The following is a 57,671-nucleotide window of genomic DNA, read 5'->3' as shown; positions in this document are numbered from 1 at the left end:
TCACGCGTATCGCCTTGCCGCCCGCTTCTTCCAGGCGACCCTGGTTGCTATCGTGCTGGTCAGCTTCGCCACCCTCGGCCTCGACGCCGATTACCGCCAGAAATGGCTGGGCGAGCCGGCGATCTATCTCACGTCTCAGGTGCCGCTGCTCAGCGCGATCATCGCCTTCGCCTTTCACCGTTCGCTGCGCCGCCGGCGCGAGGCGCGACCGTTCTTCCTCGCGCTGGCCTTGTTCCTGGTGAGCTTTATTGGGCTGGGGATCAGCATGTGGCCCTATGTCGTGCCGGAGGCGCTGACGATCTGGGAGGCCGCGGCGCCCGAACGCAGCCAGATATTCATGCTGGTCGGCGCGCTGGTGCTGGTGCCGATCATCCTGGTCTACACGGCCTGGTCCTATTGGGTGTTCCGCGGGAAGGTTGGCATGGAGGGTTATCATTGATGGATATGGACGTGCCCTTGTGGCAGCGGGTCGGGTGGATGGCGTTCATCTGGGCGCTCAGCGTATCTGCCGTCGGGATCGTGGCAACGCTGATCCGATTCTGGCTGAAGACGTGACGTTCCGCGGCCGCTGACCGCGGAACACCTCGTCCGCTTGTCGCGGTCCGCTGGGCTACTACAGCGGCCGGCCCGCCTGGCAGCGCTCCAGTTCGACCGGATCGTGCGCGCAGGCGATCGATACGTCACCGCGGCGTTCCAGCGATAGCGCGCGCAGCCGATCCTGGTTGCCTAGGCGATGCTCCGCGCTGACCTCCATCAGCCGCTGGTAGGCGCGTAGCCCCGGGGTGCATCGCCGCCGCGCGGTGCGCATCTCGCCGCGATAGAAATAGGCGTCGCCCGCGTGCAGCAGCCAGCGCCCGTCATCGCGCTGCACCGCGACGCCGGCATGGCCCCAGGTGTGGCCGGGTAGCGGGATCATCAGGATCTCGGGCGGCAGCCCGGGCAGGTCGCGCACCGCATCGAACCCGAACCACGGCTCCCCGGCCGAGCTGTATCGGCGCCAATTGCGCACATCGTTGAGCTGCGGCGTGCGCCAGCGGTTGCGCGCGACAAAGGCATCGTGCGCCGTCGTCGCATCGTCGAACTCGCGCTGCATCACGTGCACGGTCGCGGCGGGAAAGTCGTCCAGCCCGCCGGCATGGTCGAAATCGAGGTGCGTGACGATGATGTGCCGCACGTCGCTGGGGCGAAAACCCATCGCCTCGACCTGCCGGATCGCGGTATCTTCCTCGCGCAGCTTGATGTTCAGCATTGCCCGCCACGGCCGCGGGATGCGGATCCCCCCGTGTTCATGCGGATGGTGCACATCGTTCAGGCCATAGCCGGTATCCACCAGCACCAGGCCGTGAGCATCGGTTTCGATCAACAGGCAATGGCAGACGAGCGTGCCGTGAACGCCCAGGCTGCGCCCGTCGTACAGCGCGCCGCCCACCGGACAATCGGTGCCGCAATTCAGGTGATGGATCCGCATAAGGGTTTGCCCATGTGCAAGGGGAGGGCGCCGCGCCGCAACGCCCCCCGGTCACGCGCGGCGATCACCGCCGCGCGCGGTTCATGATTCACATGCTACCGGACTTTGCGGTCGCTTTCATCATGCGCTGCGCGTCGGTCAGGTGCTGGCGCACGACGGGCACGGCCTTGTTGGCGGAGGAACGCAGCGCCGGCTGGTCGCCGCCGGTGCCATAGCTGCGGTGCAGGTCAAGCGCGGCCTGGTGCGCGGGCACCTGCTGCGCCAGGTACAGGCGGTCGAAATCGCCCGGCGCCGCATTCTGCAATTCGGCCAGCGACGCGGTCACACCGGCATCGAGTGCCGGGGGTGGCGGGGTCATCCCGGCCTTGCGCGCGGCGGCCATGGTCGCTGCCGTGGTGGTCTGATGGTGATCGATCAGCATCTGGGCATAGCGTTTCACTTCTGGCCGCTGCGCCTTCTCTAGCGCGATCTTGCTTGAATTGATTTCGTAGAGGTCGCTCTTGCCCGCCGCCATCACATAGGGCGCGGCCTCGGTCTTCGCTTCGGGTGGGGGCGGCGGGGGCGGGGTTTGCGCCATTGCTGGCAGCGCGGTTCCGGCCAGCGCCATCGCCATGGTAAGACCAACTGTCTTCATCATCTTTCTCTCCTGTTGTGCGTCACGGGCGATGGGGATCGTGCGTGCCTGTCGCGGCAAGGTCCGGCAGAAGGTCCGGCCGACGCTTCCTTGCGCAGGTGCTGCGAGCGGTCCGAGGCGTGAAGCGCGGGTGTCGTCATTGGTCTAGCGATCCGCGCCTCACCGACTTGCGCTTCCGGACACCTATTTTGTCCCTCGCGCTGGGGCGGCGGCCCGCAATTGTTCCGTCGATCCTCCATTCCCCGGCAAGGAAGCCCCTGCCTGTTGCCTCCAACAAACGAGCGGGCGGATGGTCGCGTCAGTGCCAGGCGCTTTGCCAAACTTTCTGAGCAACTTGGATCAACTTGGCGGCTACTTCGACCGCCCCCGCTTATTCTTCATGGCGGCGCTCACGAGGTCCTTCGGGCCCGTGCAGACTCTATGCCACCTGGTCCCAGGCGGCTTTGCCCACCGCATCATAATGCCGCATCGCATCGATCATCGCCGCGCGCAGCCCGGTGTCGATCAGGGCGGAGGGCAGCATCGGATCACGATTGATCGCGCGGATCACCGATTGGCCAAGCAGCAATGTCTCGCGCGCCGCCCCGTCGGCCGTCATCGTCGGCAGCCGCGCGGCGCTGGCGTCCATCTCGCCGATCCAATGGCGATACCCCGCCTCGATCGCGTCGCGCGGCCACAGCGCTTTCCAGGCCGAGTCATCACTCGAACATGCGTCGCCGATGATCGTCGCCTCGCGGTCGAGCCCGATCGCATGAAGCTGCCGGGCAAGCTGCGGCATCGGATCGGCCAGATTGTGTGGCCGCACCCAAGCGCCCGACGGCGTCCGCGCCAGGCCATGGAGCGTCAGCGCCCGTTCGCGTTCGCGCAGCCGGCGACGGTCGCTGCGACCCAGATGGTCGACCAGCACGATCAGCCATCGCCCGTCCCAGTCCCGCACGCGCGTTTCCGCGCTCGCCCAGCCACGTGCCCGCTCGTCGAGCGCCTTGCCGCCGGGACCGATCGCGTACAGCCCGCGTTTGACCTGCTGCACCGTGCCCTCGCGGCACAGACGGCCCAGCGCCACGCGCATCGCGCCGCCATCCAGGCCCATTACCTCGCCGCGCCGCACCAGCTCGGCGACCCGCATCGGGCGCCGCACCGCTGACAGGAACCCCAGTGCCAGCGATCGCCCGGACAAGGGGGCTCGCCAGTCTTGTAACGAAAATTGACTCACGCCGTCATTATGCGTTACAAGTTGCCCGGTCATTCGGGGAGCCTACGCATGAAGCCCGCACCGATCACCGATTTTCTCAGCAAGGATGAACTGGCGGCGCTGATGCGACCGTCCAACCTGCGCGGCGCCTGGACGATCGCCGTCAATTGGGCGATCATCGCGTTCGCCTTTGCGCTGGCGATCGCCTGGCCCAATCCGCTGACGATCGTGCTTGCCGTCCTGCTGCTCGCCGGGCGCCAGCTCGGGCTCGGCATCATCGTCCATGATTGCGCCCACAATGCGCTGTTCGCCTCGCGCCGTGCGAACGAGATCGCGGGGCAGTGGCTGGCGGGCTATCCGATGAATACGTCGCTGGCGAAATACCGCAGCTACCATCTGAAGCATCATCGCTTCGCCGGCACGCCGCAGGATCCCGACATCGGCTTCGTCCGCGCCTATCCCGTCACCCGTGCCTCGCTGCGCCGCAAGTTCGTGCGCGACCTGACCGGGCGCACCGGCGTTCGGGATCTGGCGCGCGAGCTGAAGACGTTCCGGCTGGCGGAGCAATGGCCGTGGGTCGCGTTCCACCTCGCCCTGTTCACCGCGCTTGCGCTCGCCGGCGGCTGGTGGGCCTATGGCCTGTGGTGGGCGGCGCAATTGTTCGTCTATCCCGCGATCGTTCGCCTCCGCCAGATTGGCGAGCATGGCGTGGCGGAGGAGCGCAGCGATCTCGACCCGCGCCGCAACACCTCCACGACCGTCGCGCGCTGGTGGGAGAAGCTGTTCGTTGCCCCCAACGACGTTCACTTCCATCTCGAACACCATCTCGCGGCGGGTGTGCCGCCCTATCGGCTGCGCGCGATGCACCGGCTGCTGGTGGCGCGCGGCTATTACGACGGTTTCCAGTGCATCTCGCGCGGCTATGCCGACGTGATCCGCCGCGCGGTGCAGCCGCTCCCTGCGCACTGACCGCGCTTCACCCGGCCGGCACTGCCCCGGCCGGCTGATCGTCGATCGGCACCGCCCGGCCGGACAGCGCCGCGTCGAGCTGCTCGCGATCCAGCCGCCCCTCCCAGCGCGCGACCACGATCGTCGCCACGGCATTGCCGATGAAGTTCGTCAGGCTGCGGCATTCCGACATGAACCGGTCGACACCCAGGATCAGCGCCATGCCCGCGATCGGCACGTCGGGCACGATCGACAGTGTCGCGGCCAGCGTGATGAAGCCGGCACCCGTCACCCCCGCCGCGCCCTTCGACGACAGCATCGCCACGCCCAGCAACAGCAATTGCTGCCCCAGCGTCAGCTCGACGTTGCACGCCTGCGCGATGAACAGCGCGGCGAGCGTCATGTAGATGTTGGTGCCGTCCAGGTTGAACGAATAGCCGGTCGGCACGACCAGGCCGACGACTGTCTTGGGGCAGCCCGCCCGCTCCATCTTCTCGATCAGCGAGGGCAGTGCGCTTTCCGACGATGACGTGCCCAGCACCAACAGCAATTCGGCCTTCAGATAGGCGATCAAGCGAAAGATCGAAAAACCGCACAGCCGCGCCACCGCGCCCAGCACCACAATGACGAACAATAGCGACGTCAGGTAGAAGGTGCCGACCAGCGCGGCGAGATTGGCCAGCGTTCCCACGCCATAGCGCCCGATCGTGAACGCCATCGCGCCGAATGCGCCCACCGGCGCCGCCTTCATCAGGATCGCGACGATCTTGAACACCGCAAGCGACACGTCGTTCAGCGCGACGAGCAGCCGGTTGCCGCGCTCGCCGATCATCGCCAGCCCGATGCCGAACAGGATCGCCACGAACAAGGTCTGCAGGATGTTGCCGTCGGTCAGCGCCGAGAGGAACGTGTCGGGGATGATGCTCATCAGGAACCCGGTCAGCGTCGTCTCGTGCGCCTGTTCCGAATAGGTCGCGACCCGCGAGGGGTCGAGCGTCGCGGGATCGATGTTGAGCCCCGCGCCCGGGCGCACGACATTGGCGACGATCAACCCGACGATCAGCGCCAGCGTGGAAAAGAACAGGAAATAGGCGAACGCCTTGCCCGCGACGCGCCCGACCGCGCTCAGGTCGCGCATCCCCGCGATTCCGGTGACGATGGTCAGGAAGATCACCGGCACGATGATCATCTTCACCAGCTTGATGAAGCCATCGCCGATCGGCTTCATCGCCTCGCCCGTGCCGGGTGCGAAATGGCCCAGCAGCACGCCGGCGGTAATCGCGATCAGCACCTGGACGTAAAGGTGCGAATACCAGCGCGGTTTGCGGGGCAGCGAAACCGCTTCCAATGTAATCAAGCCGATCATCCTCTCAGCATCGCCGGGCTACGGCCCAACGGTGGCCGCGCCGGCAATGATAGAGGACGTTGGCGGCTTTGCGCACGATCAGAAATCGCGTCGGCTGCAATTCACCATGCAGAATAACGGGTGTGTCCCCGGGATGACAAGGGAGGCGGCCGCGCTTCAGCCCCGCACCGGCGCCTGGCTCAGGCGGTGGGCCACATCATCAGGCTGATCTCGACCACGCGTTCCAGTTCCGCACGGCTCGCGCCCGATCCGGCCTGTACCGCCATGCCCTGCAGGATCGCGTAGAGGTACGACGTCAGCGCCTCGGGATCGACATGGTCGGGCAGGTCGCCGTCGCGCTTGGCCTGGCAAAACCGCTCGACCAGCGCCGCCTGCGACGAGGCGCGCCGCTGGATCACGTCGGCCTTGATCGATTCCGCCTCCGCGCCGCACGCCGTTGCGCTGATCACCCCCAGGCACCCCTTGGGATCGCACTTGCTGGTCTGCGCGTCGATCGCACCGCGCATGAAATGCTCGGCCACCGCGCGCGCGGTCGGCTGCTCCAGCGCCTCGCGGGTATAGGCCAGCTTCTCCGCCTCGTAGAGGTCCAGCGCCTTGTGAAACAGCGCTTCCTTGTTGCCGAATGCGGCGTACAGGCTGGGCTTTGTGATTCCCATCGCCTCGGTGAGGTCGGCCATCGACGCGCCCTCATAGCCCTTAGCCCAGAACACGCCGAGCGCCTTGCTCAGCGCCTCGTCGACGCAGAACTCGCGCGGGCGTCCCTTCGCGGCGGCCGGTGCGGTGATCGATTCCATAACGCTTAGTATATAAGGATTTGGCGCGATCTCTCAAGCGCCCGGGCGGCGCGCACCCTTCCCGCCTCATCACCCTGGCACAAGTGGCAGGTCCGCCGCACCCTTTCCGATCGTACAAGAACATGCCGGTTCTGCGACCGGCGAAGAACGAGAACGGCGTGACACGCGCCGCACGTCTTTATGGGAGGAAAATGTGATGTTGCGTTCTACCGCGTCCATCCTTGCGCTGGCGATATCGACCGTCTCGGTCAGCGCGGCGGCGCAGGAAGCCGCTTCGGCCAGCGCCAATCCGGCAAATGATCCCGCCGCACCGGTGCCCGCCACCAGCACGGCCGACGCCACGCGCAGCCCACAGGCGGACGACGGCGAGATCATCGTCACCGCGCAGAAGCGCGAACAGCGGCTGCAGGACGTGCCGGTCGTGGTGTCGGTGCTTAACCAGCAGCAGCTCGAAAATGCCGGCGTGCGCGACGTCAAGGATCTCCAGACGATCACCCCTGGCCTCAACGTCACCTCCTCCACCTCGCCCGCGCAAACCTCGATCCGTATCCGCGGCGTCGGCACGGTGGGCGACAATCCCGGCCTTGAAAGCTCGGTCGGCACGATCGTCGACGGCGTCTATCGCGCACGCAGCGGCGTCGCCTTCGGCGACCTGGGCGAACTTGAGCGGGTGGAGGTGCTGAAGGGCCCGCAATCGACCCTGTTCGGCAAGAACATGTCGGCCGGCGTCATCAACGTGATTTCCGCCTCGCCCAGCTTCAATCCATCGGCCGAATTCGTCGGCAGCTACGGCAATTACAACGCCTGGACCGTGTCCGGCGCGGCGACCGGCGGGCTGATCGGCGATACCGTCGCGGGCCGCATCTTCGCGTTGAAGCGCGAACGCGACGGCTTCTGGAAGGTGCGCACCGGCGCCGGCCCGCGCACCAGCACGCGCGCCGACAATGAAAACAACTGGACGGTACGTGCCCAGCTGCTCATCCGCCCGACCGACCGGGTCGACATCCGGCTGATCGGCGACTGGTCCGAACGCGACGAGGATTGCTGCGTCAACGCGCCCAGCATCGCCGGGCCGACCGCCGCCTTCGTCGATGCGCTCGCGCCGGACGCCGGTACGCTGCGCAACGGCAAGCCGTTCGACCGCATCACCTACGCCAACCGCCCAACCGATTTCCGCATCCGCGACCGCGGCGTCTCGGGCCAGCTCGACTGGGAATTGAGCGACGCGCTCAGCCTCACCTCGATCACCGCCTATCGCTATTACAAGTCGAACAGCGGCGTCGACATCGACTATTCCTCCGCCGACATCTGGTATCGGGGCTCGGACGGCAATTCGAACCAGTTCAAGGTGTTCTCGCAGGAGGCGCGGCTCGCCTATAACAGCGAGAGGATCAACTCGATCCTCGGCGTCTTCTACGCCGACGAGCGGTTGGAAGCGCGCCAGAACACCTTCTTCGGCAGCGATTACGAACGCTATTTCGGCCTGCTGCTGTCCGGGGGCACCAATCCCAATGCGGTCTCGGCGCTCACCGGTATCGCCGCGGGCAGCAATTTCGTGCCCAACACCGGCCAGCGCGATTTCCACCGCCACCGCGCCTCGTCCTTCGCGGTCTTCACCGACAATACCTTCACGATCGCCGATGGTCTCGATCTGACGCTGGGCATCCGCTACACTGACGAGGTCAAGCGCACGACCTCGCACTACACCAACACCTCGCCCGCCAACGCCTGCGCCGCCGCCCTCGCGCGCCGGCTCCCGGCGGCGGCGATCACCGCGCTCTGCTCGCCCACCTCGGATGTCGCGTTCAACGATGTGACGACGCAGCAGCGCCGCCCGGAAAACCGCTGGGCCGGCTCGGCCAAGCTGCAATATCGCTTCTCGCCCAGCGTCATGGCCTATGGCTCCTACGCCAACGGCTTCAAATCGGGCGGCTTCAACCTCGATCGCGCCCGCACCGCGATCGGCGTCATCAATCCCGACACGTCCTTTGCCACCGAAAAGGTCGAAAGCTACGAAATCGGCACCAAGACGAGCTGGCTCGGCCAGCGGCTGCTCGCCAACATCGCTGCTTTCTACCAGACGTACACGGACTTCCAGCTCAACACCTACACCGGGGTCAGCTTCGTCGTGACCTCGATCCCAAAGGTGACGTCAAAGGGCGTCGACCTCGACCTACTGTACAACACCGGCATTCAGGGCCTGACGCTGAACGCCGGCGCGACCTATGCCGATACGAAGTTCGGCGATTTCCCTCCGCCGCTGCCGAACCTGACGCGCCTGTCGGGCAACCAGCTTCCCTATGCGGCGAAGTGGAACGTCACCGGCGGCTTCACGTCGAAACAGCCGATGACCTCGGATCTCAACTTCCTGTCGTCCGCGTCGCTCAAATGGACGTCGAGCTACAATACAGGCTCCAACCTCGATCCGTTGAAGGTGCAGCAGCCGTTCGCCTTGCTCAACGCCCGTGTCGGGATCGAACCCACCAACGAGGCCTGGTCGCTTGAGGTCTGGGCGCAGAACCTCACCAACTCCAACTATTATCAGGTGATCGTCGATCAGCCGCTGCAAAGCGGCACTTATGGCGCGTTCATCGGCCAGCCGCGCCTTTACGGCGTGACCGGCCGGGTCCGCTTCTGATCACGACAGCAGCCGGTTCGCGCGGGGGCGATGCTTTTGGCCTTGCCCCCGCGGCTCCGATCCAACACTCATTCTAAAACAGCCGGCTTACCGGCGAGGCGAGAGGATGAGCATATGGATAAGCGCGCTGCCGCCGCGCCGGTTGTTGAAAACTGGCCCGCAGTCTCCCTTGAGGAAACCTGCCGCACGCTGACCGCCCCCGGCGCCCCGTTCGAAATGCGTGAGGAGGTCATCCGCGGCGTGCCGCTGCGCACCTATGCCAACGCGCTCAACGACCTGCGGCAGGTGTTCGATCTCGGTCGCGGCTGGGGCGACCGTGAATTCATCATCTATGAGGGCGAACGGCAAAGCTATGGCGCGCATTTCCGCGCCGCCGGGCAACTCGGGCGCGTGCTCCACGATCGCTTCGGGGTGCGCAAGGGCGACCGGCTGGTCATCGCCATGCGCAACCTTCCCGAATGGTCGCTCGCCTTCTGGGCCGGCGTCTCGGTCGGCGCGGTCGTCACGCCGCTCAACGCCTGGGGGCTGGGCGATGAGCTGGCCTATGGCATCACCGACTCGGGCGCACGGGTCGCGATCGTCGACGCCGACCGGCTCGAACGCCTCGCGCCCTTCGTCGCCGATCTCGCGCTCGACGGACTTATCTCGGTGCGCAGCGACACCGATCACGGCACCGGCGCGATCCCGCTCGACCATCTGATCGGTCCCCGAGCAGATTACGCCGACCTCCCCGACGATCCCATGCCCGATCCCGGCCTCCACACCGATGACCCCGCCACCATCCTCTATACCAGCGGCACCACCGGGCGGCCGAAGGGCGCGCTCGGCACCCACCGCAACGTCCTCACCAACGTCATCTCGATCGCCTTCAACAACGCCCGCGCCACCATCCGCCGCGGCGATTCTTTGCCGGCGCCTGATCCTGATGCGCCGCAGCGGGTGAACCTGCTCCCGGTCCCGCTTTTCCACGTCACCGGCACCAATTCGATGCTGATCCCCACCGTCATGGCGGGCGCGAAGCTGGTGCTGATGCACAAATGGCACCCCGAACGCTTCCTGGAACTGGTCGAGGCGGAGCGGGTGAATTCCACCACAGGCGTGCCCGCGATGGTGTGGCAAGTGCTCGAATCCCCCGATTTCGCCCGCCGTGATCTCTCCAGCCTCGACAGCTACGGCTATGGCGGCGCCGCGATCGCCCCCGAGCTGACGCTGAAATTCGCTGAGCTGTTTCCGTGGTTCAAGCCCGGCCAGGGCTATGGCGCGACTGAAACGTCATCGGTGTCGATTGGCAACAGCGCGGAGGATTACCTGCGCCGCCCCGACAGCGTCGGCCTCGCCGTTCCGGTCTGCGACGTGAAGGTGGTGGGCGCCGACGGGCAGGAGCTGCCGCGCGGGCAGGCCGGCGAATTGTGGATCCGCGGCCCCAATGTGGTCGTCGGCTATTGGAACAAGCCGGAGGCGACCGCCGAAACCTTCACCGACGGCTGGTATCACACCGGCGACATCTGCCGCATCGACGAGGAAGGTTTCGTCTATCTCCTCGACCGGGCCAAGGACATGCTGATCCGCGGCGGCGAGAACGTCTATTGCGTGGAGATCGAGGATGTCCTGGTCGCCCATCCGCATGTCATGGACGCCGCCGTCGTCGGCCTGCCGCACCGCATCCTGGGCGAGGAAGTCGGCGCGCTGGTGCAGCTTCGCCCCGGCGCTGACGTCACCGAGGAGGAGCTGATCGCTTATGCCGCGCGCCTCCTCGCGCCCTTCAAGGTGCCCGTGCGCATCGATGTCCGGCGCGAGGAGTTCCCGCGCAACGCCAGCGGCAAGACGCTGAAGCCTGTCTTGCGCGCAGAGCTCGTCGCGCGGCATCAGGCGGAACCTGCGGGCCGCTCCGGCGCTTCCTGACCGAAAGGGCAGGGGCCTCCTGCCGGGATGCGGCCGGCTGCCGGCACCGATCGATACGGGAGATGGAACATGGCCGAACGGCGACACGGACGGACGCTTCTGCTGGGCGTCGGCGCGGCAGCGATCGGCGCGGCATTGTACCTCACGCGCGGCGCGCCCCGCGACAGGAACGCCATCGCCTATCCGCCGCTCGACGTGCCCAAGCCGCTGGGTGAGGGGCTGTGGATCGTCGACAGCGGCCCGATCAACGCGATGGGGATGCAATTGCCGATCCGCATGACGGTGCTTCGTCTCGCTGACGGCGGCCTCGTCCTTCATTCGCCCACGCAATATACGCCCGCGCTGGCCCGCGCGCTACGCGACCTCGGCCCGATCCGTCACTTGGTCGCGCCCAGCATGGCGCACTGGACGTTCCTTCCTGAATGGCAGGCGGCCTATCCCGATGCGACCACCTGGGCGGTGCCAGTGCTGCGTGATCGTGCGCAGGTGCGTAGCGCGAAACTGCGCATCGACAGCGATCTGGGGCAATCTGCTCCCCCCGCATGGGCCGGCGACATCGAACAGGGGCTGGTCACCGGTAGCGGCGGCTTTCAGGAGGCATGGTTCTTCCACAAGCCGAGCCGCACGCTGGTGCTGACCGACCTCATCGAGAATCTCGATCCGCAGAAACTCGGCCCCGTCACCGCCCCGCTGATGCGCGCGGTGAAGGCGACCAGCGGCACCAGCGCACTGCACGCCCGCGCCGCCCTGCGCGGCCATGCCGGCGAGGTGCGGGCGCAGGTCGACCGGATGATCGCGCTCGCTCCGGAGGCCGTGGTGTTCGCGCACGGCGACATTTTCCGCGGGCGCGGGACCGAACAGCTGCGTCAGGCCTTCGCGTGGCTGAAGGCCCCCGCCTGACGCCAGCGATTAAAGCAGGATCAGCGCCCCGCCCAGCGACAGCGCCAGCGCGACCAGCGAGGCAAGGATGATCACCAGCAGCGGCTTGAACCCGGTTTCTAGCAGCGAGCTCATCGGTGCGCGGATGCCGGTCGCGGCGACCGCGCACGCCAGGCACGCGGTGGCGACATCCTGCGCCCCGTTGCTGACCATCGTCGGGATCACGCCCAGCGAGTTGATCCCGGCGAATACGAAGAAACCGACCACGAACCACGGCAGGGGGATGCCGGTCTTCTTGCCGTCCTCGGACCGGAAGAACGCGGCCACCAGCGCCAGCACCGGGGCGAGCAGCGCGACCCGCGTCAGCTTGACGATCGCCGCCACCTGGCCCGCCTCGTCGGAGAAGCTGTAGCCGGCGCCGATCGCCTGCGCGACGTCATGGATCGACGCGCCCAGCATGAACCCCGCCTGCCGGTCGTTCAGCCCCAATTGGTGCGCCAGTATCGGATACAGGAACATCGCGGCGGCGCTGGCGGCGGAAATGCCCACCAGCACCAGCGCCAGCTGCGCCTGGTTCGCGCGCCGCTCGCCCAACGTCGTCGCCAGCGCCATTGCGGCGGACGCGCCGCAGATCGCCACCGCGCCGCCCGCCAGCGTGCCGAATGCGCTGCCGAGGCCCGCCGCGCGCGCAAACGCGATCCCCGCGCCCAGCGTCGCCAGCAGGATCACCAGCACCGCCAGCAGCGTCAGCGGCCCAAGGTCGATGATCTGCCCCACGGTGATGCGGGCGCCGGCCAGCACGATGCCCAGCCGCAGCAGCGTCTTGGACGCGAACCCCAGCCCCGGTCCCATGCGTGGATCAGCACCGATGAAGTTCAGCGCCAGCCCGATCAGCAGCGCCATCAGCGTCAGCGGCGCACCATAATGGTCGGCGACGAACCCCGCCGCCATCGTTGCCAGCACCGCGACCGTCAGGCCGGGCAGCAGGTCGCGCCAGCTGCTCTTGGGCGATGGCTCCAGGTCGTTGTACAGGTCCGCTGCCAGCGGCAATGATGCGTAGCGCGTCACGCCCGCGCCTCCTTGGTCGCGCGGGTCATGTTAGAGCGTGGCAAGTCCGGCGAACAGCGCGGCGTGCGCACTGTCGGTACGGTAGAATACGGGCGGCTGGCCGATCGGCGCCGCCACTTCCACCGTCTCGCCGCCAGCGAAGGTCTCGCCCGACCAGACGTGGCGCCATTCCGGCCCGGCCGGCAGATAGGCGCTCCACCGCGCCGCACCCGCCTCGATCACCGGCGCGACGATCAGGTCACGGCCATAAGCGAATTGAGTCTCCACGCCCCAGCAGCCGGCATCATCCTCATAATCGAGGAACAGCGGCCGTTGCAGCGGTAGACCGGTCGCCGCCGCCTCGCGGCACAGCTCCGCCACGTATGGCGCCAGCGCGGCATGAACCTTCGTCATGGCGACGAAATGAGCCAGCACCTCGGCGTCGCCATCCAGCTGAAGGTTTGTGTCGGGCCGATTGCCCTCATGGCTGCGCATGACCGGCGAAAATGCCGATAGCTCGCTCCACCGCATCAGCAGCTCGGCGGTGCGGACATTGTCGTAGAGGCTGGTGTATCCGCCCAGGTCGCCGTGGTGATAGGCATTGCCGACGAGGCCGGAGGACAGCGCCCCTCGGATCACCGTGCCGATCCCGTCATGCCGCGTGAAATCGACGCTCTGGTCGCCCGCCCACAGCAGCGGGCAATATGCGCCCACGCCGCTGAACCCGGCGCGCATGAAGAACAGCGCATCGCCCGTCTTCCCGCGCGAGGCGATCGCGCGCGCATTCACCTCGGCCCAAATCGTCGGCCAGGCATTGTGCGCCAGCATCCCGTCGGTGCCGTCGAACAGGCGAACGTCGGTGGGGAGGTACTCGCCGAAATCGGCCATCCAGCCCGACAGCCCGAAATCCAGCATCTCGCGCCCGATCACGCGATCGGCGAACCAGTCGGCGGCGGCGGGATTGGTGAAATCGACGATCCCGCAATCAAATTCGCCGAAATCGACCAGATACGGCTCATCGGCGTCGAGCTTCAGCGCGAGATACCCCGCCTCCGCCGCCTCGACATACAGCGATCCGTCGACCGCCAGATACGGGTTCACATAGCCAAGAAAGCGAATGCCGCGTTCGTTCAGCTCGGCGATCTTCTGGCGCAGATGCGGATAGCGCGCCTCGTTCGCCTTCCAGTCCCAGAACAGCCGCTTGCCGAAACTGGTGACGCGAAGCCCGACCCAATCCTCGCACCACAGGCCAGTGACCACCGCGCCCGCCGCGATGATCTTCTCCATCCGGTCGAAGCTGTTGGCGCCGTCCTTCAGCCCCAGGATCGCACCCGAATAGGCCCATTCGGGCAGCAGCGGCTGGCGCCCGAACCGCGTCGAAAGCTGCGTCACCAGATCGGCGAAGCGCGTCGCGGCGAACAGCTCGATCCGCGCCGGCACCTCCCACACCTCGACCGCGGGCGCAGCAGCATCGCGGAAGTCGAAGCAGCTATAGGCCGTCGTATCGACGTGCAGCGCATAGCGCCGCGACGACAGATATGTCGGCTGCGGATAGTTGGTGTTCCAATAGTCGCCGCCCGAACGATGGTCGCGATCGCACTGGAACGTCAGCAGCGTCGACTTGTCGCGCCCGACGCCGGGCTCCGACGTCCACATCGGGAAGCGCCGCCCCGCCATGTCGACATAGGACATCTGCTCGCCGCCGCCCCACAGCCGCTCGCCCGCCTCGCCGACGGTGTTGAGCCACAAGCGATTGAGCGCCGGATCGAGCGCCTCCAGATGCAGCGCATCGTCGCGCAGCGTCAGTGTCAGCAGCGCGCGCCCACCCGCGGAAAGAGTGACGGTGTCACCCGCGACGCTCGCCTCGCGCAGCGCGATCCGCTCGTCGACCCGGTCCTCCAGGAAGTAATTGCCGCGGTACATGTCGACCAGCGGCCGCCCCGCACCGACGAACAGCGCAGGCGCGTCGGCGCGGTGGCGAATGACCAGCACCTCGCCCGCGAAGATATCGAAACCGCTCTCCGCGGGGCGAAGCGTCACCGTCATTCAAAAGCCTCCGGGGAAGGTTGTTACAGCGTCAGCGGGCCGTGCTGCAGCTTGGGAAGCACATGGCGCGCGAACAAATCAGCCTCCGCGGCATGCGGATAGCCCGACAGGATGAAGGCCTCGATCCCCATGTCCTGGTACATCTTCAGCTTGGCGAGCACCTGGTCGGGATCACCGACGATCGCCGCGCCGCAGCCGGAGCGCGCCCGGCCAACGCCGGTCCACAGGTTTTCCTCGGCATAGCCGTCGTCGCTGGCATTCTCGCGCAGCGCGGCCTGCGCCGCGACGCCGGTCGACTGGGTGTCTAGCGACTTGTTGCGGATCGCCTCGCCCTGCGCCGCGTCCAGCTTGGACAGCAGGCGATCGGCAGCGGCGCGCGCCTCGCTCTCGGTCTCGCGCACGATGACATGCGCGCGATACCCGAACTTCAGCGTGCGGCCGTGCTTGGCGGCGCGCGCGGTCATGTCGTCGATGATCGACTGCACCGCTTCCTTCTTGTCGGGCCACATCAGATACACGTCGGCGCCCTGCGCCGCGGTCTCGCGCGCGTCCGGCGACAGGCCACCGAAATACAGCGGCGGGCACTTGCCCGACACGGTGGTGACGGCCGGCGGGTCCAGCTTCAGCTTCCAGAACTCGCCCTGATGGTCCAGCGGCGCGCCGTTCAGCATGGCTTTAAGGATCTGCATCGCCTCCAGCGTGCGGGCGTAGCGCGGTGCGGAGGCCAGCGTCTCGCCCGGCAGGTCGGAGGAGATGATGTTGACCGTCAGCCGCCCGCCCAGGATGCGGTCGATCGTCGCGATCTGCCGTGCCAGCTGCGGCGGCCAGCTTTCGCCGATGCGCACCGCCATCAGCAGCCGGATACGCTTCACCATCGTCGCGATCGCCGCGGCGAAGGCGGTGGTGTCAATGCCCAGGGCATAGCCCGACGGCAGCAGAATATTGTCGAACCCGCCGCTCTCGGCCTGAAGCACGATGTCGCGGCAATGCTCCCAGCTCGACTTCAGCTTGGGATCGGGAACGCCGAGAAACTCGTAATCGTCATCGCACAGCGCCGAAAACCAGCTGACTTCGCACTGTTTATTGGTCGAACCGGTCACGGCAAACGCTCTCCCATGCTGGCTTGAAGGACGGCGTACCATTCCTCGCGCGTCCATTGCGGTTTGTAGGCGTCGGGGATCGTGGCGATCCGCGACACATTCTGCGTGCCGACGATCGGGATCGGGCGCGCCGGGTGCGCCATGATCCAGCTATAGGCGGCAGCGGCGCGATCGACGCCCGCCTCATGCGCCTTCACGTCGAGCAATGCGGCGACGGCGCGCGCGCGCTCGTCCGTCGGATCGGCGAGGCGACCACCGCCCAGCGGCGACCAGGCCAGCACCGCCATGCCGCGCTGCATTGCCTGGTCGAACAGGCCGTCGAACAGCGGCTTGATCGCCAATGCCGAGAATTCCGGCTGATGGCTGACGACCGGCACGGTCAGATATTCGGCAAGCGCCGCGGTCTGCGAGGGCGTATGGTTGGACACGCCGATCGCGGTGATCTTGCCCGCGACACGCGCATCGTCCAGCGCGCGCGCCACTTCCTGCGGATGCGCCAGCAGGTCGGGGCGGTGGATCTGATACAGGTCGATCTTCTCGCAGCCCAGCCGGCTCAGCGACGCGTCGATCGCCTCGGCCAGATAGGTCGCGCTCGAATCATACGGCACGCCCATGCGGATGCCGCCCTTGGACGCCAGCACCATCTTGTCGCGCAATGCCGGTGCTTCGGCGAAGACGCGGCCCAGCAGCGCCTCGGCCGCACCGAAATCCTCGTCATTGTCCGGACCATAGATGTCGGCGGTGTCGAACAGCGTCACGCCGGCATCGAACGCCGCCTCGACCAGCGCGCGCGCCGCGGCGACGTCAGTGCCGCGGAAACGCCACATGCCCCAGGCGATGGTGCTGATGGTTAGGCCAGTGTCACCCAGGGCGACGGAGCGAGCGGGAGAAGGCAAATAAGACACCGTTGTCTTATACGTAGGATCCGGCCTACAGGGAAGCAGTCAAATGGAACGTCGCCGAATTCGGGGTCGCCACGCCAATCTCCATCTACTAGGGGGATAAAGCGATGGGGCCGCGGAATTCGCGGCGCATGACTGGTTTGGGGTAGGAGAGGGTAATGGTAAGTTTTTCAAACAAGGCGCTTTTACTTGCGGCCAGCGCAGCTTTCGCTGTCGCGGCGCAGGGTGCGTCGGCGCAGGCCATGTCGCCCGAGGGGCAGGCAGCCGCACCCGCAACCGCACAGGAAACGCCCCCGGCGCCCGGCGTCGCGGCCGAATCGGACGATGCCTCGGGCGTCTCGAACGGCGACATCGTTGTCACTGCGCAAAAGCGTAGCGAGCGTCTGCAGGACGTGCCGCTCGCCGTCTCCGTCGTGGGTGGTGAGGCGCTGGCCAACACCGGCTCGCCGGGTCTCGAGGGCGCGCCCACGCTGGTCCCCGCGCTCAACATCCTGAAGTCGGGCACCACGCTCAACCAGTCGCTGTTCCTGCGCGGCGTCGGCACCACCACCTTCTCGATCGCGGGCGAACCGTCGGTCTCCGCCGTCGTCGATGGCGTCGTCCTCGCCCGCACCGCCGAAGCGTTCGGCGATCTCGTCGACGTGGAGCGGATGGAAGTGCTGCGCGGGCCGCAGGGCACGCTGTTCGGCAAGAACGCCTCGGCCGGCGTCATCAACATCGTCACCAAGCAGCCGACCCGCGACTTCGGCGGCTATCTTGAGGGCAGCTATTTCACCGGCGGTGACGAGGCGCGCATCCGCGGCGCCATCAACGTGCCGATCACCGAAAACCTGCTGTCGCGCGTCACCGGCTTCTACAGCCGCTTCGACGGCAACATCCGCAACGACGCCTTCGACGGTCGCCGCGTCAACGGCTATGAGCATGTCGGCGGCCGCGTCCAGCTGAAGTGGATGCCGAGCGACGCGACCACCGTCGCCTTCATCGCCGATTATCGCAAGAACAACGACGATTGCTGCGCCGAGGTTATCGGCACTGGCGCATTGAACGCCGCTGGTCAGCCGATCACCAGCCCGATCTTCTCGGTCCTGCCGACGCCGCAGGGTAATGAGACGCGCCGGATCAACCAGAATCTGATCACGCGCACCGAAGAGGAAAGCTACGGCGCCTCGCTGCAAATCGACACGGAACTCGGCAACCAGACGGTGACGAGCATCACCGCCTATCGCGAATATTCCAACACCGAGATCCGCGACGGCGACTTCCTTGCTGCGCCGTATGTCGGCTTCAACCAGCTGCACGATCTCGGGCCGCAGACGGGCGACACGTTCAGCCAGGAACTGCGCCTGACCTCGCCGTCGCAGCAGTTCATCTCCTATGTCGTGGGCGTCTATTATTCGCGCGCTGCGTCGGAGCGGACCTTCTCGCGCGCGGTGGTGAACTGCAACGCGGCGACCGTCCCGTCGACGCTGATCCCGTGCGGCGCGCCCGGCGCACCGGCGACGACCAACCCGTTCGGCGTCGCGAACTTCGGCTCGGTGTTCCAGAACATCGCCGCCTTCAGCCAGTTCACGGTCAACTTCACCGATCGTTTCCGCTTCATCGGCGGGCTGCGCTACACCGCTGACCAGCTCAACGTGTGGCATCGCCGCCAGACGACGCTGGCCGGCCCGGGCGTGAATCCGAATTTCGACCAGGGCGTGTTCGATCGCTACAACCAGCTGCTCGGCCAGGGCGTTGCTCCCGGCGCGGCGCAGACGCAGGCGGTGGCCGCCTCGAACGGCATCCCGTGGCGCGGCAAGACCACCAACGACAATTGGTCGGGCAAGGCATCGCTGCAGTTCGATGTCAGCCGCGATGTGGTGGCCTATGGCGGCTGGACGCGCGGCTACAAGGGCCCGGCGTTCAACGTGTTCTACAATCTGAACTCGAACGGCACGAACGTGATCGCGCCGGAAACGTCGGACAGCTATGAAATCGGCCTCAAGAACACGCTGTTCAACGGCGCGCTCACGCTGAACCTCGCCGCCTTCTACGCCAAGTACGACAATTTCCAGGCCAACAACCCGGATCTGGTCGCCGGCGTGGTCGTCACCCGCTTCACCAACGCGGGCGAGGTGTCGACCCGCGGCGTGGAGGCGGACATCGTCCTGCGCCCGATCGACGACCTGTCGATCTCGGGCGGCGTCGCCTACACCGATGCGCACGTCGACCGCTTCTTCCAGGCGCCGGGCGCGCCGCCGACGGCGGTCATCGCACCGGGCACCTCGCTCGCCTTCGCGCCGAAGTGGAAGGGCTCGCTGGGCATCGACTATCGCGTGCGCACCGGCGGCGCGGTTGACGTGTTCCTGGGCGCACAGGGCAATTACCAGTCCGAGCAGCTCGCGCTGTTCTCGCCCGATCCCGTGCAGCGCAGCCTCGCGACGATCGACGGCTATGGCCTGGTCAATCTGTCGGCCGGCATCGGCGATCAGGACGATCGCTTCCGCCTGACCTTCCAGGTGCGCAACCTGTTCGACCAGAGCTTCGCGGCGGCGATCGCCAATGGCGGCCCGTCGGGCTCGTACCGCTACCAGATCCCGCGTGAGGCGGATCGCTATTATGGCGTGACCGGCCGGATCAACTTCTGATCCCGCACCTGACGATCGCCTGAAACGACGCGGCCCCGGAGCGATCCGGGGCCGTTTTCGTATCAGCCGCCGCCCGGCGGCGCGGACGATCCACGCAGCACCAGCTCATGCGGCAGCCGCCGCTGCTGCGCGGCACCCGCCGCCGGTGGCGACAGCAACAGGTCGGTTGCCGCATCGGCCAGCGCGCGTACCGGCTGGCGCACCGTGGTCAGCGCCGGCCATACCAGCCGGGCGGTCGGCCCGTCGTCGAACCCCGCGACGGTCAGCGTATCGGGCACGCGGATGCCGCGCCGGTGCGCCGCCGCCAGCACGCCCGCCGCCATGTCGTCGCTCGATGCGAATATCGCGGTCGGCGGCGCGTCCATCGACAGCAGCGCATCCGCCGCCGCCTCGCCCGATGCGAAATCGAACTGCCCCTGCCGGATCAGCGCCATGTCCAGCTCGACGCCGGCCGCGCCCAGCGCGCGGATATGCCCCGCCAGCCGCTGCCCCGACGCGGCATAGCTGCGGTCGCCGACGATGAAGCCGATCCGCCGGTGCCCCAGCGTCAAGAGGTGGCTGGTCATGTCGAACGCCGCGCCGTCATTGTCGATCGACGCGCTCGGCCCTTCCTCGACGCGCAGCCCCGGCTGCAACCGGGCAAAGGGGATGCCGCGCCGCTTCAGTTCGTCCAGCACGCGCTGGTCGTCGCAGGCCGGCGGCGCCAGCACCAGCCCGTCGGGGCTCGCCTGGTCGATCAGCGCGGTGATATCCTCCAGCAGCGTCGGCGACGCGCGGTCATAGGGCTGGGCGATCATGCGGATCTTGTCGCGCGCGCATCGCTCGCGCACCCCCAGCTGGATTTCGTAGATGTACCAGGGATTGGGATTGTCGCAGATCAGCGCGATCTGGTGCGATCGGTGCCCCGCCAGTGCGCGCGCCGCATGGCTCGGCTGGAACCCGGTCTCCGCCATCACCTCGAGGATGCGCGCCTTCTTCTCGGCGCTCACATATTGCTGGTCGTTGATGACCCGCGACACGGTCTTGATCGAAACGCCCGCCAACCGCGCGACATCACGAATGGTCGGGCGCGCGGTGTCGGTTGCTGTGCTCATCACCGCCCCTCATAGGGCAGCCAAGCCGTTGGCCAATAGCCATAACGCGCCTGGCCCCCCGGCCCGCGATCACGCGCTCAACAGGCGCACCTTGGGCCGGTTGCCGATGTCCAGCGCCAGATAATCGGGGTCGAAGCCCGACAGGCTGACCAGCCCGTCCCAGTCATGGATGTCGACACGCTTGCGGCAGATCGTCACCAGCTTCAATTCGCGCAGGCGGCGCAGCGATCGGTTGACGTGCACCGGCGTGATGCCGGTCGCATCGGCCAGCTGCTCCTGCGTCAGCGGCAGGTCGAACTGCAACCGGTACTCACGCTCCCCGCCGAAGCGCATCGCCATCTCGCACATCAGATGCCCCAGCCGCCCCACCGCATCACCGCGCCCGATGTTGAGCAGCCATTGCATCAGCGTCGCCGTATCGACCGCGCAATGCCGCCAGAACGCCTCGGCGATGGCGGGGAATTGCGCCGCCGCGGCGCGCAGCGCGCGATGCGGCACGCGCAGGATCGTCGTCTCGGTCAACGCCAGCAGCGCGCCGACGCCGGTCGGCCGAACCACCGACAACAGGTCCGCCATGTCGCCGCTCAGGTGGATCCCGGTCAGCTGCCGTTGCCCGCTCGCCGTCTGGCCGAACCGCCCCACCAGCCCGGTGGCGACAAAACTCGCGTGGCTCGAAATCTCGCCCAGCCGGGTGACATTGCGCCGTGCACCGACGGTGATGGCATCGAACGGCAGCGCCAGCAGCGCGTCCTGCTCACCGGCTCAGCGCGAGTCGATCAATGAACGGCGCCAGCCCATGCGCGCTCGCGATTACCATGGCACGACTCCCGTTGAGCAAGCGGGAGCGCATATTATCTCTCAGTCACTGCCGCCTGCAGACGATCGGGCAGTGATGCTTCACCATACACGAACAAACGCCCGCTGGCTTGAGGCACATCAAGCCAGCATGCGCTTTGCCGCGATTTATCTTCCGGTCGGGATCAGCGGGCTGTTGCCGCCGGCGTCGTCTGCTGCCGGGCGACCAGATAATCGGTGATCGCCGGGATCTCGCCATCGCCGATCGGCGCGCGATAGGCGTCGCGCATCTTCTCGATGATCGCGGTCCATTGCTCGGGCTTCAGCCGCGGCTGGGTCAGCACCATGCTCGCCGAATGGCACGACAGACACCGCTGGTTGACGAGGTCGACGTTCGGCCCGTCGGGGAAGGTCGCAGCGTCATCGGGCAGCTCGACGCTGGTGGAGGTCAGCGTCACCCCGCCCGCGCTGATCCCGGCGTTTTCGGCAACCGCGGGCGCCGGCGCGGCGGGCGCCTTTGGCCCGCGGCTGCTGATGGCGATCAGCACCAACAGGCTCGCCCCGATCAGGACGACGACGATGGCGGCAAATGATGGTGCGCGCCTCACGTCAGCGCCACCGTCACCGGCTCCACGCAATTGCGCATATAGCCACCAGGGTTCCAGTTCGCCTCCATCGGCTGAGTCTCGCCGGCCGTGTTGGTGCAGCGCGCCATCACCTGCACACGCCCCGGCCGCGGCACGCCGATCCGCGCGGTGAAGCGGCGAAAACCATAACGATCGTCCTCGCGCCCCAGCATCGCGGGCTCCCACGTGCGCCCGCCATTGCCGGAAATCTCGACCCGCGCGACGCCGCTGTCGCCGCCCATCGCGATCCCCTCCACCGGCAGCACCGGGTCATAGCCATAGCTCGCGCCATCGGCGATGCTGGTGATCCAGGATCGCGGGTTCATCCGGTTGATCGGCACGGTCGGGAAATCCTTCGTCCCCGGCGCGACATGCGCGCGCGGCGTGTCGGGGATCTTGTACGCCTTGGCCATCCAGTATCGGTCGTCCGGCGCGGTCAGCACCTCGATCGTGTTCACCGTCTTCATCCAATAGGTCGAATACCAGCCGGGCACGACCAGCCGCACCGGGAAGCCATTCAGCAACGGCAGCTGCTCGCCGTTCATCGCGAACGCCAGCATCACCTCGCCGCCGCGCGCATGGTCGATCCCCAGCGCCTTCTCGAACGCCGGCGCCCCCTCGACCAGCGGCTTGTCCAACGCGCCGATCCGCACCGCCACGGCGCCGCCGCGCACCCCTGCCAGATCGAGCAGATGGCGCAGCGATACGCCCATCCACTTGGCATTGCCCATCGCACCATGGCCCCATTGCGCGCCGGGCACGCGCGGCTCGAACAATCCGCGCGAATTGCCCGAACACTGGTTTACCGCCGCCAGCTCGACCCGCGGCATGCGCAGTAGTTGCGCGAGCGAGATCGACAGCGGCCGCTCGACATGCCCACTAATCGCGATGCGATATTGGTCGACGTCGATGCTGGTCGGCATGTCGCTCCAATGCCAGCGCACGTAGAAGCGGTCATTAGGCGTGAAGAGGTTGTGCTGGAACACCTCCATCGGCGTCTCCAGCAGCACCGGGCGGGCGCGCTGCAGGATCATCTCGCCCTTTTGCGGAAAGTCGCTGGTCAGCGGCCGCGCGGAATTGCCTCCCGGCAGCCGCAGGTCGACGTCGGCGCCCAGCGCGCGCGCGGCGATCAGCGCCGCGCCGCCGCTTATGCCTGCGGTCAGCAGCCTGCGCCGCGACACGCTGCGCGCTGCCTCGAAATCGAGCCGATCCACTACATCTTCTCCACGTCGACGATCGCCACATCGGCGGCATCGCATGCCCGGCCGAGTTCATCGTCTACCTCGTCGGTGACCAGATAGTCGATATCGCCAAGGTCCCCGATCCGCACCGGCGCCGGCCGCCCCAGCTTGGAGGAATCGAGCGACAGGATCACTTGCCGCGCCTGCGCGATGATCGTCTGCGACACGCGAACTTCGTCCACATCGAAATCCAGGAACGTGCCGTCGCGCTCGATCGCGGAGGCGCCGATCAGCGCATAATCGACGCGAAAGCTGCGGATGAAATCCATCGCCAGCGCGCCCACCACCGCGCGGTCGCCGGGCCGCACGCGCCCACCGGCGGCGATCACTTCGATGCCCGGGCTGCCGGCCAATATGTCGACCACGTTCAGGTTGTTGGTGATCACCATCAGGTCGCACCGCCCGACCAGATGGCGCGCGATCGCCTCGGTCGTCGATCCGATGTTGATGAACAGGCTCGCGCCATCGGGCACCAGCGCGGCGGCGGCGGCGCCGATCGCGTCCTTCACGTCCGCTGCGACATGCCGCCGCTCGGCATAGCGCAGATTGTCGACCCCCGACGTCACCACCGCGCCGCCATGCACCCGCGCCAGCATGGATCGCCGCGCCAGCAGGTTCAGGTCCTTGCGGATCGTCTGCGGCGTGACGCCTAATTGCTCGGCCAGCGCGTCGACGGCGACGCTGCCGGTATGCCGCGCCGTCTCCAGGATCGCGCGATGCCGCGCCGCCACCACGTCTGCGCCGGTCTGGCTCACACCGCGCTCACGCCGCGACGGGGACGACGCGGGCGATATAGGCGTCCAGCGCCTCTGCCGTCCCGGCGGGCACATGCAGCCCCAGCTTGCTGCGGCGGAACAGCACATCCTCGCTGGTCCGCGCCCATTCGCGCGCCACCAGATAATCGACCTCCGCCTGATACAGGTCGCCGCCGAACGCCGTGCCCAGATCGCGCACGTTCTGCGCCGCGCCCAGCAGGTCATCGGTACGCGTGCCATAGGCGCGCGCCAGCCGCCGCAGCAGCTTGGGCGGCAGGGCAGGGCGGCTCGTCATCAGCCTGCTGAGGTACAGGTCGAAATCGGCATCGGCCATGTCGCCGCCCGGCAGCACCGCGCCTGCGGTCCACGCACCCGACGCGTCCGGGAAGAAGCGCGCCAGCTCCTTCATCGCATGTTCCGCCAGCTTACGGTACGTCGTGATCTTGCCGCCAAAGATGCTCAGCATCGGCGCGCGGCCTTCGCCCGCGTCCAGATCGAGCACATAGTCGCGCGTGACGGCGGAGGCGTTGGTCGATTTGTCGTCGTACAGCGGGCGGATGCCGGCATAGCTCCAGCGGATGTCCGCCTTGTCGACCGGCTGCGCGAAATAGCGGCCGATCGTCTCCAGCAGGTAATCGGTCTCGCCCGCGCTGATCTGCGCCTTGCCCGGCTTCTCGTTCCACACTTCGTCGGTCGTGCCGACCAGCGTGAAATCATTCTCGTACGGGATGGCGAAGACGATGCGGCGGTCGGGGTTCTGCAGCATGAAGGCATGCGACCCCGGGTACAGACGCGGCACGACGATATGGCTGCCCTTGACCAGCTTCACGCCGCGATCGGTCCGCGCATCGGGCACCCGGCCCAGCACATCGGCCACCCATGGCCCCGCCGCATTGACGATCACCCGCGCGCGCACCGCCCGGCTGCCCTGCGCGTCGGCGATCGTCGCCACCCAACCATCGCCCTCGCGCCGCGCATCGATCAGCCGGGTGCGCGTTTCGATCACCGCGCCGCGCGCGGCGGCATCCATCGCGTTCAGCACGACCAGCCGGCTGTCCTCGACCCAGCAGTCGGAATAGATGAACGCTTTGCCCTCGCGCGGGCTCAGCCCGGCGCCGGCGGCGGACGTCGCCAGGTTCACCGTGCGCGTCCCAGGCAGCTTCTCGCGCCCGCCGAGGTGATCGTACATGAACAGCCCCAGCCGGACCATCCACGCGGGGCGCGGCGACTGGTTCTGCGGCAGCACGAATTCCAGCGGCCAGATGATGTGCGGCGCCATGTTCAACAATCGCTCGCGCTCGATCAGCGCCTCGCGCACCAGCCGGAACTCGCCATATTCCAGGTATCGCAGCCCGCCGTGGATCAGCTTGGTCGATGCCGACGACGTATGGCTCGCCAGGTCATCCTGCTCGACCAGCAGCACGGACAGCCCGCGCCCCGCCGCATCGCGCGCGATCCCCGCGCCATTGATGCCCCCGCCGACGATCAGCAGGTCCACCATCCGCTCCATCTCGCGCTCTTCGCTCATCCTGCCATCATACCGACCGGCGCGTTCAAATGAAAGCGTTGACGTTCGTATGAAACTTGCCAAGGTTCGTTTCAGGTTTCGTTTGGAGAGGTAGGATGGCGTCCCACATTCTTGTGATCGATCAGGGGACGACGTCGACGCGCAGCGTGCTGTTCGATGCCTCGGCGCGGCGGGTTGCCATCGCGCAGACCGAATTCCCGCAACATTATCCGCAGTTCGGCTGGGTCGAACATGATCCGGAGGATATCTGGCGCGACACGCTCGCCACCGCGCGCCAGGCGATCGAGGAAAGCGGCGTGCCCGCACGCAGCATCGCGGCGATCGGCATCACCAACCAGCGCGAAACCGCCGTGGTGTGGGATCGCGCCACGGGTGAACCGATTCATCGCGCGATCGTGTGGCAGGATCGCCGCGGCGCGGATCGCTGTGCGACGCTGCGTGCCGACGGCGCGGAGGATCTCGTTCGCGCGCGCACCGGCCTCCTGATCGATCCCTATTTTTCCGCCACCAAGATCGCTTGGATCCTCGACAACGTCCCCGATGCCCGCGCGCGTGCCGAACGCGGCGAGCTTGCCTTCGGCACGATCGACAGCTTCCTCCTGTGGCGGCTCACCGGCGGCGCGGTGCATGCGACCGATATCACCAATGCCAGCCGCACGATGCTGTTCGACATCCATCGCGGCTGCTGGGATGAGGAATTGTGCCGCCTGATCGGCGTGCCGATGGCGATGCTGCCCGACGTGCACGACAATGCGCATGTCTATGGCACCACCGCCACCGATCTGTTCGGCGCGCCGATCCCGATCGCCGGCATGGCGGGCGACCAGCAATCGGCGCTGTTCGGCCAGGCCTGTTTCGATCGCGGCAGCGCCAAATCGACCTATGGCACCGGCTGCTTCATGCTGCTCAACACCGGGACGGAGGCGGTCAGCTCGCAGCATCGCCTCATCACCACCCCCGCCTACCGGCTCGATGGCGTCACCACCTATGCGCTCGAAGGATCGATCTTCGTCGCCGGCGCCGCGATCAAATGGCTGCGCGACGGGCTCGGCATCATCACCCATGCCAGCCAGACCAACGACATGGCGACCAAGGTGCCCGACAGCCATGGCGTCTATATGGTGCCCGCCTTCGTCGGCCTCGGTGCGCCGCATTGGGATCCCGCCGCGCGCGGCTCGATCCACGGCCTGACGCTCGATAGCTCCGCCGCGCATCTTGCCCGTGCGGCGCTGGAGGCGGTGGCCTATCAGACGCTCGATTTGGCGGAGGCGATGGTCGCCGACGGCGGCAATCGGCCCGAACGGCTGCGTGTCGATGGCGGCATGGCGGCGAACGACTGGCTGTGCGGCTTCCTCGCCGATCTCACCGACATGGCGGTGGAGCGGCCCGCCGACCTTGAGACCACCGCGCGCGGCGCCGCCTTCCACGCCGGCCTCGCCAGCGGCTTGTGGTCCGGGCTCGATGAACTTGCCGCTTTGTGGTCGCCCGATCGCCTGTTCGAACCGTCGATGACGGCGGCGGCGCGCGCGCCCTTGGTGGCTGGCTGGCACGATGCCGTCGCCCGCACGCTCAGCGCAGGGCCGCGCCAATCCTGATCGCTACAGGCCTGATCGCTACAGCAGCAGGCGGAACACCGCGCCCCCGCCCGGCGCGTCATGCACCTCCAGCGTGCCGCCATGCGCCACCGCGATCTGCCGCGCCAGGTTCAGCCCGACGCCGGTCCCCTTCGCGCGGGTGGTAAAGAACGGCAGGAACACCTCCTGCCGCAGCTTCTCGGGCACGCCCGGGCCATTGTCCGCCACCTCGATCCGCACCGGATTGGCGGCGGCGATGGTCAGCGTGACGGCGGGATCGGCGCGCTGCTCACTCGCCGCCTGCGCCGCATTGCGCATCAGGTTCAGCAGCAGCTGCGACAATAAGGCGCGGTCGCCGTGGATCGTCATCGGCGTGCAGTCGACGGTGAACGCGACGCCCGGCCATTCGGCACGGAACAGCCGGGCGTGTTCCTCGGCGAATTCGGCCGCGGCGAAGGCATGGCGCACCACTGCCGGCTCACGCGCGACCACGCGATAGCTGTCGATGAACTGCCCCAGCCCCTGCGTGCGCCTTGCCAGCGTCGTCGCCGCGTCGCGCGCGTCGGCGATCTGCGCCGCATCGACCCGCTCCTCCGCCAGCAACGACGCGGTGGTCTGCGCCAACGACATGACCGGGGTCAGCGAATTCAGGATCTCATGCGTCAGCACGCGGATGATGTCGGTCTGCGCCGCCATTTCCACCGCATCCAGCGTTTCCTGCACTGGCTGGATCACCACCGCGCGGGTGCGCTTGCCCAGCCGGTTCAGCGTCGCCTGCCGCACCAGCGTGCGCTTCGCCCGCCCGTCGAGGTTCAGGATCAGCATCTCCTCGCCCCCCGCCGCCTCATCCGCCAGCCGGTTGGCAAAGGTCGCGCCATACACCGCATAATCGGCCGGCCGGACGCCGCTGTGGCGGGTGAATAGCGCGCGCGCCGCCTTGTTGCCCGGCGCCACCCGCCCCTCGTCGATCGTCAGCAGCGCGACCGGCATGTCGTCGATCAGCGCCTCGAGATAGCGCAGCTCGGCATCGGTCTGCCCGCGTTGCTCGCGCAGCGCGCGGATCGTGTCGTTCAGCGCCGCGCCCAGCCGGCCGAAGCCGGCACCGCCGGTTTCGGGAAAATGCGCCGCGAGATCGCCCAGCCGCACCGCCTCCAGAAACCGCGCCAGCTCGATATTGGTGCGCGACACGTGCCGCCACAGCGTCATCGCGGCGAGGATCGCAACCCCGATCATCACCACCCTGACCATCAGCAGCGACGGCGTGCGAAACGCCCACACCACCGCGATCAGCGCCAGGATCAGCAGCGACATGCGAAAGATCAGGCCAAGCGTGAAGTGGCGGTCAAATCCCATGGCGGGCCGCTCGCGTCGCGGTCACAGCCCGTGCTTCTCCATCCGCCGGTACAGCGCCGCGCGCGACAGGCCCAGTTCCGACGCGGCCAGCGTAATGTTGTAGCCGTGCTTGCGCAGCGCCTCCTCCACCAGCCGCCGCTCGACCCGGTCGAGGTTCAGGTCAGCGGCCACGCCGCCGCCTGCAACACCGCTCACCGGGGCCCTAACCGGCCGGGGGGTGGCCGCCTCCAGCCCGAAATCCTCCGGCTCCAGCACCGGATGCGCCGCCAGGATCGTCGCCCGCTCAACCGCATGGCGCAGCGCGCGGACATTGCCCGGCCATTCATGCGCGATCAGCGCCGCGCGCGCCGCCTGGCTCAGCTCGGGCCGCGGCCGGTCATAGCGGGCGGCGTAATGCGCCAGGAAATGCTCGGCCAGCTCGATCACATCCTCCGGCCGCTCGTTGAGCGGCGGCAACGTGATTTCCACGGTGTTCAGCCGGTACAGCAGGTCCTGGCGGAACACCCGCTCGTCCATCAGCCGCTCGCGCGGCATGTTGGTCGCCGCGATCACCCGGATGTTCACCTTGACCGGGCTGTTCGCCCCCACCGGCGTCACTTGCCGCTGCTCCAGCGCGGTCAGCAGCTTGGGTTGCAGGTGAAGCGGCAAATTGCCGATCTCGTCGAGGAACAGCGTCCCCCCGTCCGCCGCCTGGATCCGCCCCACGCGGTCGGCGCGGGCATCGGTGAACGCACCCTTCACATGGCCGAACAATTCGCTGTCGATCAATTCGGTCGCGATCGCGCCGAGGTCCACCGTCTGCAGCACCTGGCCGGCACGTTGCGACCGGGCGTGAAGCGCACGCGCGACCACTTCCTTGCCCGTCCCGTTCTGCCCCAGGATCAGGACGTTGGCGTCGGTCGGCGCGGCGCGCTCGATCAGCGACTGGACCCGCGCCATCGCCGGCGACTGGCCGAGCAGCGGAGAGCCATTGCCCGGCGCCGCAATTGCCCTTGGCGCACCTGCCGCGACACGCGACCGGCGAAGCGCCGCCGCAGTCCGCACCGTCGCCACCAGCCGGTCGTTCGACCACGGCTTGGGAACGAAATCGGTCGCCCCGCGCTTCATCGCCGCCACCGCGACATGCACCCCGGCGTGCGCGGTGATCATCACCACCACCATTTCGGGGTCGATCCCGGTCAGCCGGTCGAGCCACGCCAGCCCCTCGCTCGCATCGGTCGCGCCGCGCGCGAAATTGGCGTCGAGCAGGATCACGTCGGGCGTCGCGCGCGTGATCTCGGGCAGCACTTCGTCGGGCGTGCGTGCGGTAATCACCTCATGGAACAACGGCCGCAACAGCAACCGCGCGGCGAGCAGGATGTCGTCGTCGTCATCGACAACAACACAGCGGTCAAATTCCGGGCCCATGATCGTCCGCTTTCGTAACGCAAGTGTTCGCGGCCGGACAATCAATTCCTGTGCCATCCCGCCCCGGCACGCCACTGACTGGTGACCGACATCACTTGGCACAGGCCGTGCAAAGCCGCCGGCATGACCAAAGCGCCCCTTTCCCGACTGCTGCTGCTCGCCGCCGCCATTGTCGCGTTTGGCGGCTGGGTGAAACGGCCCGCCGCCTCGGGCATCAGCGCCGATCCGACGCTGTCGGTGTCGCTCCACACCCCGCATCTCAGCCTGTCGGTTTCGCTGTGAGGCGTCCGCTTCTGAACACTATCGTCCGGAAGCGGACACGATGAGCGTCCTTCGCCTGCCGCAGGACCGCGTTGACGAGGCACGCCCCGCATCGGGCAGCGGCATGGACCGGGTGGTGCAGCGTCGCCGCCTGCCGCGCCCCGCGCTCATCGCCGCTGGCCTTGCCGTGCTGCTCGCCGCCGCTTTGCTCTTCTGGTGGTTCGCCCCGCGCGCCGGCAGCCAGTCGGTCGCCGCCAGCCGGCTCACCATCGCGACGGTGCAACGCGGCACCTTTGAGGATTACATTCCGCTGCGCACCCGCGTCACCCCGCTGGTGACGGTCTATATCGACGCGATCGAGGGCGGCCGGGTGGAAGAGGTACTGGTCGAGGACGGCACCATGCTGGCCAAGGGGCAGCCGATCGCCATCCTCTCCAACGCCGAGCTGCAACTGTCGACGCTCGCCCGCCAGACCGAGGTCGAGCAGCAGATCAACAACATGCGCGCGCAGGAATTGAGCCTCGCCCAGACCCGCGTCGCCAATGAACGCGCCGTGCTGGAGGCGGAACTGGCGCTCGAAAAGGCGCAGCGGCTTTACGATCGCGAGGCGCCGCTCGCCGCCAAGGGCTTCGTCGCCGGCCGCCAGTTCGCCGATACGACCGATCAGTTGCGCTTCGAGCGGCAACGGCTCGCGGTGGTGCGCCGCGGCCGCGCCACCGACGATCGGCTGCAGAACAGCCAGCTGTCGCAGCAGCGCGCCTCCACCGCCTCGCTCACCGCCGGGTTGCAGCTCGCCCGCGCCAATCTCGACGCGTTGAGGCTGCGCGCGCCGGTCGCGGGGCAATTGTCGGGCTTCTCGATCCAGGTCGGCCAGTCGATGCAGCGCGGCGAGCGGATCGGCCAGATCGATTCCCCGGGGCGCAACAAATTGCAGGCCGGCGTCGACGAATTCTTCCTCGGTCGCGTCGCGACAGGGCAGGTGGCGCGGATCGACGCCGGCGGGCGCAGCTACCGGGCACGTGTCACCCGCATCCTGCCGCAGGTGCAGAACGGCCAGTTTCAGGTCGAGCTGCAATTCCTCGGTGAGGAACCACAGGGGTTGCAGCGCGGCCAGACGGTGCAGGCGCGCCTGACGCTCAGCGATCCGTCGCCCGCTATCCTGGTGCCCTATGGTGCCTTCCTCAACGACACCGGCGGCGCGTGGGTCTTCGTCGCCGCGCCGGACGGGCGCTCGGCGGTGCGCCGCACGGTCCGCCTCGGCCGCCGCAATGCCGATCATGTCGAGGTGCTCGACGGCCTGTCGCCGGGCGAGCGTGTGATCATCTCCCCCTATACCGGGTTCGCCGACAAGGACGTGCTCGATCTTGCCCAAGGAAAGGACGTTTGATGCTCCGTATGCGCGACGTGATGCGATTGTACCGGACCGACAGCGTCGAGACGGTCGCGCTCGACGGGATCGACCTGGATATCGCCGATGGCGAATTCGTCGCGATCATGGGCCCGTCGGGCTGCGGCAAATCGACGCTGCTCAACGTCATCGGCCTGCTCGATAGCCCGACCAGCGGCTCCTATGTGTTCGACGGCACCGAAGTCGCCGGCCTGCCCGAGGCGAAGCTCGCCGACTTTCGAAAGGCCAACATCGGCTTCATCTTCCAGAGCTTCAATCTGGTCGATGAACTGACGGTGCGCGACAATATCGAACTCGCATTGCTCTACCACAATGTCTCCGCGAAGGAGCGGCGCGCGCGGGCGGAGGTGGTGATGGACCGCGTCGGCATCGCGCACCGCGCGCGCCATCGCCCCAGCCAATTGTCGGGCGGCCAGCAGCAGCGCGTCGCCGTCGCCCGCGCGCTGATCGCCGCGCCCAAGCTCATCCTCGCCGACGAGCCGACCGGCAACCTCGATACCAATCACGGGGAGGAGGTGATGCGCATGTTGCAGCAACTGAACGCCGAAGGGTCGACGATCGTCATGGTCACCCACTCGCCGGCGCATGCCGATTACGCCAGCCGCGTGGTCAACATGCTCGACGGCCGCGTCCTGCAGGAACGGCGCCGCGCGGCCTGACCGCCATCGCCTGACCCCCACCTCGATCGAAAGCGACCGCCGGCCATGTGGCGAAACTATCTCACCGTTGCGGTCAACGCCCTGGCGAAGAACCGCGCTTATTCGATCATCAACCTCCTGGGGCTGGCGATCGGCATGGCGGCGTGCCTGCTGATCCTCGTCTTCATCCGCTACGAAACCAGCTACGATCGCTGGCTGCCGCGCGGCGAGGATACTTATCAATTCCAGACGTGGATGCCCAATCCGCGCGACGGCGCGCCGTACATGCTGCAGATGTCGAGCTACATCACGGCCGAGCGGCTGAAGAAGGATTTCCCGCAGGTGGAGGCGGTCAGCTACGTGCTCGGCGGCACCCCCTCGATCCTCCGCCAGGGGCAGGTGAGCACGGCGGAAGACTATCTCACGGCGGACAATGATTTCCTCGCCGTGGTCGACCTGCCGATCCTGCGCGGGTCGAAGAACGCGCTGAACGCCCCCGACACCGCGGTGCTGACCCGGTCGGAGGCAATCCGCCAGTTCGGCACCGACGATGTCGTCGGCCGGACGCTCAGCCTCATTCAGAAGGGCAAGACCTATGATTACCGCGTCAATGCGGTGCTTCAGGATCTGCCCAAGAACTCGCACCTTCGCATCAACGCGGTCGTGCGGCGTGATTTCGGCTCCTATTTCACGCAGGAACCCGAATTCCTCACCTGCTGGCAATGCCAGTCGGGCTGGGTCTATGCCCGGCTGAAACCCGGCACCGACGCCGACGCGCTGAACGCGCAGCTTCCCGCCTGGGAGAAACGAAACATCCCCGACGAAAATCTCGCCGGCACGCGCTACAATGCCGGCGACGATACCGACTGGGCACTCGTTCCGGTGGCGGACGTTCACCTCGGGGTCGCGCAGGCCGGCTCGATGGCGCCGGGCAACGATCACCGCTCGATCGTCACCTTCGCCATCATCGCGGTGCTGATCCTGCTGATGGCGGTGGTGAACTTCACCAACCTTGCCACTGCCCGCGCCGGCCAGCGCGCCCGCGAGGTCGCGCTGCGCAAGGTGCTGGGCGCGACGCGCCGCCAGCTGATCGTTCAGTTCGTCGGTGAATCGCTGCTGATCGCCGCCATCGCCGTCGCCATCGCGCTGGCGCTGGGTGAGCTGCTGGTCCGCCCCTTCGCCGCCTTCCTCGATGCCGACCTGCGCTTCAGCTATTTCGGCGCCGACGGCATGTTGTGGCCGGCGCTCGCGCTGATGCTGATCGTCGGTGTCGCCGGCGGCCTCTACCCCGCCTTCTTCCTGTCGCGCTTTCAGCCGGCCAGCGTGCTGAAGGCGAACAAGTCCTCCACCGAGACCCCCGGCACCGGCATGCTGCGCAACATGCTCGTGGTGGCGCAATTCGCCATCTCGATCGGCCTCATCATCTGCACCGCGATCGTCTACGGCCAGACCGTCTACGCCCGCTCGGTCGATCCCGGCTACCAGCGCGATCACCTGCTGCAGGTCGGCAACATGAGCCGCTACCAGCTGATCGGCCGGGGCGAGCAGATTGCCGAGCGGATGAAGCGCGTGCCCGGGGTCGTTGCGGTCGGCCGCACCGACATCGGCGTCGCGACGCAGAACACCAACACCACCGGCGTGCTCGTTCCGGGCAATCCGCAGCCCGTCGCGCTCGGCCGCTACCGCGTCGACCACGACTTCCGCGACGCCATGGGGCTTCAGCTCGTCGCCGGTCGCTGGTTCGACCCTGCCCGCCCGATGGACGATCAGACGCTCTCCTTCCCGGAGGATCCGGCCGAGGTCCGCGCCTTGGTCGCCCGCGGCGCCAATGTCGTGGTCAACGAATATGCCGCGCGAAAGCTTGGCGCCGCCGATCCCGCGGCGGCGCTCGGCAAGACCTTCCGCATGGCGCTGGGCGAGCAATATGGCGACGTGCCGATCACGGTCGTCGGCGTGGTGCGCGATTCGCGCTTCCGCTCGGTGCGCGAGCCGCTGGAGCCGATCGTGTTCATCGGTTCGCGTGAGGGGCCCTCGACCATGGTGATCCGCTACGACGGTGATCCCGCCGCCGTCCGCGCCGCGGTGGAGCGCGAGTGGCGCGCCGCCGCCAGCGACGTGCCGTTCGAGGGCAAGTTCAGCGAGGCGATCATCGAGGAGCTCTACGATGCGGAGGAAAAGCGCGCGCAGATCTTCGCCGGATTCGCGGTGCTCGCGGTGGTGATCGCCTGCCTCGGGCTGTTCGGCCTCGCCGCCTTCACCGCCGAGCGCCGTACGAAGGAGATCGGCATCCGCAAGGTGCTGGGCGCGCGCACGATCGATATCGTCCGGCTGCTCGTCTGGCAGTTCAGCCGCCCGGTGCTGATCGCCAACCTCATCGCCTGGCCGGTCGCCTGGTGGGCGATGCGTGACTGGCTGAACGGCTTTGACACGCGCATGGCGCTGACCCCGGTGCCGTTCTTCCTCGCCGGCAGCGTCGCGCTGGGAATCGCGGTCGTCACCATCGCCGGCCATGCGTTCAAGGTCGCCCGCGCCAACCCGATCCGCGCGCTGCGCTACGAATAGCGGCCGCCGCCACGCTTGTTCGCCCCTGTCGGCCGTGCGATAGGCGCCGCCCTTTCGGCGGGTCTCGCCACGACCAACAAGGGAGACATCGCGTGGACAGCGCCGCCACTGCGCTCGGCCTCGATTTCGGCACCACCAACACCGTCGCCGCGCTGGCCGACGGCACGGGCGAATCGCACCTCGTCTCCTTCGCCGGTGATCGCGCCACCGGCCCGGTATTCCGCTCGGCGCTGTGCTTCTGGGAGGATGAGGACGCGTGGAACGGCATCGCACATGAGGCGGGGCCCTGGGCGATCGGCGAATATCTCGATTCCCCGCTCGACAGCCGCTTCGTGCAATCGTTCAAGACGGTCGCGGCCAGCGCCTCGTTCGAACGCGCGCTGATCTTCGGCAAGCCGTTCCGCTTCGAGGATCTGGGACAGCGTTTCCTGCAGCGGCTCGTCGCGCACAGCGGCGGTCGGCTCGATCGCCGCCCGCGCCGCGTCATCGTCGGCCGTCCAGTCGAATATGCCGGCGCGCGGCCCGATCCGGCACTCGCGCGGCAACGCTATGACGCGATGCTGGCCGATTTCGGGGTAGAGCTTCACTATGTCTATGAACCGCTCGGCGCCGCGTTCAGCTATGCCGCGCGGCTGACGGAACCAGCGACGATCCTGGTCGCCGATTTCGGCGGCGGCACGACCGATTTCTCGATCGTCCGGGTCGAGGCGCCCGGCGCCGCGCGCCGCTGTGTCCCGCTCGCCTCCGCCGGCATCGGCATCGCCGGCGATCGCTTCGACCAGCGCATCGTCAGCCAGCTGCTGCTGCCGTTGCTGGGCAAGGGCGGCCACTATCGCTCGTTCGGCAAGGTGCTCGACATTCCCGGCGGCTATTTCGCCGATTTTGCGGATTGGTCGCGCCTCGCGATGATGCGCAACCGCCGCACGCTGGAGGAGCTTCGCCGGCTGCAGCGCGATTGCATCGATCCCGTGCCCATCGGCCGAATGATCGCGCTGATCGAGCATGAACAGGGTTTCCCGCTCTACGATGCCGTGGGCCAGGTGAAGCGCGCGCTGTCGCAGGGGGAGGAGGCGGTGTTCCATTTCGAGGGCGGCGGTGTCGCCCTGCGTGCGCCCGTCACGCGCCACGCGTTCGAACAATGGATCGCCGACGACCTCATCCGGATCGAGGCGGCGATGGACGTGGCGCTGGATCGCGCCGCAACCGACGCGGCGTCGATCGACCGCGTGTTCCTCACCGGCGGTTCGTCGCTCATCCCCGCGATCCGCGCGATCTTCGACCGCCGCTTCGGCGCAGACCGGATCGCCACCGGCGGTGAACTCACCTCGATCGCGCATGGCCTGGCGCTGATCGGGGAACAGCCCGATCTCGCCGGCTGGACCGCCTGACACCAAAGGGCCCGGCCGCAGCGAACCTGCGACCGGGCCGTGGTTTTTCGAGAGAAAGGCAGGGGCGCTCACCCCCGCCCAATGCTCAGAAGCGGATGCGCCCGCCGACCGTGATGTACCGCCCGATCGTGTCGTACAGCAGCGGGTCCACCACGCGCGACGTGCCGAGCGAGATGTTGTTGGTGTCCGACGGCGGCGGATCCTTGTCGAACAGATTGTTGATCGACAGGAACAGCTCCGGCTTGGCGTTGCCCGCCTCGATCTGCTGGCGGATCGTGAGGTTGGTGTAGAATACCGCCGGGACATGGTCCTGATCGATCGTGACCGGCGGGATCACGCGGCGGTGCGCGCCGATGAACCGCTCCTGGATCGCGATGGTGGTGCCGCCCGACGTATAGGTCGCCTGCAGGTTCGCGCGCCAGCTCGGGAAGGAACCCGTGCCGGCATATTGCACCGGCGCCACGCCGCGCGCTTCCTGCGTGTAATTGTCGAGATAGGTGGCAATCCCGCGCAGGCTCAGCTGCCCGCCGGCAAAGCGCGTCTGGTAGCTCGCGTCGAAGTCGATGCCCGAAATGTCGACCGTCGCGATGTTCAGCGCGACGCCGTTGACGTCGGTCAGCCGCCCGTCGGCGCCGCGCACCGTCAGCGCGCACAGCCCCTGGTCACCGGCAAAGCACTGGTTGACCAGCTGCTGCGCCGACAGGGTCTGGATCGCATCGTCGATCTTGATCTTGTAATAGTCGACCGAGAAGCCGAGCCCCGGCAGGAATTCGGGGCGATAGGACAGGCCGGCCGCGATCGTCTTGGCGCGCTCGGGCAGAAGGTCGGGGTTGCTGCCGGTGAAGGTGAACACGTTTTGCGTCACCAGATTGTTGTTGAACGGGTCGACGATCGCCACGACGTTGCGCGAACGCGGCCCGAACAGGTCGCCGATATTGGGTGCGCGGATGTCCTGCGAATAGGTGCCGCGCAGCCGCAGGCCGGATACCACCTCGCTGGTCAGGCCCAGCTTCCACGTCGTCACGCCGCCGCTGGTGCTGTAATCCGTGCGGCGGATCGCACCGTTGAAGTCGATCGACTGCAGGAAATTGTCGCCACGATACAGCGGCACCAGCACTTCGCCGAACGCTTCCTTCACATTGTATCCGCCGCCCGACGGTTGCGGATTGGTCGCGACGAACCCGATCCCCTGCGAAATCGGATCGACCGTGATCGTGCCCGACATGTCACGATATTCGGCGCCCACCGCGGCCGCCACGTCGCCCGCCCAGGTGGAGAACAGATTGCCACGCACCGTCAGCGCGACGACGTCCTGCTTGGCGATCGACCGTGCGAAACCGGCACCCTGCTGATAGGCGCGCTGCTCCGCCGTCATCGGCGTCTGGCCGAACGGGTTCCACGCCACGCAGCCATTGTCGGGGTTGGTCAACGACGAACGGCAGACGATCTGGCCGGTTGCCGGATTGACCACCGCATCCGCCGCCAGGCGCGTGTTGGCGTTGATCCGCTGGTTGCTGGTTTCCAGCAGGTAACGCGACTCGCCATGTTCGTAATAGCCGTCGATGGTGAACTGGCCGACCGTCGCCTTGAACCCGGCGGTCAGGTTTAGCGTCTTCGTGGTGTTGGTGACCCGGTTCTGGCCAAAGGTCATGTCGACCTTGCCCAGCTCGATCGCGCTGTATCCGTTGGCGGCCATCGCATTGCGCAGATTGTCGGGCAGGAAGGCGTTGTCCGCCTGCACCACCAGCGCCGCGGTGCCGATGAAGAACGGCGCCAGCAGCGGATATTCGCTGCGTGAATAGCCATAGGCACCCTCGGCAAAGACCGAGAAATTGTTGCTGAACTCATATTCGGCATGGCCGAAGATGTTCTTGGCGTTCAGCTCCGACACGATCGCCGCCGGGTAGCGCGGGCCGTCGCCGCCGACCTCGACCGTCCCGGTGAACAGCTCGCCGTGGCGATAGGCGGATTGCGAACCATCCGCGCCGAACTGGATGTCGCGCAGCGGCCCGGTGGTGATCCGCGTCCCGTCGCGGCGCATCCCGGTGATCAGCCCGCCATAGGTCGCGGCCGCAAGGTTCACATTCTCGCGCAGCAGCAGCTGCGGCTGCCCCGCCTGGCCCGACAGCGGGTTGGGCACCATCGCCCAGCCACGGTTGGCCCATTCGCGCGCGCGCCCGTCGACCGGCGCCTGTTCGTTGATCGATCCGCTGATGACGATGCTGCCGCGATCGTCGTCGAAGCCGAAGCCGGCCGATGCCTCGGCGGCCCAGCTATGCCCGTCGCCATGCGTCGAGATGCCGTTGCGCAGCTCACCCATTACGCCGCGGAACTTGGTGTCGAGCACGAAATTGACGACGCCGGCGACCGCGTCCGATCCATAGGCCGCCGATGCGCCGCCGGTCACGATGTCGACGCGCTTGATCAGCTGCTGCGGGAACATCGAAATGTCCGCCGTGCCGGTCACGCCCGATGCCGGCGGACGGCGCCCGTCCAGCAGGACCAGCGTGCGGGTGATGCCCAGGTTGCGCAGATTGGCGGTGCTCGACGTGCTCGATACCGATCCGCCCGGCGTGAAGCTCGGGGTCGACGGCCCGGTCGATCCGGTCAGCTGCGGCAATTGGCGCAATGCCTCGGTCAGGTTCGGCGCGGCGTTGCGCAGGTCCTGGCTCCCGACGACGGTGATCGGCGTCGGCGCCTGGTATCCGTTGCTGACGACGCGCGAACCCGTGACGATGATGTCACCATCGGTGGAGGAGGCGGATTCGCGCTCGGCCGATGCTGCCGGCTCCAGCGATTCGGTCTGCGACTGGCCGGGGGTGCCGGTCGGCGCGGTACCGGCGACCGCATCGTCGGGCACGGTGCCAAGGCCGGCCGGCGCGGTCTGCGCCGCCGCACTGGTCGCACTGATGGCGATGATGGAGCAGCACGCCAGCATGTTGATGAGCTTCAAGACTTCCCTCTCCCTTGCACGCACCTTCGATCCACCCGGTCCCCGCGCGCTCCGTATCCTCGGATATCGCTGGCAGGGCATGGCCGCAGGTCGACTGATCATCTTTTTAACGGATGAACAAGAATGCCTTTAATGCCCTTTCACACTTTGCTTTACAAGCGTGAAAAATCGGGTCTATTCAGCGGCGAACGAAAAATGGGCAGGTGATGGCGAACGGCGACGGAATGGATGATCGGGGATGTGGCCGGCACCGGGCGTTCCGTGGCCGATTGTCTCCGCTGGCAGGCCGGCGGCAGGCCGCATGACGGCCGCCACTGATCGCGGCGCGGCCGCCGGTGCGGCCCGTCTCGGGGCCTCCGCACGCGATATCCTGCTCGACGCCGCGCGCGACCTGATGATCGAAACCGGCAGCAGCGATGTCTCGCTTCACGCCATCGCCCGCCGCGCCGGCGTCACCGCCCCGCTCGTGAAATATTATTTCGGTGGCAAGGAAGGGCTGCTCACCGCGCTGGTGGAGGCCGATACCAGCCGCTCGCTTACCCAGCTTGAGGGGCTGCTCGCGATGGACGTGTCGGCCACCCAAAAACTGACCCTGCATGTCACCGGAATCATTCGCAATTATGCCCGTCACCCGTATCTGAACGGGCTGCTCAACCGCCTGGTGCGCGACTCTGGCAACGAGGCGTCGGAGCGGATCAAGGCCAATTTCGTCGAGCCGCTGATCAACGCCCAGCGCCGGATTATCGAGCAGGGGGTCGCCGCGGGCGAATTCCGCGCGATCGATCCCGACCACGCCTATTTCCTCATCGTCGGCGCCTGCCAGTATCTGTTCGCCACCCGCGTCCCCTTCGGCGACCTGATGAACGGCGCGCCCTCGCAGGACACGTTCGTGCGCACCTTCACCGCAGAGGCGGTGGACTTCATCCTGCGCGGGCTGCGACCCTAGCCATGCACCCCCGCCGATTTTCCACGCAAACCCCTGACAAACCGGCCTATATCATGGCCGGTACGGGTGAGGCCGTCACCTATGCCGAGCTTGAGGCACGCGCCAATCAGGTGGCGCACTGGCTGCGCGATCAGGGCGCTCGCGCCGGCGACGTCGTCGCGATCATGGCGGAAAATCACCCGCGTTTGTACGAGTTCATTTGGGGGGCGCAGCGGATTGGCGTCCATTATCTGCTGATCGCGACCGCGCTGACCGCCGGGGAGGTCGACTATATCCTGCGCGACGCCGATGCGCGGATCGCCATCCTCTCGGCGCGCGTACTGGAACGCCTCGGCGAGCCGCCGTTGCCGGGGCGCACGGCATGCCTCGACGATGATCTGGGCGCGACGGTGCGCCGCTACCCCGATCATCCCGTGCGCGACGAGGCGCCCGGCACCGACATGCTCTATTCGTCGGGCACCACGGGCTTCCCGAAGGGCATCAAGTCGCCGCTTCCCGCCAGCTTCGACCAGCCGCCCCGCGCGGTCGAAATCGGCACCCGCTTCTTCGGCTATGCGCAGGACAGCATCTATCTCTGCCCCGCGCCGCTATACCATGCCGCCCCGCTGCGCTGGAGCCTCGCGATCCATCGCCTCGGCGGTACCGTCATCCTCATGGAACGGTTCGACGCAGCCGCGGCGCTGTCGGCGATCGCCCGCCATCGCGTGACCATCGCGCAGGTGGTGCCAACGCATCTTGCCCGCATGCTCGCGCTGCCCCCCAAGGAGCGCGCGCGCCACGACATTTCCTCGCTTTGCTCCGTGTTCCACGCCGGCGCACCCTGTCCCGTGCCGCTGAAGTACCGCGCGATCGAGTGGTTGGGGCCAATCGTCGGCGAATTCTACAGCGGGACCGAAGGGGTCGGCCTCACCGTCGCCACCTGCAGCGACTGGCTCGCGCATCCCGGCACCGTCGGCCGCGCGGTCCAGGGCGAGATCCGCATCTGTGGCGAGGATGGGGAGCCGCTTCCGAGGGGCGACGAAGGACTTGTGCGCTTCGCCAACGCCAATCCCTTCGCCTATCACAAGGATCCCGAACGCACTGCCGCGGCGTACAACCAGCATGGCTGGCCCACCCTCGGCGACATCGGGCGCATCGATGCCGACGGCTTCCTGTACCTCACCGATCGCGCCAGCTTCATGATCATCTCGGGAGGCGTGAACATCTACCCGCAGGAGGTGGAGAACCGCCTGTTGCAGCACGCGGAGGTCGCCGATGTGGCGGTCGTCGGATTGCCCGATCCCGAGATGGGCGAGCGGGTGGTGGCACTGGTCGAGCCACGCATATGGCCACTCCTGGACGAAGCAGCGCTGGCCGCCGAGCTCGACGCATTCGCCCGCCAGGGCCTCAGCCCGGTGAAGGTGCCGCGCCGCTACGTCTTTCGTCCCACGCTGGAGCGTACCGATGCGGGCAAGCTGGTGAAGCGGCGACTGCGCGACACCTTGCTGGGCGAGGATACAGAAATGGTGATCCAATGAGCGACGCGGCAACGATCGATCGATTAGACGCGGTGCCGGGGGGCCTGCAGCCCGCTGTACCGGCGGCGGAACCGCAGGGTGCGGCGTCCTTCCCGCTGCCAAGCGCTGCGGCCGCACGCTATTCGGTGTGGCTGCTGACCGTCATCTACATGCTGAACTTCGTCGATCGGCAGATCGTCAACATCCTGGCCGAACCGATCAAGCGCGATCTGGGGCTCGCCGACTGGCAGCTGGGCGCGATGACGGGCCTCGGCTTCGCCATGCTGTACACGACGCTGGGCATCCCCATGGCACGCCTCGCGGAACGCTATCACCGCGGCCGGATCATCTCCGGGTGTCTTGTCGTGTGGAGTGGCTTCACCATCCTGTGCGGCCTGACGACGACCTTTGCGCAAATCCTGTTCGCCCGCATCGGTGTCGGTGTGGGGGAAGCGGGGTGCACGCCCTCGGCGCAGTCGCTGATTGCCGACAGCGTGCCGGCGAACCGGCGCGCGTCGGCGCTCGGCACTTTCTCGATGGGCGTGCCGATCGGCTCGCTCGCGGGCCTGATGATCGGCGGGCTGATTGCGCAAAGCTATGGCTGGCGGGCGGCCTTCATGGTCGCTGGCGCGCCGGGCATCCTGCTGGGCGTGATCGCCTTTGCCACGCTGCGCGACCCGCGCCCCGCGGGAACGCCGAAGGATCGCGCGAACCTGCTGCCGCTCAGCGCGGTGCTGAAGCAATTGCGCGGTCAGCCTGCCTTCTGGTGGCTTGCCGCGGGCTCGGCGATCACCTCCTTCGTCGGCTATGGGCAGCAAGCGTTCTACGTCTCCTTCTTTCTGCGCAACTACACACCGGAACTCACCGCCGCGGCGCAGGCGGTCGGCTTCGCCGGGCCGCTCGCCTTCATCGGTGTCACCCTGGGCATCGTGCTGGGCGTGTCCGGCGGCCTTGGCACCTTGATCGGCGGGCGCCTCGGCGATCGCTATGTCGCGCGTGGACCCGGCGGCTATGGCATGGTCGCTGCGATTTCGATGCTGATCTCCGGCCCGCTTCTCGCCGCGGTATTCTTTCTCGGCAGCGGCCTGACGATCCTCGTGCTGCTGACCGTGCCCCTGTTCTTCAAGAACATGTGGTTCGGCCCGGTGTTCGCCGCCATCCAGGGCATGATCGCCCAGCGCTCACGCGCCACTGCCACCGCGATCTTCCTGTTTGTCCTCAATGCAGGCGGGCTGGGCTTGGGCGCGCTGCTCACCGGGCTGATCAGCGACCTGTTCGCCACCAGCTACGGCGAGGCGGAGGGGGTACGCTACGCGCTGGCGGCGACGTCGCTGGTCTCCTTCCTGTCGGCGGCCTGTTTCTGGCGGGCCGCCGTCGTGATGCGCCGCGAAGCTGCTGGCGCGTGAGCAACGCTTTCTTTTCTGAAGGGAATCACTGAATGCAGATCACCGCTGACACCGCCGCCGTCGTGACCGGCGGCGCCTCCGGCCTCGGCCGCGCCAGTGCGGAGGCGCTCGCCGCCGCCGGCGTGAAGGTTGCCATCTTCGATCTGAACGAGGAAGCGGGACAGGAAGTCGCCGACGCGATCGGCGGCATCTTCTGCCACGTGAACATCATGAGCGAGGAGTCGGTCCTCGCCGGTTTCGAGAAGGCGCGTGCCGCCCACGGGCAGGAGCGTATTCTGGTTCACTGCGCGATGGCCAACCGCAAGGGCAAGACTGTCGGCCGCAACAAGCAGACCGGCGAGTTCACCCGCTTCTCCACCGAGGATTTCACCTTTGCCACCGACGGCATCCTGATCTCCAGCTACCGCATGGCCTCGCTGTCGGCGTTCGGGATGGCCGGGCTGGAGCCGCTGGAGGATGGCGAGCGTGGCGCGATCATCCTGACCTCATCGGTCGCGGCGCAGGACGCGCAGATCGGGCAGGTGGCTTACGGCGCCGGCAAGTCGGGCGTAAACGGCATGGTGCTGCCGATGGCGCGTGACCTCATGGACCTGGGCATTCGCGTGAACGCGATCATGCCGGGCATCTTCGGCACGCCGCTGCTGGGCAAGCTGCCACAGCAGGTGTTCGACAATCTCAACGCGTCGGTGCCCTTCCCCAAGCGCCTGGGCAAGCCGGGGGAATATGCCTCGCTGGTTCTCGAACTGGTGCGCAACGCCTATTTCAACGGCCAGTCGATCCGCCTCGACGGCGCCATCCGCATGGCGCCGCGCTGATCCGTCCGATCCCTGCGGCAACGCTGCAGGGTCGATTTGATGCCTCATGGAAGGAAGAGCTGCCATGTCCGCTGCCTATATCGTCGATGCCGTCCGCACCCCGCGCGGGGGGGGCAAGCTGGGCAAGGGTGCCCTGACGCATCTGCATCCCCAGCACCTTGGCGCCACCGTGCTGAAGGCGCTGCGCGACCGCAACGCGCTGGATACGTCGCGGGTGGACGACATCATCTGGTCGACCAGCCAGCAGCGCGGCAAGCAGGGCGGTGATCTGGGCCGGCTGTCCGCGCTGTTCGCGGGCTATGACGTCAAGGCGTCGGGCGTGACGCTTGACCGTTACTGCGGCGGTGGGATCAGCAGCGTCGGCTTTGCCGCGTCACAGATCATCGCCGGGTTCGAGGATGTCGTTATCGCCGGCGGGACCGAGATGATGAGCCACCATGCCGAGGCGGACGGCTGGGAGCAGGGAACGCCCTTCGCGGAGCTTGGGCGCGCCAAGGGCAATTACGCGCTGTACGAGGAGCATCCGATCTCGCACGTCGGCGTCGCCGCGGACGCGATCGCCGCGATGGAGGGCATCGGACGCGCCGAACTCGATTCATTTGGCGCCGAGAGCCAGCGCCGCGCCGCGCTTGCCATGGCGGAGGGCCGCTTCGACCGCAGCATCGTCCCGGTCCATAACGACGACGGCACGGTTGCGCTGGACCACGACGAATATCCCCGGCCGGAAACCACCGCGGAAAGCCTCGCGGCGCTGAAGCCCAGCTTCGCCGCGATCGCCAACGTGCCGGCATCCCCTGATGGCACCACGATGAAGCAGATGATCCAGCGCAAATATCCCGAGCTTGAATGGGAGCCGGCGCATCATGCCGGGACGTCATCGGGCGTGGTGGATGGCTCGGCAGCGCTGCTGCTCGCCTCCGAGGAGGGCTTGCGGGCCAATGGCTGGAAGGCGCGCGCGCGCATCGTCACCGCCGTCAACCAGGGTGATTGCCCGACGTTGATCCTCAACGCGCCGGTGCCCGCCGCGCGCAAGGCGCTCGAGCGTGCCGGTCTGACCGTGGACGACATCGACGTGTGGGAGATCAACGAGGCATTCGCCGTCGTCACCGAAAAGGCGATCCGCGATCTCGGGCTCGACCGTGGCAAGGTCAACATCAATGGTGGCGCCATTGCGCTCGGCCATCCGATCGGGGCGACAGGATCGATGTTGATCGGGACCGCCCTGGACGAGCTTGAGCGTTCCGGCGGACGCTATGCGCTGATCACGCAATGCGCCTTTGGCGGCATGGCGCCGGCGATCATCATCGAGCGGCTGGACGGCTGACGCTTTCCGCGTCGGCGGCGTTGGGCCGCGCCGGGAACGGGCGGTCCGGCGCTTCGTTGCCTCTGGAGAACCCAAGCCGATCAGGGTCTTGTGACCGCGTGATCGGCATCCGGAGGTGATGATGAGCAGCAAGCAGCCGATGCAGGCAGACGGCGCCGCGAGCAAGACGGGGCGCAGCGGTGAAACGCCCGGGCAGGAGAAGAGCGGCGGCGAGAGCCAGGGCGGCGCCTATCCCAACCCACACAGCGACAAGAATGGGAGCAAGAAGGGCGGCAAGTTCGACGGCGGCCAGTCCGAACGCGCCTATCATGGCACCGGCCAGCTCGGCGAGCAGAAGACCGGCGAGCAGCCCAATGCAGGTTCGACCGAATAGGCGCGCCCGCGCCCGATCAATGCGTCTCCCGTTCGACCTTTAAAAGCGAAAGGCCGCCCTCTTGCGAGGACGGCCTTTCCATTGTCAGCCGTTCAGGGCCTTCGTCAGGCGACGACCACCTTGGTGGAGGCCGCGTTCATCGAGTGAGCCTTGAGCGGCGTGAGACAATGAGACATTCGACCACCTCCTTTCAGTTGTTGCAGGGTAGCGGCGATATGGAAATCATCGCCGCTCTTTCAAGAGCTTAGCGGGGGCTATAGAGCGGCGCCCGCGCTGGCGCTCACACCTTGGCCTTCGCTTACACCTTGGCCTTCAGGGAGCCGCCCTCAGCATAGAGCGTCGCATAACGGCGCGTGACCATTGGTAGCGATTCATCGATCCACGCGGCCATCGCCTCTTCTTCGCCCAGCGACTGTTTCAGCGCCGCCGTGGCAGTGGAGAAGCCGCCGTCATCGGCCATGACCAGCAGCGACTTGTACGCGGCGATCTCGAAATGCTCGAAGGCGTAGTTCGCGAAGCTGTTCTTGACGATCTCGTCACCCGCCATGCTGTGCGTGATCGCGGCCATGCTGCCGGACATGCTGAGGCCAAGGTCCTTGATCGTGGAACTGCTGGTCTCGAAACTCGCCAGGATCTCCTCCAGCCGCGCAATCTGGCCGTTGGTCTCCTCGATATGAGCGCGCAGCCGATCGGCGACTTCGGGGTAGTGTTCGATGCGCGCCACTTGCGGGGTCATGATCGAAAGGGCCTGCTTTTCCACCGCATGCGCGTTGACCAGGCCGGTGATGAACAATTCGCGAAGCACATCGTGACTGGGCATCAGGCTTGACTCCTTTGCGTGACAGACAGCGAAGATCGGGGGCAGGACCCCGATATGATGGGATAATGCCCGCCATCGATCTTCTGCGGTCCTCAACCCATGAGCCGGCGGATCGTCTCCGCGCAAAGGCCGGCGACGACGGGAAAACCCGCTAACTTCGATCAGCCTGCGCAGATTGCTTGGCGGCTTCCGCTTGTCATCGCGGAATGAAGTAGGGGAAAACGGCTTCTCTACATGCCTGGCAAGGTGATGAGATGCCCACGGTCGCCGTCTGCATGACTGGCGTGCAACGCGGCCTCATCATTGCGTTTCGTCGCAAGGAAGCGCAAACATGGCTTGAACTTTTAGACTGCTGGCTCGTACCGCATTACTGATGCCTGCCCCGCACGAACCGTCCGACCCCGCCAAGCACACCGACTCCGAAGGAGGGGGGCAGGCATCCGGCCGCCCCGCGGCAGGGAAGCTGGATCAGGGCAGCACCGAGACGATGCCGCAGCCGGGGCTGCATCATTGGCGCGAAAGCACGATCACCGATCCCGATCTGCAGAATCGCGGCGGCGTGTTCTTTGCCGCGATCGAGATGACGCGGATGCCGATGATCCTCACCGATCCCAATCGGGAGGACAATCCGATCGTCTTCGCCAACAAGGCCTTCCTTGACCTCACCGGCTATGAGGAATCGGAAGTGCTCGGACGCAACTGCCGCTTTCTCCAGGGAGCGCAGACCGACCGCAACTCGGTCGCTGAGCTCCGCGAGACCGTGGCGGAGAAGGGTTCGATCGCGCTCGAGATCCTGAATTATCGCCGCGATGGTACGCCGTTCTGGAATGCGGTGTTCATCGGCCCGGTCTATGACACCGATGGCAAGCTGCAATTCTTCTTTGCCAGTCAGCTGGATGTCACGCGGCGGCGCAACACCGAGCAATCCTACCGCCAGGCCCAGAAGATGGAATCAATCGGCCAGCTCACGGCTGGGCTGGCGCACGATTTCAACAATCTGCTGCAGGTGGTGAACGGCAATCTGGAACTGGTCACCGCGACTGACGATCCCGCCCGGATCAGGCGCTACGTCGCGGCGGCGCAATCGGCGGCCGAGCGCGGTGCCAAGCTGACACGGCAATTGCTGGCCTTCGCACGCAAGACCCGGCTTGAGCCGCGCGCTGTCAACCTGACGCAGCTGGTGTCGGAATTCAGCGAGCTGATCGAAAGCTCGGTCAACAAGCAGGTCGACATTCATCTCAGCCTGCGGCGCGGCCTGCCCTATGTCGTGCTCGACCCTGACCAGCTCGAAATGGCGCTGCTGAATATCGTCAACAATGCACGCGACGCGATGAGCGACGGTGGGCTGGTGACGATTGCCACGCGCCCGCTGCGCCTGACCGAGGAAACCGCCGCCACCGACCTGGAACCCGGCGACTATGTCGTCCTTGAGGTGCAGGATGAGGGACCGGGGATGAACCCCGACGTGGCCGAGCGCGCAACTGAGCCGTTCTTCACCACCAAGGGCGTGGGCAAGGGCACGGGTCTTGGCTTGGCGATGGCCAGCGGCTTCGTGCGCCAGTCGGGCGGGCGGCTGGAGATCGAGACGGCGCCGGGTACCGGCACCACCGTCCGCATGATCTTTCCGGTCCGCCGCGACGCCGAGGTGGAGCCGGCGCGCGAGCAGCAGCAGGAGGAGCAACGCCTCGACGATACCTTGGGTCCGGCACATATCCTCGTCGTCGAGGACAATGACGAGGTGTTGGCACTGGCGCGCGAGATCCTTGAAAGCCAGGGCTACAAGGTGTCGACCGCGGTTACCGGCGAAGATGGACTGCGCCTGTTCGATGAACTGCACCCCAAGACGCGTATCGACCTGCTGTTCACCGATCTGGTGATGCCGGGCGGCATGAACGGCCTGATGCTCGGCGACGCGATCATTGCGCGCGATCCATCGGTGTCGATCCTGATGACGACCGGCTATAATGAGGAACTGGTCGTTAACGGCCCGCGCGCCCGAGCATCGGACGTGCTGAGCAAACCGTACCGCCGTGCCGAACTGCTGGACCGGGTGCGTCAGGCGCTCAATCGGCGTGGTGAGAACGGCGACCGACGTCGTCGGTCGGATTTCGGCGCGGCGCAGGCCTGAACCTCTACCGCTTCCTCGCCCGATCCGGGGCACCTATCAGCCAGTAGATTGAAAAGCCCCAATCTTTCCGTGGGGCGATTGCGCAGGAGCGGGACAGGCGGCTAGCGCCCGTTGAACGCGGGGCGCGTGTCTGCGCCCCATCTGCGTCGGGCGGTTGCCCGACGGTTCCGCCGCTGCCGCCATGTGACCGGGCAACCCCCGGTAGTCGCAGCGACGATCGAATGGACGTCCGAACGATGCACGATCGCTGGTCCGATGTTGCCGAGCTGATTGCGGCCCATCGCGAGATCGCGGGCCTGCTGATCGGCGCGCTCACCTTTCTGGAATGTACCGCGGTGGTGGGCGTGCTGTTTCCCGCGACGGCGACGATGCTGGCGATTGGGGGGATGGTCGGCGCGCGGCTGCTCGACCCGATCGTCATCGGCCCGCCTGCGATCATCGGCGCGATCCTGGGCGGCTGGCTGTCGTTCCGGATGGGTCGCTGGCTTGGCCCGCGGGTGCTGTACCGCCGGCCGTTCCGGCGCCATCGCCCCGCTGCGGCGCGGGCGCGGTTGCTGTTCAGCCGCCACGGTGTCGCCCTGCTGCTCGCGGCGCGCTATTATGCGCCGGCCCGCGCGACCGTGCCGATGGTGGCCGGCATCCTCAACATGCGCCGGTCGCGCTTCCACATCGCAGATGCGGCGGCCGCAGTGCTGTGGGTGGTGTCGCTGCTGACGATCGGCAGCCTCGCCGCCGCTGCACTTGATGAGGTGGCGATCGGCGCGACGGGCAAGCTGATCCTGTTCGCCGCGATGGTGATCCTGACGAGCGCGATCAGCACCGCCGCGATGAAGCGGCTGTTTGGCGGAGAGCGCGGCCGGGTGCGCGGTGGGATGGACGCGCGGGAGGCGGCGCGTCCGTGACTCTCGCCCTTGCCGCGGCCATCCCGGCCGCAACTCATCGCGTGGCGATCGTCCGCAACATCTACAGCCGGCACAATCGGGGTCGGGCCGACGCGCACCAGCCAGCCACGGTCGCGGGCATCCCGGTGCACGAGCCTGCCAGCAAGGCGGCGCTGGAACGCCATCTGGCGCAGCTTGCGGCCGAGGGGGTGGAGACGCTGGTCGTCGACGGCGGTGACGGAACGATCCGCGATATCCTGACGCTCGGCTTGCCCCTGTTCGGTGCCCGAATGCCGGCGATCGCGCTGGCCCCATCGGGCAAGACCAATGCGCTGGCGCATGACCTCGGCATTGGCACGCGCTCGCTTGAGGATGCCGTGGCGGCGATCGCAGATGGCCGGCGGGTCACCCGCCGCGCGCTGGCGGTGACGCGGGCAGGGACGGCGGTGGTGCTGCACGGCTTCCTGTTGGGTAGCGGCGCCTTTGTGCGCGCCACCGCGCTGGCGCAGCGGGCACATAGCTTCGGCGCGTTCAACGGTGTCGCCGTGGGACTGTCGCTCGCCTCGGTGATCGGCCGGACGCTATTTGGCGGTGACAATGGCGTCTGGCGCCGTGGGGAGCCGATGGCGCTGGCACGCGACGGCAGGGTCGCGATCGACCACCAGACCTATATGTTTCTGGCCGCCGCGCTGACCCGCTTCCCGCTGGGATTAGCGCCGCTCGGGAATGGGCCGTTTGCGGACGACCGTGTCGCCAGCCTCACCATCGACGCACCGCCGCGGCACTTGCCACGCCACTTGCCGGCGCTGCTGCGCGGCGGTGCCGACGATGCGCTCGCACGGGCCGGTTATCACCGCTGCCGCGACCGTCAGGTGGAGCTGGACACCACGAGCGGCTTCGTGATCGACGGCGAACGTTTCGATGGCGGACGGATCATGATCCGGCGCGGCCCGGCCGTGACCTTCATCGCCGGCCGCTGATCCATCGACAATCATTGAAAGCTGCCAATGTTGTGCCCGGCGGCGGGCGCCGACGGCACCCGCCCGCCTTGTGACGCGTTAATGATCCGAAGCGACCCCGTTGCGGGGCCGTGACAAGGAGAACGACCATGGGTGAAGCCACCGACAAGCTCGCCGCCGCCGGCAACAAGCTGGCTGGCAACATCAAGGAAGCGGTCGGCAAGTCGACCAACAATCCCGATCTCGCCGCCGAAGGCCAGGCGCAGCAGCTCAAGGGCACCGGCCAGGATGTGAAGGGCAGCGTCAAGGGCGCGCTGGGCGACAAGATCTGAACCGATGGCCTGCCGCGCCGGGAAGATGCCCGGCGCGGCGGGCGATTAATGTGCGGCCTTTTGCATCCGCGGCAGGATGATCCGCACGCTGAGCCCCGGCGCATTGTCGGCCAGCTCGATCGTGCCACCGTGCGAGGCGACGATCGCCGCCACCAGGCTCAGGCCCAGCCCGTGGCCGCTGCCCCCACTCGCCATCCGCTCAAACGGTTGCAGCGCGCGCGCGCGATCCGCCTCGGCAATACCCGGGCCATCGTCGGCGATGGTCAGCTCGACCGTCGGATGGGCGCTGTCCTTGCCCGATATCAGTGACAGCGTGATGCGCGCCCCCGGCGGCGTGTAGCGCAAGGCGTTTTCCAGCAGGTTGACGACGATCTGCGCCAGGAGGTCGCGGTCGCCGTTGACGGTGATGCCCGGCTCCAGCCGGGTGACAAGCGCGCGTCGCCCGTCCTCCGCCGCCAGCGCATAGCTTTCCGCGAGCGCCTCGACCGTGGCGGTGAGCGCGACAGGACGGAAATAGGCCCGAAGCCCGCCTGCTTCGACCTCGGCGATGCGCAGCAGCGCCGCGAACAGCGACAGGATTGAATCGATATCGGCGATCGACCGCTCGATCGCCGCAGCTTCCGGCGTACCCTCTCCGGCATCGGCCAGCGATTGCTCCATCCGCAGCCGCAGCCGCATGATCGGCGTGCGCAGCTCATGCGCGACGTCGCTCGATACACGGCGAAGGTTGACGATGTGCGCCGCGTTGCGATCCAGCATATCGTTCAGCGTCGCGGCGAGCTGGTCGAACTCGTCATTCTGCTGGCTGACCGGTATCCGGGCGTCGAGCTGCCCGCGGCTGACCGCGCTGGCGATGCGATTGATGGTGTTGAGGCGGCCGATGATGGTGCGGCCGAACAGCGCGCTGCCGACGATGGCGATGGCGACCAGCAATACGAGTCCCAGCGCAAACAGGAACAGCAGGCGATTGCGCAGCTGGACGGGCAGGTCCGATTCCATCGCCACCGTCAACTGAAGCCCGCCGGGCAGCCGGGTGACGAGCGATCGCGCGGGGTGTCCCTCGCCATCGGGATCGCGGAAACGGATGTCGTGCCAGCCCTCGCCCAGCGCCTCGGTAACGAGTTCGCCGCCCAGCCGTTGCCCGTCGGGCGCGGTCAGGAGATAGCCGAAGCTGTTGACGCCGCGATCGTCGCGCCGGCGCAGCGCCTCCATCAGCGCGGCAAGATCGCCTTCCTCGGCAACGGCCCGCAGCGCGCGGGTTTCGGCGATGATCTGTGCGTCGAGCTGCTCATGCACCACGTCCTCGCCGAGCAGATAGGCGCCGGCACCGAGCAGCAGGGTGACCAGCGCGAAGCCGGCGGTGAAGAACAGCGTGATCTGCCGGACCGTATGCGCGCGGTCAGGCATCGGGATTCAATCGGTAGCCGACACCGCGCACCGTGGTGATGGCGTCGACGGCAAAGCCCGCGTTCAGTTTCTGCCGCAGCCGGCTCATGTGCGTTTCGACGATGTTGGTCTGCGGATCGAAATGGAGGTGCCAGACCTGCTCCAGCAGCATGGTGCGCGACACGGTCTTTCCATTCTGGCTGACCAGCCGTTCGAGCAACGCGAACTCGCGCGGCTGGAGAACGATGCGCTGGTCGCCACGCCACGCTTCGCGGCGCAGCCGATCGATCCGGATGCTGCCGAAGGTGGCGACCGCCTGCAGGTTCATGCCCCGCCGCAGCAGCGCCTCGACGCGCGCGACCAGTTCCGCCACCGCAAAGGGCTTCACCAGATAATCATCCGCCCCCGCGCGCAGCCCGGTTACCCGATCCTCGATCGATCCTAGCGCCGTGAGCATCAGCACCGGGCCTAAATAGCCGCGGCCGCGCGCCTCGATCACCATCGAAACGCCGTCCGTGTCGGGCAGCATGCGGTCCACGACGAGGAGGTCGGGGGCATGCGCCTGCAAGCTGCGCAATCCGGCCTCGGCGCTGGGTTCAACGACCGCCGTATGTCCCTCCGCGGTCAAGGCATCGAGGATCCGCGCGCCCGCCTCCGCCTCGTCCTCGACAATCAGCAATCGCACGCACCACCTCCCGCCGTGATCCCCTCACTCATAAACGCTGTTGCGCGGCATCGCGCGGCAGAAAGGTTGCAAATTCCCAATCTTCGGGGCGGGCGATTGAGCGTCCGCGTCGGTCCGCCTAGTGCCGCAACCCCGTGACCTGTGCCCTGTCCTCCGCCACCCGCCGTTCCACTCGCCCCATCGGGAGCCGCTGACGTGGATGAAGCAATCGGCCGCGTCGCCACCTTCATCGCCGATCATGCCATCTGGGCAGGACCGATCGTCATGCTGCTGACCTTTGGCGAATCCCTGGTTGTCATCGGCATGCTGATCCCCGCTACCGCGCTGATGATCGCGATCGGTGGGATGATCGGCACCGGTCTGCTGGATCCGGCGAGCGTACTGATCTGGGCCATCGTCGGCGCGGTCCTCGGCGACTGGGTGTCCTATGTGCTCGGCCGCAAGTTCGGGCCGGCGGCGTTCCGGCGCTGGCCGCTCAACCGCTATCGGCTGGCGGCCGCAAAGGCGCGGCTGGTGTTTCGCCGTTATGGCGCGGCGTCGATCCTGCTCGGCCGGTTCCTCGGTCCGATGCGGTCGACCGTACCGCTGGTCGCCGGGGTGCTCGGCATGCGCCAGCGCACCTTCCAGATCGCCAATGTAGTCTCGGCGATCCTGTGGGTGCCCGCGCTGCTGCTGCCCGGCTATCTCGCGGCGCGGTCGGTCGGCGGCGTGCAGATCACGGAGATGCACCTTCTCGCCGTGGCGGGCATCGTCGCGGTCATCACGCTGGGCGGCAGCGCGCTGAGCGTGCGGTTCCTGCGCCGCGGCATGGCCCCGCGTGAGCGCCGCGCCCTGACCCCGCGCACGCCGCAGCGCGACCCCTCCTGACGATGGCGAACAGCTGGGTCGAGGCGGCGATCCTGGGGCTGGTACAGGGGCTGACCGAGTTTCTGCCCGTTTCGTCCAGCGCGCATCTGCGCATCGTGGGGGCGCTGATGAACCCCGGAACGGATCCGGGCGCCGCGTTCACCGCCATCACGCAGATCGGCACCGAACTCGCCGTGCTGCTGTACTTCCGCCGCGATCTGTGGCGCATCGCCGCCGCATGGCTGGGCGCGCTGGGCAAGCCGTGGCGCGCAATGGACGCCGACGCGCGCGCCGGCTGGCTGGTGCTGATCGGCACCCTGCCGATCGTGGTGCTCGGCCTGTTGTTCAAGGATGCGATCGAAACGGTGCTGCGCGACCTGCGCATCACGGCGACCATGCTGATCGTCTTCGCGCTTGTCCTCGGCTTCGCCGACCGTGTCGGGGCGAAGCGCCGGCCGCTGGAATCGATGAGCGTGCGCGACGGCATCCTGCTCGGCTTTGCGCAGGCGATGGCGCTGATTCCCGGCGTGTCGCGGTCAGGGGGCACGATCAGCGCCGGGCTGCTGCTGGGTTACACGCGTGAGGCAGCGGCACGCTATTCGTTCCTCCTCGCCGTGCCCGCCGTGCTGGGCTCCGGATTGTATCAGTTGGCGAAAAGCTGGGGCGATTGGGGCCCGATCGGGCCGGGTGAAACCGCGCTGGCGACGCTGATCGCCTTCATCGTCGGCTATGGCGTCATCGTCGTGTTCCTGCGGCTGGTGAGCACACGCGGCTATTGGCCTTTCGTGATCTACCGCATTGCCATCGGGCTCGCCGTATTCGCACTGGTCGGCGCGGGGATCATTCCCGCGACTGCCTGATCCCACCTGCTATTCCGCTGGACTTGAGGCGCGCGGAAAGTAGCCTGGAAAGCGGGCATCGGAGGGGTGGGGCATGAAGCCGACGATTGGGTTTGCGCTGCTGGCCATGCTCCTCGTGCCCGCCAGCCTGTCGGGTGACAACAGTCCTCGCGTCGTCATGGCTTCGCCGGGCGGCAGCGGCGGCGCGATCGATCGCTTCACGATCCGCTTCAGCCAGCCGATGGTGCCGCTGGGCGATCCGCGCGCGGCGTCACCCGTCACCGTCACCTGTTCGATCAACGGCGAGGGGCGCTGGGTCGATCAGCAGACCTATGTGTGGGAATTCGCCAATCCGCTCCCCGGCGGCATGAGCTGCGAACTCAAGACGCGCGAGGGGCTGAAGAGCGTCAGCGGCTATGCCCTGCCCGGGCAGCAGCGCTTCACCGTCGACGCCGGCGGTCCGCGTGCGCGTGCCGTGCTTCCCGCCAGCCGTGACGAGATCGAGGAGGATCAGGTGTTCCTGGTCGCCGCCAATATGCGCGCCTTGCCTGCCTCGGTGGCCGCCAATGCCTATTGCGCGGTGGATGGGATCGGCGAAAAGATTGCGGTCGACGTTCTGCCCGCCGATGTGCCGGCCAAGGTGCTGTCGGGCATGGGCAGCGATCGCTGGGAAGTGCGCAGCTTCCTCGAAAATGCCGGCGTTCCCGACACGCTCCCCGACAATGCCGCCGACCGACAGAAGATGCTGGGCGCGGTGACGGCGCTGCAATGCCGGCGCCCGCTGCCGCCGGGACGCGACATGGCGCTGGTGTGGGGCGGAAAGATCGCAGGCGCTGGCGGCAGGCTGGCCGGCGCCGACCAGCGTTTCGACTATAGCGTGCGCGCGCCTTTCACGGCGCGGTTCGAATGCAGCCGCACCAATCCGCAAGCGGGGTGCAGCCCGGTACAGCCGGCGCGGGTCCGCTTCACCGCGCCCGTGCCGCTGAGCCAGGCCGCTGCGATCCGCCTGACCACCGCCGATGGCAAGCAGATCGCGCCCAAGCTGTCGGATGAGACGCGCCGTAATGCGACGGTGACCGACGTGACCTTTGCCGCGCCGCTGCCGGCGGGCACCACCGGCACGATCACGCTCCCTGCGGGGATCAAGGATGAGAGCGGGCGCCCGCTCGCCAATGCCGAACGCTTCCCCCTCGACGTCCGCTTCGATGTGGCACCCCCGCTGGTGAAGTTCGCCGCGAGCTTCGGCATCCTCGAGGCTGGCGAGGGCGGCGTGCTGCCGGTGACGGTGCGCAACGTCGAGCCTGAGTTGCAGGGCCGCGGCGTGGCGGTTAGCGGCGACAGCCTGCGCGTGACTGGCGGCGATGGCGAGATCGCACGCTGGTTGCGCGCGGTCGCCACCGCGGACGAGACCGACATTGAGACGGTCGAACGGGGATCGGAAACGATCCGCATCAATCACACGGGCGAGAAATCCATCCTCCCCGCTGGTGCCGGATCGCCGATCACGGTGACGTTGCCGGGCAAGGGCAAGGAGTTCGAAGTCGTCGGCATTCCGCTGACTAAGCCGGGCTTCTACGTGGTCGAGCTCGCCAGTCCGGTGCTTGGCCGCGCGCTGCTGGGTCGCGATCAGACGCGCTATGTCGCCACTGCTGCGCTGGTCACCAACATGGCGGTCCATTTCAAATGGGGAGAGGAGCGCAGCCTTGCCTGGGTAACGCAATTGTCGGACGGCAAGCCCGCCGCGAATGCGCTGGTGCAGGTGACCGACAGTTGCACGGACAAGCTGCTGGCGCGCGGCATGACCGATCGCACCGGCGGCCTCTTCATCCCCGCCGGCCTGCCGCGGCCCGAAACCTATTCCAATTGCGAATCCGCCGGTTCTCCCCATGCGCTGATGGTCTCCGCGCGGCGTGGTGACGATTTCAGCTTCACGCTCTCTGATTGGGGCGAGGGCATCCGGCCGTATGATTTCGACCTGCCCTATGGCTACACCGCGCGGGGCGAGATGGTCCACACCGTGTTCGATCGCGCGCTCGTGCGGCAGGGCGACACGATCCACATGAAGCATATCCTGCGCCGTCCGATCGGCGCCGGATTCGCCCTGGCGCCTGCCGTCCGTGGCACGCTGCGCTTGTCGCACCGCGGGTCGGACACGCAGTTCGAGCTGCCACTGGCGATCAATGCCAGCGGCGTGGGCGAAAACAGCTGGACCGCCCCCAAGGGCACGCCAATGGGTGATTACGACCTCTCGATCATCGCGGGCGATCGATCGATCGAGACGAACCAGTCCTTCCGCGTGGACGAATATCGCTTGCCCACCATGCGCGCGACCGTGACGGGTCCGAAGGCGGCGCTGGTGCGGCCGGCCCGCGTGCCACTTGACCTCTACGCCGGCTATCTGTCGGGCGGCGGCGCGTCGAACCTGCCGGTGGACCTGCGCGTCGGCTGGTTTGCGCGCAGTGCAACGCCCGCGGGCTATGACAATTTCACCTTTGGCGGACGTGCGGTCATCGAAGGCGTACGGCCGCTGAACGGTGAAGGCGAGGAGGATCGCACCGAATTGCCACCGACGCAGACGGTGCCGGTGCGCCTGGGCGCCGATGGCACCGCACGCCAGACGATCGAAGTACCGCAATCACTCGACGGCAGCGCCGACATGCGCGTGGAGATGGATTATCAGGATGCCAATGGCGAAACGCTGACCGCGTCGCGCACCATCCCGATCTATGCCTCCGGTGTGCAACTGGGCATCCGCACCGACGGCTGGCTGATGAAGCAGGATGACTTCAGGCTTCGCTTCGTCGCGCTGGATACCGAGGGAAAGCCGATCAAGGGGCAGAAGATCGCGGTGGCGCTGTACCGCCGCGAGGTGCTGACCGCGCGGCGGCGGCTGATCGGCGGCTTCTACGCCTATGACAATCAGATGCGCACGACGAAGCTGGACGCTGGGTGCACCGCGACCACCGACGCGCAGGGGCTGGCGCAATGCACCGTTGATCCGGGGGTGTCGGGCGAAGTCTATGCCGCGGCGGCCACCACGGATGCCGACGGCCATGTCGCACGCGCGGTGCGCAGCGTGTGGCTGGCGGGCGAGGACGATTGGTGGTTCGGCGGCGACAATGGCGACCGGATGGACCTGATCCCCGAGCAGCAGACTTACAAGGCCGGCGATACCGCGCGCTTCCAGGTGCGCATGCCATTCCGCGAGGCAACCGCGCTGGTAACGGTCGAGCGCGAGGGCGTGCTGTCCAGCTTCGTCACCCATCTATCGGGCAACAATCCGGTCGTGTCTGTGCCGATGGCCGGCAG

47 protein-coding genes (2 of these 47 cut by a window edge) are annotated in these 57,671 nt (G+C 67.2%); 26 read left to right on the top strand and 21 right to left on the bottom strand.

Annotated elements, in window-relative coordinates:
* Positions 1–439, top strand: the final stretch of a protein-coding gene (gene cydB, locus ACH0BU_RS10345) for a cytochrome d ubiquinol oxidase subunit II (protein WP_136450340.1). It extends 569 nt beyond the left edge of the window; the window shows 439 of its 1,008 coding nt (coding positions 570–1,008); its start codon lies beyond the left edge, outside the window; the stop codon is at positions 437–439.
* A complete protein-coding gene (locus ACH0BU_RS10340; RefSeq protein ID WP_082102772.1) occupies positions 439–555 on the top strand; it encodes a DUF2474 domain-containing protein in 117 nt (38 codons plus the stop codon). The genes cydB and ACH0BU_RS10340 overlap by 1 nt, the downstream gene beginning before the upstream one ends.
* Before the next feature lie 58 nt (positions 556–613).
* Here the strand turns inward: ACH0BU_RS10340 and ACH0BU_RS10335 are convergent, their stop codons facing one another.
* From ACH0BU_RS10335 to ACH0BU_RS10325, 3 genes are all read right to left on the bottom strand, one after another.
* Complete coding sequence (locus ACH0BU_RS10335; protein ID WP_296220171.1) at positions 614–1,468, bottom strand: MBL fold metallo-hydrolase; 855 nt, start codon at positions 1,466–1,468, stop codon at positions 614–616.
* Positions 1,469–1,556: 88 nt separating this feature from the next.
* Positions 1,557–2,102 carry a DUF4142 domain-containing protein gene (locus ACH0BU_RS10330; protein WP_500264015.1) on the bottom strand — a complete coding sequence of 182 codons (546 nt, stop codon included), beginning with the start codon at positions 2,100–2,102 and terminating at the stop codon, positions 1,557–1,559.
* Between the two features lie 418 nt (positions 2,103–2,520).
* On the bottom strand, positions 2,521–3,279 hold the full coding sequence (locus ACH0BU_RS10325) for a hypothetical protein (protein WP_296220176.1): 759 nt from the start codon (positions 3,277–3,279) through the stop codon (positions 2,521–2,523).
* An 84-nt stretch (positions 3,280–3,363) separates the two neighbouring features.
* Between ACH0BU_RS10325 and ACH0BU_RS10320 the strand changes: the two genes are divergently transcribed.
* A complete protein-coding gene (locus ACH0BU_RS10320) occupies positions 3,364–4,263 on the top strand; it encodes a fatty acid desaturase family protein (protein ID WP_296220178.1) in 900 nt (299 codons plus the stop codon).
* 7 nt (positions 4,264–4,270) lie between these two features.
* Here ACH0BU_RS10320 and ACH0BU_RS10315 read toward each other — a convergent pair whose 3' ends face one another.
* Both ACH0BU_RS10315 and ACH0BU_RS10310 read right to left on the bottom strand, forming a co-directional pair.
* Complete coding sequence (locus tag ACH0BU_RS10315) at positions 4,271–5,608, bottom strand: dicarboxylate/amino acid:cation symporter (RefSeq protein WP_296220180.1); 1,338 nt, start codon at positions 5,606–5,608, stop codon at positions 4,271–4,273.
* Between the two features lie 179 nt (positions 5,609–5,787).
* Positions 5,788–6,402 (bottom strand): TetR/AcrR family transcriptional regulator, encoded by a 615-nt coding sequence (locus ACH0BU_RS10310; protein WP_500264014.1) that lies wholly within the window; start codon positions 6,400–6,402, stop codon positions 5,788–5,790.
* Between the two features lie 196 nt (positions 6,403–6,598).
* Between ACH0BU_RS10310 and ACH0BU_RS10305 the strand changes: the two genes are divergently transcribed.
* The 3 genes from ACH0BU_RS10305 to ACH0BU_RS10295 all read left to right on the top strand — a co-directional run bounded on the left by ACH0BU_RS10305 (position 6,599) and on the right by ACH0BU_RS10295 (position 11,842).
* Positions 6,599–9,040: a TonB-dependent receptor gene (locus tag ACH0BU_RS10305; protein ID WP_296220184.1), complete on the top strand. Its 2,442-nt coding sequence runs from the start codon at positions 6,599–6,601 to the stop codon at positions 9,038–9,040.
* A gap of 114 nt (positions 9,041–9,154) precedes the next feature.
* Entirely contained in the window at positions 9,155–10,942 is a 1,788-nt protein-coding gene (locus ACH0BU_RS10300; RefSeq protein ID WP_296220186.1) for a class I adenylate-forming enzyme family protein, read from the top strand.
* 69 nt (positions 10,943–11,011) lie between these two features.
* Positions 11,012–11,842: a DUF4336 domain-containing protein gene (locus tag ACH0BU_RS10295; RefSeq protein WP_125945646.1), complete on the top strand. Its 831-nt coding sequence runs from the start codon at positions 11,012–11,014 to the stop codon at positions 11,840–11,842.
* A gap of 9 nt (positions 11,843–11,851) precedes the next feature.
* Here ACH0BU_RS10295 and ACH0BU_RS10290 read toward each other — a convergent pair whose 3' ends face one another.
* From ACH0BU_RS10290 to ACH0BU_RS10275, 4 genes are read right to left on the bottom strand one after another with little or no spacing between them, the layout of a single operon-like run.
* The gene (locus ACH0BU_RS10290) at positions 11,852–12,889 is read right to left on the bottom strand and encodes a YeiH family protein (protein WP_296220189.1); all 1,038 of its coding nucleotides are present in this window, start codon (positions 12,887–12,889) and stop codon (positions 11,852–11,854) included.
* A gap of 30 nt (positions 12,890–12,919) precedes the next feature.
* Positions 12,920–14,914, bottom strand: a complete 1,995-nt coding sequence (locus tag ACH0BU_RS10285) for an alpha-glucosidase (RefSeq protein WP_314471703.1) — start codon at positions 14,912–14,914, stop codon at positions 12,920–12,922.
* Positions 14,915–14,937: 23 nt separating this feature from the next.
* Positions 14,938–16,014, bottom strand: coding sequence for an LLM class flavin-dependent oxidoreductase (locus ACH0BU_RS10280; protein WP_046408194.1), 1,077 nt, complete (start codon positions 16,012–16,014; stop codon positions 14,938–14,940).
* Positions 16,011–16,919, bottom strand: coding sequence for an aldo/keto reductase (locus ACH0BU_RS10275; RefSeq protein ID WP_046408195.1), 909 nt, complete (start codon positions 16,917–16,919; stop codon positions 16,011–16,013). Before ACH0BU_RS10275 ends, ACH0BU_RS10280 begins: the two co-directional genes overlap by 4 nt.
* 155 nt (positions 16,920–17,074) lie before the next feature.
* On the opposite strand from ACH0BU_RS10275, the gene ACH0BU_RS10270 reads away from it, so the two are divergent.
* Positions 17,075–19,543 (top strand): TonB-dependent receptor, encoded by a 2,469-nt coding sequence (locus ACH0BU_RS10270; protein ID WP_296217910.1) that lies wholly within the window; start codon positions 17,075–17,077, stop codon positions 19,541–19,543.
* A 62-nt stretch (positions 19,544–19,605) separates the two neighbouring features.
* Here ACH0BU_RS10270 and ACH0BU_RS10265 read toward each other — a convergent pair whose 3' ends face one another.
* The 6 genes from ACH0BU_RS10265 to ACH0BU_RS10240 all read right to left on the bottom strand — a co-directional run bounded on the left by ACH0BU_RS10265 (position 19,606) and on the right by ACH0BU_RS10240 (position 25,582).
* The gene (locus ACH0BU_RS10265) at positions 19,606–20,637 is read right to left on the bottom strand and encodes a LacI family DNA-binding transcriptional regulator (protein ID WP_296217907.1); all 1,032 of its coding nucleotides are present in this window, start codon (positions 20,635–20,637) and stop codon (positions 19,606–19,608) included.
* A 69-nt stretch (positions 20,638–20,706) separates the two neighbouring features.
* Positions 20,707–21,213, bottom strand: coding sequence for a Crp/Fnr family transcriptional regulator (locus tag ACH0BU_RS10260; RefSeq protein WP_500264013.1), 507 nt, complete (start codon positions 21,211–21,213; stop codon positions 20,707–20,709).
* 404 nt (positions 21,214–21,617) lie between these two features.
* A complete protein-coding gene (locus ACH0BU_RS10255) occupies positions 21,618–22,040 on the bottom strand; it encodes a hypothetical protein (RefSeq protein ID WP_296217903.1) in 423 nt (140 codons plus the stop codon).
* Positions 22,037–23,272, bottom strand: a complete 1,236-nt coding sequence (locus ACH0BU_RS10250) for a molybdopterin-dependent oxidoreductase (protein ID WP_296217901.1) — start codon at positions 23,270–23,272, stop codon at positions 22,037–22,039. Before ACH0BU_RS10250 ends, ACH0BU_RS10255 begins: the two co-directional genes overlap by 4 nt.
* Complete coding sequence (locus tag ACH0BU_RS10245) at positions 23,272–24,054, bottom strand: DeoR/GlpR family DNA-binding transcription regulator (protein WP_296217898.1); 783 nt, start codon at positions 24,052–24,054, stop codon at positions 23,272–23,274. The genes ACH0BU_RS10250 and ACH0BU_RS10245 overlap by 1 nt, the downstream gene beginning before the upstream one ends.
* Before the next feature lie 7 nt (positions 24,055–24,061).
* On the bottom strand, positions 24,062–25,582 hold the full coding sequence (locus ACH0BU_RS10240) for a glycerol-3-phosphate dehydrogenase (RefSeq protein ID WP_296217897.1): 1,521 nt from the start codon (positions 25,580–25,582) through the stop codon (positions 24,062–24,064).
* A gap of 95 nt (positions 25,583–25,677) precedes the next feature.
* Here ACH0BU_RS10240 and glpK point away from each other — a divergent pair, with 95 nt between their 5' ends.
* Positions 25,678–27,177, top strand: a complete 1,500-nt coding sequence (glpK, locus tag ACH0BU_RS10235) for a glycerol kinase GlpK (RefSeq protein ID WP_314471696.1) — start codon at positions 25,678–25,680, stop codon at positions 27,175–27,177.
* 18 nt (positions 27,178–27,195) lie between these two features.
* Here the strand turns inward: glpK and ACH0BU_RS10230 are convergent, their stop codons facing one another.
* Together ACH0BU_RS10230 and ACH0BU_RS10225 are read right to left on the bottom strand one after the other, a co-directional pair.
* Positions 27,196–28,509, bottom strand: coding sequence for a sensor histidine kinase (locus ACH0BU_RS10230; RefSeq protein WP_296217893.1), 1,314 nt, complete (start codon positions 28,507–28,509; stop codon positions 27,196–27,198).
* 21 nt (positions 28,510–28,530) lie between these two features.
* Positions 28,531–29,916: a sigma-54-dependent transcriptional regulator gene (locus tag ACH0BU_RS10225; RefSeq protein ID WP_296217891.1), complete on the bottom strand. Its 1,386-nt coding sequence runs from the start codon at positions 29,914–29,916 to the stop codon at positions 28,531–28,533.
* A 123-nt stretch (positions 29,917–30,039) separates the two neighbouring features.
* On the opposite strand from ACH0BU_RS10225, the gene ACH0BU_RS10220 reads away from it, so the two are divergent.
* From ACH0BU_RS10220 to ACH0BU_RS10200, 5 genes are all read left to right on the top strand, one after another.
* Positions 30,040–30,198: a hypothetical protein gene (locus ACH0BU_RS10220; protein WP_156167190.1), complete on the top strand. Its 159-nt coding sequence runs from the start codon at positions 30,040–30,042 to the stop codon at positions 30,196–30,198.
* Between the two features lie 40 nt (positions 30,199–30,238).
* Positions 30,239–31,564 (top strand): efflux RND transporter periplasmic adaptor subunit, encoded by a 1,326-nt coding sequence (locus ACH0BU_RS10215; RefSeq protein WP_136450356.1) that lies wholly within the window; start codon positions 30,239–30,241, stop codon positions 31,562–31,564.
* Positions 31,564–32,244: an ABC transporter ATP-binding protein gene (locus ACH0BU_RS10210; RefSeq protein ID WP_046408211.1), complete on the top strand. Its 681-nt coding sequence runs from the start codon at positions 31,564–31,566 to the stop codon at positions 32,242–32,244. Before ACH0BU_RS10215 ends, ACH0BU_RS10210 begins: the two co-directional genes overlap by 1 nt.
* Before the next feature lie 45 nt (positions 32,245–32,289).
* Entirely contained in the window at positions 32,290–34,785 is a 2,496-nt protein-coding gene (locus ACH0BU_RS10205; protein ID WP_296217883.1) for an ABC transporter permease, read from the top strand.
* A 92-nt stretch (positions 34,786–34,877) separates the two neighbouring features.
* Entirely contained in the window at positions 34,878–36,173 is a 1,296-nt protein-coding gene (locus tag ACH0BU_RS10200) for an Hsp70 family protein (RefSeq protein ID WP_145120750.1), read from the top strand.
* An 85-nt stretch (positions 36,174–36,258) separates the two neighbouring features.
* Here the strand turns inward: ACH0BU_RS10200 and ACH0BU_RS10195 are convergent, their stop codons facing one another.
* The gene (locus tag ACH0BU_RS10195; RefSeq protein WP_296217880.1) at positions 36,259–39,126 is read right to left on the bottom strand and encodes a TonB-dependent receptor domain-containing protein; all 2,868 of its coding nucleotides are present in this window, start codon (positions 39,124–39,126) and stop codon (positions 36,259–36,261) included.
* 301 nt (positions 39,127–39,427) lie between these two features.
* Between ACH0BU_RS10195 and ACH0BU_RS10190 the strand changes: the two genes are divergently transcribed.
* From ACH0BU_RS10190 to ACH0BU_RS10165, 6 genes are all read left to right on the top strand, one after another.
* Positions 39,428–40,072 carry a TetR family transcriptional regulator gene (locus ACH0BU_RS10190; protein WP_052742460.1) on the top strand — a complete coding sequence of 215 codons (645 nt, stop codon included), beginning with the start codon at positions 39,428–39,430 and terminating at the stop codon, positions 40,070–40,072.
* Between the two features lie 2 nt (positions 40,073–40,074).
* On the top strand, positions 40,075–41,589 hold the full coding sequence (locus ACH0BU_RS10185; RefSeq protein ID WP_296217878.1) for an AMP-binding protein: 1,515 nt from the start codon (positions 40,075–40,077) through the stop codon (positions 41,587–41,589).
* Complete coding sequence (locus tag ACH0BU_RS10180; protein WP_296217876.1) at positions 41,586–42,974, top strand: spinster family MFS transporter; 1,389 nt, start codon at positions 41,586–41,588, stop codon at positions 42,972–42,974. Before ACH0BU_RS10185 ends, ACH0BU_RS10180 begins: the two co-directional genes overlap by 4 nt.
* Positions 42,975–43,006: 32 nt before the next feature.
* Positions 43,007–43,789: an SDR family oxidoreductase gene (locus ACH0BU_RS10175; RefSeq protein ID WP_500264012.1), complete on the top strand. Its 783-nt coding sequence runs from the start codon at positions 43,007–43,009 to the stop codon at positions 43,787–43,789.
* A gap of 64 nt (positions 43,790–43,853) precedes the next feature.
* Complete coding sequence (locus tag ACH0BU_RS10170) at positions 43,854–45,113, top strand: acetyl-CoA C-acetyltransferase (protein ID WP_296217872.1); 1,260 nt, start codon at positions 43,854–43,856, stop codon at positions 45,111–45,113.
* A 121-nt stretch (positions 45,114–45,234) separates the two neighbouring features.
* Positions 45,235–45,486: a hypothetical protein gene (locus ACH0BU_RS10165; RefSeq protein ID WP_296217870.1), complete on the top strand. Its 252-nt coding sequence runs from the start codon at positions 45,235–45,237 to the stop codon at positions 45,484–45,486.
* Positions 45,487–45,784: 298 nt separating this feature from the next.
* On the opposite strand, the gene ACH0BU_RS10160 is transcribed toward ACH0BU_RS10165, so the two are convergent.
* Positions 45,785–46,306 carry a ferritin-like domain-containing protein gene (locus tag ACH0BU_RS10160; protein WP_046408223.1) on the bottom strand — a complete coding sequence of 174 codons (522 nt, stop codon included), beginning with the start codon at positions 46,304–46,306 and terminating at the stop codon, positions 45,785–45,787.
* 373 nt (positions 46,307–46,679) lie between these two features.
* On the opposite strand from ACH0BU_RS10160, the gene ACH0BU_RS10155 reads away from it, so the two are divergent.
* From ACH0BU_RS10155 to ACH0BU_RS10140, 4 genes are all read left to right on the top strand, one after another.
* Positions 46,680–48,434, top strand: a complete 1,755-nt coding sequence (locus tag ACH0BU_RS10155) for a histidine kinase famiy protein (protein WP_496001871.1) — start codon at positions 46,680–46,682, stop codon at positions 48,432–48,434.
* 221 nt (positions 48,435–48,655) lie between these two features.
* Complete coding sequence (locus ACH0BU_RS10150) at positions 48,656–49,336, top strand: DedA family protein (RefSeq protein ID WP_145120742.1); 681 nt, start codon at positions 48,656–48,658, stop codon at positions 49,334–49,336.
* Positions 49,333–50,295: a diacylglycerol/lipid kinase family protein gene (locus tag ACH0BU_RS10145; protein WP_296217864.1), complete on the top strand. Its 963-nt coding sequence runs from the start codon at positions 49,333–49,335 to the stop codon at positions 50,293–50,295. The genes ACH0BU_RS10150 and ACH0BU_RS10145 overlap by 4 nt, the downstream gene beginning before the upstream one ends.
* A 128-nt stretch (positions 50,296–50,423) precedes the next feature.
* A complete protein-coding gene (locus ACH0BU_RS10140) occupies positions 50,424–50,606 on the top strand; it encodes a CsbD family protein (RefSeq protein WP_046408228.1) in 183 nt (60 codons plus the stop codon).
* Positions 50,607–50,651: 45 nt separating this feature from the next.
* Here ACH0BU_RS10140 and ACH0BU_RS10135 read toward each other — a convergent pair whose 3' ends face one another.
* Positions 50,652–52,013, bottom strand: coding sequence for a sensor histidine kinase (locus ACH0BU_RS10135; protein ID WP_296217859.1), 1,362 nt, complete (start codon positions 52,011–52,013; stop codon positions 50,652–50,654).
* On the bottom strand, positions 52,006–52,677 hold the full coding sequence (locus tag ACH0BU_RS10130; RefSeq protein ID WP_125945623.1) for a response regulator transcription factor: 672 nt from the start codon (positions 52,675–52,677) through the stop codon (positions 52,006–52,008). Before ACH0BU_RS10130 ends, ACH0BU_RS10135 begins: the two co-directional genes overlap by 8 nt.
* 195 nt (positions 52,678–52,872) lie before the next feature.
* Between ACH0BU_RS10130 and ACH0BU_RS10125 the strand changes: the two genes are divergently transcribed.
* From ACH0BU_RS10125 to ACH0BU_RS10115, 3 genes are all read left to right on the top strand, one after another.
* Complete coding sequence (locus ACH0BU_RS10125; protein WP_046408232.1) at positions 52,873–53,544, top strand: DedA family protein; 672 nt, start codon at positions 52,873–52,875, stop codon at positions 53,542–53,544.
* Between the two features lie 2 nt (positions 53,545–53,546).
* Positions 53,547–54,383 (top strand): undecaprenyl-diphosphate phosphatase, encoded by an 837-nt coding sequence (locus tag ACH0BU_RS10120; RefSeq protein ID WP_296217853.1) that lies wholly within the window; start codon positions 53,547–53,549, stop codon positions 54,381–54,383.
* 73 nt (positions 54,384–54,456) lie between these two features.
* On the top strand, positions 54,457–57,671 hold the 5' portion of the coding sequence (locus ACH0BU_RS10115; protein ID WP_500264011.1) for an alpha-2-macroglobulin family protein. The gene runs 2,521 nt beyond the window's last position; only the first 3,215 of its 5,736 coding nucleotides appear in the window; its start codon is at positions 54,457–54,459; the stop codon falls past the right edge of the window.

Source organism: Sphingomonas olei (genome assembly GCF_045369765.1).
GTDB lineage: Bacteria > Pseudomonadota > Alphaproteobacteria > Sphingomonadales > Sphingomonadaceae > Sphingomonas > Sphingomonas panaciterrae.
This window is presented reverse-complemented; position numbering and strand designations above follow the sequence as displayed.

Bases quoted from the DNA above. Each gene is read 5' to 3' on its own strand.
- ACH0BU_RS10340 (WP_082102772.1), top strand. From the start codon at position 439: ATGGATATGGACGTGCCCTTGTGGCAGCGGGTCGGGTGGATGGCGTTC.
- ACH0BU_RS10335 (WP_296220171.1), bottom strand. From the start codon at position 1,468: ATGCGGATCCATCACCTGAATTGCGGCACCGATTGTCCGGTGGGCGGC.
- ACH0BU_RS10330 (WP_500264015.1), bottom strand. From the start codon at position 2,102: ATGAAGACAGTTGGTCTTACCATGGCGATGGCGCTGGCCGGAACCGCG.
- ACH0BU_RS10320 (WP_296220178.1), top strand. From the start codon at position 3,364: ATGAAGCCCGCACCGATCACCGATTTTCTCAGCAAGGATGAACTGGCG.
- ACH0BU_RS10315 (WP_296220180.1), bottom strand. From the start codon at position 5,608: ATGATCGGCTTGATTACATTGGAAGCGGTTTCGCTGCCCCGCAAACCG.
- ACH0BU_RS10310 (WP_500264014.1), bottom strand. From the start codon at position 6,402: ATGGAATCGATCACCGCACCGGCCGCCGCGAAGGGACGCCCGCGCGAG.
- ACH0BU_RS10305 (WP_296220184.1), top strand. From the start codon at position 6,599: ATGTTGCGTTCTACCGCGTCCATCCTTGCGCTGGCGATATCGACCGTC.
- ACH0BU_RS10300 (WP_296220186.1), top strand. From the start codon at position 9,155: ATGGATAAGCGCGCTGCCGCCGCGCCGGTTGTTGAAAACTGGCCCGCA.
- ACH0BU_RS10295 (WP_125945646.1), top strand. From the start codon at position 11,012: ATGGCCGAACGGCGACACGGACGGACGCTTCTGCTGGGCGTCGGCGCG.
- ACH0BU_RS10285 (WP_314471703.1), bottom strand. From the start codon at position 14,914: ATGACGGTGACGCTTCGCCCCGCGGAGAGCGGTTTCGATATCTTCGCG.
- ACH0BU_RS10270 (WP_296217910.1), top strand. From the start codon at position 17,075: ATGGTAAGTTTTTCAAACAAGGCGCTTTTACTTGCGGCCAGCGCAGCT.
- ACH0BU_RS10265 (WP_296217907.1), bottom strand. From the start codon at position 20,637: ATGAGCACAGCAACCGACACCGCGCGCCCGACCATTCGTGATGTCGCG.
- ACH0BU_RS10260 (WP_500264013.1), bottom strand. From the start codon at position 21,213: ATGGCGGACCTGTTGTCGGTGGTTCGGCCGACCGGCGTCGGCGCGCTG.
- ACH0BU_RS10240 (WP_296217897.1), bottom strand. From the start codon at position 25,582: ATGAGCGAAGAGCGCGAGATGGAGCGGATGGTGGACCTGCTGATCGTC.
- glpK (WP_314471696.1), top strand. From the start codon at position 25,678: ATGGCGTCCCACATTCTTGTGATCGATCAGGGGACGACGTCGACGCGC.
- ACH0BU_RS10230 (WP_296217893.1), bottom strand. From the start codon at position 28,509: ATGGGATTTGACCGCCACTTCACGCTTGGCCTGATCTTTCGCATGTCG.
- ACH0BU_RS10225 (WP_296217891.1), bottom strand. From the start codon at position 29,916: ATGGGCCCGGAATTTGACCGCTGTGTTGTTGTCGATGACGACGACGAC.
- ACH0BU_RS10220 (WP_156167190.1), top strand. From the start codon at position 30,040: ATGACCAAAGCGCCCCTTTCCCGACTGCTGCTGCTCGCCGCCGCCATT.
- ACH0BU_RS10215 (WP_136450356.1), top strand. From the start codon at position 30,239: ATGAGCGTCCTTCGCCTGCCGCAGGACCGCGTTGACGAGGCACGCCCC.
- ACH0BU_RS10210 (WP_046408211.1), top strand. From the start codon at position 31,564: ATGCTCCGTATGCGCGACGTGATGCGATTGTACCGGACCGACAGCGTC.
- ACH0BU_RS10205 (WP_296217883.1), top strand. From the start codon at position 32,290: ATGTGGCGAAACTATCTCACCGTTGCGGTCAACGCCCTGGCGAAGAAC.
- ACH0BU_RS10190 (WP_052742460.1), top strand. From the start codon at position 39,428: ATGACGGCCGCCACTGATCGCGGCGCGGCCGCCGGTGCGGCCCGTCTC.
- ACH0BU_RS10185 (WP_296217878.1), top strand. From the start codon at position 40,075: ATGCACCCCCGCCGATTTTCCACGCAAACCCCTGACAAACCGGCCTAT.
- ACH0BU_RS10180 (WP_296217876.1), top strand. From the start codon at position 41,586: ATGAGCGACGCGGCAACGATCGATCGATTAGACGCGGTGCCGGGGGGC.
- ACH0BU_RS10175 (WP_500264012.1), top strand. From the start codon at position 43,007: ATGCAGATCACCGCTGACACCGCCGCCGTCGTGACCGGCGGCGCCTCC.
- ACH0BU_RS10170 (WP_296217872.1), top strand. From the start codon at position 43,854: ATGTCCGCTGCCTATATCGTCGATGCCGTCCGCACCCCGCGCGGGGGG.
- ACH0BU_RS10165 (WP_296217870.1), top strand. From the start codon at position 45,235: ATGAGCAGCAAGCAGCCGATGCAGGCAGACGGCGCCGCGAGCAAGACG.
- ACH0BU_RS10160 (WP_046408223.1), bottom strand. From the start codon at position 46,306: ATGCCCAGTCACGATGTGCTTCGCGAATTGTTCATCACCGGCCTGGTC.
- ACH0BU_RS10155 (WP_496001871.1), top strand. From the start codon at position 46,680: ATGCCTGCCCCGCACGAACCGTCCGACCCCGCCAAGCACACCGACTCC.
- ACH0BU_RS10150 (WP_145120742.1), top strand. From the start codon at position 48,656: ATGGACGTCCGAACGATGCACGATCGCTGGTCCGATGTTGCCGAGCTG.
- ACH0BU_RS10140 (WP_046408228.1), top strand. From the start codon at position 50,424: ATGGGTGAAGCCACCGACAAGCTCGCCGCCGCCGGCAACAAGCTGGCT.
- ACH0BU_RS10135 (WP_296217859.1), bottom strand. From the start codon at position 52,013: ATGCCTGACCGCGCGCATACGGTCCGGCAGATCACGCTGTTCTTCACC.
- ACH0BU_RS10120 (WP_296217853.1), top strand. From the start codon at position 53,547: ATGGCGAACAGCTGGGTCGAGGCGGCGATCCTGGGGCTGGTACAGGGG.